The 56,746-nt window shown below is 66.8% G+C and carries 49 protein-coding genes, 1 tRNA gene, 3 rRNA genes and 3 pseudogenes (2 of these 56 running past the window's edge); 31 read left to right on the top strand and 25 right to left on the bottom strand.

Going from position 1 to position 56,746, the window contains the following annotated elements:
- A protein-coding gene (locus tag P1K32_RS12910; RefSeq protein ID WP_276250128.1) for a DUF6149 family protein crosses the window boundary here: on the top strand, positions 1-142 show its end. Its footprint begins 452 nt before the window's first position; the window shows 142 of its 594 coding nt (coding positions 453-594); its start codon lies off the left edge, out of view; its stop codon occupies positions 140-142.
- Between the two features lie 10 nt (positions 143-152).
- Here P1K32_RS12910 and P1K32_RS12915 read toward each other — a convergent pair whose 3' ends face one another.
- Together P1K32_RS12915 and P1K32_RS12920 are read right to left on the bottom strand one after the other, a co-directional pair.
- The gene (locus tag P1K32_RS12915; protein WP_276250129.1) at positions 153-1,463 is read right to left on the bottom strand and encodes an NAD(P)/FAD-dependent oxidoreductase; all 1,311 of its coding nucleotides are present in this window, start codon (positions 1,461-1,463) and stop codon (positions 153-155) included.
- 27 nt (positions 1,464-1,490) lie between these two features.
- The gene (locus tag P1K32_RS12920) at positions 1,491-3,695 is read right to left on the bottom strand and encodes a sensor histidine kinase (RefSeq protein ID WP_276250130.1); all 2,205 of its coding nucleotides are present in this window, start codon (positions 3,693-3,695) and stop codon (positions 1,491-1,493) included.
- A gap of 115 nt (positions 3,696-3,810) precedes the next feature.
- Between P1K32_RS12920 and P1K32_RS12925 the strand changes: the two genes are divergently transcribed.
- Positions 3,811-4,686: a homoserine kinase gene (locus tag P1K32_RS12925; RefSeq protein ID WP_276250131.1), complete on the top strand. Its 876-nt coding sequence runs from the start codon at positions 3,811-3,813 to the stop codon at positions 4,684-4,686.
- Between the two features lie 48 nt (positions 4,687-4,734).
- Positions 4,735-5,580: an NAD-dependent epimerase/dehydratase family protein gene (locus P1K32_RS12930; protein ID WP_276250132.1), complete on the top strand. Its 846-nt coding sequence runs from the start codon at positions 4,735-4,737 to the stop codon at positions 5,578-5,580.
- A gap of 18 nt (positions 5,581-5,598) precedes the next feature.
- Here the strand turns inward: P1K32_RS12930 and P1K32_RS12935 are convergent, their stop codons facing one another.
- Positions 5,599-6,051 (bottom strand): peroxiredoxin, encoded by a 453-nt coding sequence (locus tag P1K32_RS12935; RefSeq protein WP_276250133.1) that lies wholly within the window; start codon positions 6,049-6,051, stop codon positions 5,599-5,601.
- A 114-nt stretch (positions 6,052-6,165) separates the two neighbouring features.
- On the opposite strand from P1K32_RS12935, the gene P1K32_RS12940 reads away from it, so the two are divergent.
- The 5 genes from P1K32_RS12940 to P1K32_RS12960 all read left to right on the top strand — a co-directional run bounded on the left by P1K32_RS12940 (position 6,166) and on the right by P1K32_RS12960 (position 9,788).
- Positions 6,166-6,816, top strand: a complete 651-nt coding sequence (locus P1K32_RS12940) for an adenylate kinase (protein WP_276250134.1) — start codon at positions 6,166-6,168, stop codon at positions 6,814-6,816.
- A 34-nt stretch (positions 6,817-6,850) separates the two neighbouring features.
- Positions 6,851-7,741, top strand: coding sequence for a DUF106 domain-containing protein (locus P1K32_RS12945; RefSeq protein ID WP_276250135.1), 891 nt, complete (start codon positions 6,851-6,853; stop codon positions 7,739-7,741).
- A gap of 453 nt (positions 7,742-8,194) precedes the next feature.
- Positions 8,195-8,773: a (d)CMP kinase gene (gene cmk, locus P1K32_RS12950; RefSeq protein ID WP_276250136.1), complete on the top strand. Its 579-nt coding sequence runs from the start codon at positions 8,195-8,197 to the stop codon at positions 8,771-8,773.
- Entirely contained in the window at positions 8,770-9,660 is an 891-nt protein-coding gene (locus P1K32_RS12955; protein ID WP_276252194.1) for an RNA-guided pseudouridylation complex pseudouridine synthase subunit Cbf5, read from the top strand. The genes cmk and P1K32_RS12955 overlap by 4 nt, the downstream gene beginning before the upstream one ends.
- Before the next feature lie 57 nt (positions 9,661-9,717).
- A tRNA-Pro gene (locus P1K32_RS12960) sits at positions 9,718-9,788 on the top strand.
- Positions 9,789-10,060: 272 nt separating this feature from the next.
- Here P1K32_RS12960 and P1K32_RS12965 read toward each other — a convergent pair.
- Genes P1K32_RS12965 through P1K32_RS12975 form a run of 3 tightly spaced genes read right to left on the bottom strand, consistent with a single transcriptional unit; the run spans position 10,061 to position 10,985 of the window.
- Positions 10,061-10,336, bottom strand: a complete 276-nt coding sequence (locus P1K32_RS12965) for a DUF7521 family protein (protein ID WP_276250137.1) — start codon at positions 10,334-10,336, stop codon at positions 10,061-10,063.
- Positions 10,333-10,632, bottom strand: coding sequence for a DUF7521 family protein (locus P1K32_RS12970; RefSeq protein WP_276250138.1), 300 nt, complete (start codon positions 10,630-10,632; stop codon positions 10,333-10,335). The genes P1K32_RS12965 and P1K32_RS12970 overlap by 4 nt, the downstream gene beginning before the upstream one ends.
- 2 nt (positions 10,633-10,634) lie before the next feature.
- Complete coding sequence (locus tag P1K32_RS12975; RefSeq protein ID WP_276250139.1) at positions 10,635-10,985, bottom strand: ArsR/SmtB family transcription factor; 351 nt, start codon at positions 10,983-10,985, stop codon at positions 10,635-10,637.
- A 162-nt stretch (positions 10,986-11,147) separates the two neighbouring features.
- On the opposite strand from P1K32_RS12975, the gene P1K32_RS12980 reads away from it, so the two are divergent.
- Entirely contained in the window at positions 11,148-11,783 is a 636-nt protein-coding gene (locus P1K32_RS12980) for a plastocyanin/azurin family copper-binding protein (protein ID WP_419181068.1), read from the top strand.
- A gap of 82 nt (positions 11,784-11,865) precedes the next feature.
- Here the strand turns inward: P1K32_RS12980 and P1K32_RS12985 are convergent, their stop codons facing one another.
- The 5 genes from P1K32_RS12985 to P1K32_RS13005 all read right to left on the bottom strand — a co-directional run bounded on the left by P1K32_RS12985 (position 11,866) and on the right by P1K32_RS13005 (position 17,141).
- On the bottom strand, positions 11,866-13,218 hold the full coding sequence (locus P1K32_RS12985) for a carboxylate--amine ligase (protein WP_276250141.1): 1,353 nt from the start codon (positions 13,216-13,218) through the stop codon (positions 11,866-11,868).
- A 360-nt stretch (positions 13,219-13,578) separates the two neighbouring features.
- Positions 13,579-14,520: a phosphotransferase family protein gene (locus P1K32_RS12990; protein ID WP_276250142.1), complete on the bottom strand. Its 942-nt coding sequence runs from the start codon at positions 14,518-14,520 to the stop codon at positions 13,579-13,581.
- Positions 14,521-14,530: 10 nt separating this feature from the next.
- Positions 14,531-15,193, bottom strand: a complete 663-nt coding sequence (locus P1K32_RS12995; protein ID WP_379691429.1) for an HAD family hydrolase — start codon at positions 15,191-15,193, stop codon at positions 14,531-14,533.
- A gap of 60 nt (positions 15,194-15,253) precedes the next feature.
- The gene (locus P1K32_RS13000) at positions 15,254-15,610 is read right to left on the bottom strand and encodes a hypothetical protein (protein ID WP_276250144.1); all 357 of its coding nucleotides are present in this window, start codon (positions 15,608-15,610) and stop codon (positions 15,254-15,256) included.
- Positions 15,611-15,614: 4 nt separating this feature from the next.
- A complete protein-coding gene (locus P1K32_RS13005) occupies positions 15,615-17,141 on the bottom strand; it encodes an aldehyde dehydrogenase family protein (RefSeq protein WP_276250145.1) in 1,527 nt (508 codons plus the stop codon).
- Between the two features lie 275 nt (positions 17,142-17,416).
- Here P1K32_RS13005 and P1K32_RS13010 point away from each other — a divergent pair, with 275 nt between their 5' ends.
- Positions 17,417-18,115 carry a MinD/ParA family ATP-binding protein gene (locus P1K32_RS13010; RefSeq protein ID WP_276250146.1) on the top strand — a complete coding sequence of 233 codons (699 nt, stop codon included), beginning with the start codon at positions 17,417-17,419 and terminating at the stop codon, positions 18,113-18,115.
- 9 nt (positions 18,116-18,124) lie between these two features.
- On the opposite strand, the gene P1K32_RS13015 is transcribed toward P1K32_RS13010, so the two are convergent.
- On the bottom strand, positions 18,125-18,610 hold the full coding sequence (locus tag P1K32_RS13015; RefSeq protein WP_276250147.1) for a halocyanin domain-containing protein: 486 nt from the start codon (positions 18,608-18,610) through the stop codon (positions 18,125-18,127).
- 224 nt (positions 18,611-18,834) lie between these two features.
- On the opposite strand from P1K32_RS13015, the gene P1K32_RS13020 reads away from it, so the two are divergent.
- Genes P1K32_RS13020 through P1K32_RS13030 form a run of 3 tightly spaced genes read left to right on the top strand, consistent with a single transcriptional unit; the run spans position 18,835 to position 22,673 of the window.
- Positions 18,835-20,115 carry a Single-stranded DNA binding protein gene (locus P1K32_RS13020; RefSeq protein WP_276250148.1) on the top strand — a complete coding sequence of 427 codons (1,281 nt, stop codon included), beginning with the start codon at positions 18,835-18,837 and terminating at the stop codon, positions 20,113-20,115.
- Complete coding sequence (locus P1K32_RS13025) at positions 20,112-21,878, top strand: hypothetical protein (RefSeq protein WP_276250149.1); 1,767 nt, start codon at positions 20,112-20,114, stop codon at positions 21,876-21,878. Before P1K32_RS13020 ends, P1K32_RS13025 begins: the two co-directional genes overlap by 4 nt.
- 45 nt (positions 21,879-21,923) lie before the next feature.
- Positions 21,924-22,673: a metallophosphoesterase gene (locus P1K32_RS13030; protein WP_276250150.1), complete on the top strand. Its 750-nt coding sequence runs from the start codon at positions 21,924-21,926 to the stop codon at positions 22,671-22,673.
- A 30-nt stretch (positions 22,674-22,703) separates the two neighbouring features.
- Here P1K32_RS13030 and P1K32_RS13035 read toward each other — a convergent pair whose 3' ends face one another.
- The 3 genes from P1K32_RS13035 to P1K32_RS13045 form a co-directional block, all read right to left on the bottom strand.
- Positions 22,704-23,549, bottom strand: a complete 846-nt coding sequence (locus tag P1K32_RS13035) for a class 1 fructose-bisphosphatase (RefSeq protein ID WP_276250151.1) — start codon at positions 23,547-23,549, stop codon at positions 22,704-22,706.
- 69 nt (positions 23,550-23,618) lie between these two features.
- Entirely contained in the window at positions 23,619-24,389 is a 771-nt protein-coding gene (locus P1K32_RS13040; protein ID WP_276250152.1) for a creatininase family protein, read from the bottom strand.
- Between the two features lie 66 nt (positions 24,390-24,455).
- On the bottom strand, positions 24,456-24,815 hold the full coding sequence (locus P1K32_RS13045) for a winged helix-turn-helix transcriptional regulator (RefSeq protein ID WP_276250153.1): 360 nt from the start codon (positions 24,813-24,815) through the stop codon (positions 24,456-24,458).
- A gap of 173 nt (positions 24,816-24,988) precedes the next feature.
- Between P1K32_RS13045 and P1K32_RS13050 the strand changes: the two genes are divergently transcribed.
- Positions 24,989-26,407 (top strand): FAD-dependent oxidoreductase, encoded by a 1,419-nt coding sequence (locus P1K32_RS13050; RefSeq protein ID WP_276250154.1) that lies wholly within the window; start codon positions 24,989-24,991, stop codon positions 26,405-26,407.
- On the opposite strand, the gene P1K32_RS13055 is transcribed toward P1K32_RS13050, so the two are convergent.
- From P1K32_RS13055 to P1K32_RS13065, 3 genes and pseudogenes are all read right to left on the bottom strand, one after another.
- Entirely contained in the window at positions 26,408-27,616 is a 1,209-nt protein-coding gene (locus P1K32_RS13055; RefSeq protein ID WP_276250155.1) for an iron-containing alcohol dehydrogenase family protein, read from the bottom strand.
- Positions 27,617-27,715: 99 nt separating this feature from the next.
- Positions 27,716-29,592 (bottom strand): annotated as a pseudogene (locus tag P1K32_RS13060) (molybdopterin biosynthesis protein).
- Entirely contained in the window at positions 29,589-30,800 is a 1,212-nt protein-coding gene (locus P1K32_RS13065; RefSeq protein ID WP_276250156.1) for a molybdopterin molybdotransferase MoeA, read from the bottom strand. The pseudogene P1K32_RS13060 and the gene P1K32_RS13065 overlap by 4 nt, the downstream one beginning before the upstream one ends.
- Positions 30,801-30,869: 69 nt before the next feature.
- Here P1K32_RS13065 and P1K32_RS13070 point away from each other — a divergent pair, with 69 nt between their 5' ends.
- Positions 30,870-31,019, top strand: coding sequence for a hypothetical protein (locus P1K32_RS13070; protein ID WP_276250157.1), 150 nt, complete (start codon positions 30,870-30,872; stop codon positions 31,017-31,019).
- On the opposite strand, the gene P1K32_RS13075 is transcribed toward P1K32_RS13070, so the two are convergent.
- Positions 31,016-31,918: a prenyltransferase gene (locus P1K32_RS13075; RefSeq protein ID WP_276250158.1), complete on the bottom strand. Its 903-nt coding sequence runs from the start codon at positions 31,916-31,918 to the stop codon at positions 31,016-31,018. The two genes, P1K32_RS13070 and P1K32_RS13075, sit on opposite strands and share 4 nt — an antisense overlap.
- Before the next feature lie 147 nt (positions 31,919-32,065).
- On the opposite strand from P1K32_RS13075, the gene P1K32_RS13080 reads away from it, so the two are divergent.
- The 5 genes from P1K32_RS13080 to rrf all read left to right on the top strand — a co-directional run bounded on the left by P1K32_RS13080 (position 32,066) and on the right by rrf (position 38,476).
- The gene (locus tag P1K32_RS13080; protein ID WP_220589383.1) at positions 32,066-32,302 is read left to right on the top strand and encodes a UPF0058 family protein; all 237 of its coding nucleotides are present in this window, start codon (positions 32,066-32,068) and stop codon (positions 32,300-32,302) included.
- Positions 32,303-32,482: 180 nt separating this feature from the next.
- A complete protein-coding gene (locus tag P1K32_RS13085; RefSeq protein ID WP_220589384.1) occupies positions 32,483-32,779 on the top strand; it encodes a translation initiation factor eIF-1A in 297 nt (98 codons plus the stop codon).
- Positions 32,780-33,418: 639 nt separating this feature from the next.
- Positions 33,419-34,889 (top strand): 16S ribosomal RNA (locus tag P1K32_RS13090).
- A gap of 401 nt (positions 34,890-35,290) precedes the next feature.
- Positions 35,291-38,219, top strand: a 23S ribosomal RNA gene (locus P1K32_RS13095).
- Between the two features lie 134 nt (positions 38,220-38,353).
- Positions 38,354-38,476, top strand: a 5S ribosomal RNA gene (rrf, locus tag P1K32_RS13100).
- The 16S, 23S and 5S rRNA genes sit together here, the layout of an rRNA operon.
- A gap of 110 nt (positions 38,477-38,586) precedes the next feature.
- Here rrf and P1K32_RS13105 read toward each other — a convergent pair.
- Complete coding sequence (locus tag P1K32_RS13105; protein ID WP_276250159.1) at positions 38,587-40,662, bottom strand: beta-glucosidase; 2,076 nt, start codon at positions 40,660-40,662, stop codon at positions 38,587-38,589.
- A gap of 97 nt (positions 40,663-40,759) precedes the next feature.
- Here P1K32_RS13105 and P1K32_RS13110 point away from each other — a divergent pair, with 97 nt between their 5' ends.
- The 4 genes and pseudogenes from P1K32_RS13110 to P1K32_RS17805 form a co-directional block, all read left to right on the top strand.
- The gene (locus tag P1K32_RS13110; protein WP_276250160.1) at positions 40,760-41,596 is read left to right on the top strand and encodes a VOC family protein; all 837 of its coding nucleotides are present in this window, start codon (positions 40,760-40,762) and stop codon (positions 41,594-41,596) included.
- 113 nt (positions 41,597-41,709) lie between these two features.
- Entirely contained in the window at positions 41,710-42,360 is a 651-nt protein-coding gene (locus tag P1K32_RS13115; RefSeq protein WP_276250161.1) for an alpha/beta hydrolase, read from the top strand.
- 57 nt (positions 42,361-42,417) lie between these two features.
- Positions 42,418-43,250: pseudogene (locus P1K32_RS13120) on the top strand (DUF3179 domain-containing protein); the annotation flags it as partial.
- A gap of 99 nt (positions 43,251-43,349) precedes the next feature.
- Positions 43,350-43,541 (top strand): annotated as a pseudogene (locus P1K32_RS17805) (hypothetical protein); the annotation flags it as partial.
- Here P1K32_RS17805 and P1K32_RS13130 read toward each other — a convergent pair.
- Positions 43,542-43,970, bottom strand: a complete 429-nt coding sequence (locus tag P1K32_RS13130) for a CopG family ribbon-helix-helix protein (RefSeq protein WP_276250163.1) — start codon at positions 43,968-43,970, stop codon at positions 43,542-43,544.
- Between the two features lie 115 nt (positions 43,971-44,085).
- Between P1K32_RS13130 and P1K32_RS13135 the strand changes: the two genes are divergently transcribed.
- From P1K32_RS13135 to P1K32_RS13165, 7 genes are all read left to right on the top strand, one after another.
- A complete protein-coding gene (locus P1K32_RS13135) occupies positions 44,086-45,270 on the top strand; it encodes a vWA domain-containing protein (protein ID WP_276250164.1) in 1,185 nt (394 codons plus the stop codon).
- 47 nt (positions 45,271-45,317) lie between these two features.
- Positions 45,318-46,550 (top strand): protein kinase domain-containing protein, encoded by a 1,233-nt coding sequence (locus tag P1K32_RS13140; protein WP_276250165.1) that lies wholly within the window; start codon positions 45,318-45,320, stop codon positions 46,548-46,550.
- 2 nt (positions 46,551-46,552) lie between these two features.
- Positions 46,553-47,920, top strand: a complete 1,368-nt coding sequence (locus tag P1K32_RS13145; protein WP_276250166.1) for a PP2C family protein-serine/threonine phosphatase — start codon at positions 46,553-46,555, stop codon at positions 47,918-47,920.
- Between the two features lie 49 nt (positions 47,921-47,969).
- On the top strand, positions 47,970-49,172 hold the full coding sequence (locus P1K32_RS13150; protein ID WP_276250167.1) for a double zinc ribbon domain-containing protein: 1,203 nt from the start codon (positions 47,970-47,972) through the stop codon (positions 49,170-49,172).
- A gap of 39 nt (positions 49,173-49,211) precedes the next feature.
- The gene (locus P1K32_RS13155) at positions 49,212-49,880 is read left to right on the top strand and encodes a hypothetical protein (RefSeq protein ID WP_276250168.1); all 669 of its coding nucleotides are present in this window, start codon (positions 49,212-49,214) and stop codon (positions 49,878-49,880) included.
- Positions 49,820-50,398 carry a zinc ribbon domain-containing protein gene (locus P1K32_RS13160; RefSeq protein WP_276250169.1) on the top strand — a complete coding sequence of 193 codons (579 nt, stop codon included), beginning with the start codon at positions 49,820-49,822 and terminating at the stop codon, positions 50,396-50,398. Before P1K32_RS13155 ends, P1K32_RS13160 begins: the two co-directional genes overlap by 61 nt.
- A gap of 507 nt (positions 50,399-50,905) precedes the next feature.
- Positions 50,906-51,247 carry a hypothetical protein gene (locus P1K32_RS13165; RefSeq protein ID WP_276250170.1) on the top strand — a complete coding sequence of 114 codons (342 nt, stop codon included), beginning with the start codon at positions 50,906-50,908 and terminating at the stop codon, positions 51,245-51,247.
- On the opposite strand, the gene P1K32_RS13170 is transcribed toward P1K32_RS13165, so the two are convergent.
- The 4 genes from P1K32_RS13170 to P1K32_RS13185 form a co-directional block, all read right to left on the bottom strand.
- On the bottom strand, positions 51,244-51,552 hold the full coding sequence (locus P1K32_RS13170) for a DUF6199 family natural product biosynthesis protein (protein ID WP_276250171.1): 309 nt from the start codon (positions 51,550-51,552) through the stop codon (positions 51,244-51,246). The genes P1K32_RS13165 and P1K32_RS13170 overlap by 4 nt on opposite strands.
- 49 nt (positions 51,553-51,601) lie before the next feature.
- A complete protein-coding gene (locus tag P1K32_RS13175) occupies positions 51,602-53,356 on the bottom strand; it encodes a MutS-related protein (protein WP_276250172.1) in 1,755 nt (584 codons plus the stop codon).
- A 136-nt stretch (positions 53,357-53,492) separates the two neighbouring features.
- Positions 53,493-55,487, bottom strand: a complete 1,995-nt coding sequence (locus P1K32_RS13180; RefSeq protein ID WP_276250173.1) for a bacterio-opsin activator domain-containing protein — start codon at positions 55,485-55,487, stop codon at positions 53,493-53,495.
- A gap of 45 nt (positions 55,488-55,532) precedes the next feature.
- On the bottom strand, positions 55,533-56,746 hold the 3' portion of the coding sequence (locus P1K32_RS13185; protein WP_276250174.1) for a phytoene desaturase family protein. It continues 310 nt past the right edge of the window; 1,214 of the gene's 1,524 nt are visible here — the last part of the coding sequence; its start codon lies beyond the right edge, outside the window; it ends in the stop codon at positions 55,533-55,535.

Here is a 56,746-nt window from a genome sequence, read left to right on the forward strand (position 1 = left end):
CCCGCACGCGGTGGGCGGGTTCGCCGACGACGCCTACGTCGAGACCGAGGACGGCGAACTCGTCGTGGGCGGCCAGGACGAGCCAGCGGACGTTGACCCGAGCAAGGCGCCGGGCGTCGACGAAGAGCAGTCCGCGGACTGACGGTTGGAGATCACTTCTGGTCGATTCGGTCAGCCACTTCGTAGCCGGCGACGATGCCGCCGTTGAGCGAGCGTTCGGGATACTGGGCCTCGGAGGCCATCCCGGCGTAGTAGACGCCGTCGGCCACCTCATCACCGAGGTCGTATGGAACGACCATGTCTAGATAACCGCGCTCGTACACCGGCGCAGTGCGGGGGTTGCGCGAGGTCTCAACCCAGTTGACCGACTCGCGGTCGAACTCCGGGAACAGCGATTCGATGCCCGAGAGCCAGGTCTCCCGTACTTCGTCGTCGTCCTGCTGCCAGACGTCCTCCTCGGGAGACTGGATGTAGCGGGCGACGTACAGCAGGTGTTCCCCGCCGTAGCGCTCTTTCTCGACGAAGTTCGTGTGCTCTATGAGCGCGCCGAAAGGCGCCTCGTCGGCGATGTTGAGCCAGTACGTGTCCAGCAGGGGCTCGTCCATACTGATGACCGAGCAGACGGTCCCCTGGAAGTCGATTTCGCAGGGGTAGCCGGTGAGCTCTTCGAGGACGTTGGGCATCGCCGCGACGACCACGTCGTCGACGGCGTGGGTGGTCTCGCCGTCCCCGTCGTCGGCAGTGAGGCCGGTGACCGCGCCCTCGTCGGCCAGGACGTCGGTCACGCGGGTGCCCGTCTCGATGTTCTCCCGGCCCACGGCCTCGACGAGGGCGTCCAGCAAGCGCCCGAAGCCGCCGTCCAGATAGCCCAGAATCTCGCCGTTGAGGATGTCCCGCTCGCCGCGGAACTTGATGCGGCCAAGCAGCCAGGCGGCGCTTACGTCGCCCTTTCGGGAGCCGAACTTCGCGTCCAGCAGCGGTTCGAAGAAGGTCTCGTAGACGTTCTGGGTGGTGTGGTCGCGGACGAACTCCTCGACGGGGACGTCCTCGAAGTCCTCGAGTCGCTCGTAGGTGTCGAACTTCGGAACGCCGCCGCGGACGTCGATATCGAGCGTGAGCATCCCCAGCCGGAACTTGTCATAGAAGCTCAGGTGGGGGAAGGCGAGAATCTCCCAGGGTTTGTCCATCGGGTGGACGACGCCGTCGACGTAGTAGCCGTTCTCGCCGATACGCCACTCGACGTCCTCGCCCAGGCCCAGCTCCTCAGCGAGTTGGACGATGGTCTCCTCCGATTTCGAGAGGTGGTGGTAGAACTTCTCGATAGGGTCGCCGGCCGTCTCGTACACCGCGGCCAGGCCCCCCAGGTACTCGCTCGCCTCGAAGACGCGGACCTCGTGTCCGCGCTGTTTTAGCCGATACGCCGCTGCGAGGCCTGCGACACCGCCGCCGACGACACCGATCATACAACCCGGTTTCAGTCGTCGTGGGATTTAGTTTGCGTTTCGGTCGCCAGGACTCGCCAGGGCGGCCTCCGAGCCGGTGTCCGGGTCGGACTCCCCGTCGGCCCGCTGGAACTCCAGGATGGCGATAGCGCCACGGGGGTCGTTGTCCTCGTACCACACCTTCCCGCCGTAGAGGTCCATCATCACCGAGACGAAGTACAGGCCGAAGCCGCCGGCGGTCTGGTCGTTGGAGATGGAGCGTTCGAACATCGTCGTCTTCAGTTCGTCGCTGATGCCCGGGCCGTTGTCGGCCACCCGGACCTGTACCCAGTCGCCGGCGCCCTGGGTGTCGATTTCGACTCTGGGGTGGTCGCTGGTGTTGTGTTCGACAGCGTTCTCGACGACGCTTTCGAGCACGGCCTCAGCGAGGTGGTTCGCGAGGATATGCTCGTCGTCTATCTCTACGTCGACCGCGACGTCGCCCTCCCGGTCGACCGCGCTCTCGACGGCTCCCTGGACCGCGGCCGACAGGGAGATGGCGTCCAGCCGTTCGCTCTCGCTCGCGGTCACCGTCTCGTTGATGTCCTTGATGGCGTCGCTCATCTCGGTGAGGCGCTCACACCACTCGGTGATGCTGTCGATGTGGTGCTTGTCCGCCTCGCTCACGCTGTGGCGCAGGTGGTCCGCCCGCCCCTGCACGACGAGCATGGCGTTTCGCAGCGAGTGTCTGAGCACGCCGTTGAAGAACTCTATCTGTTCGTTGCGCCGCTTGACCGAGCTGCGGCTCCCGCGAAGCTCGCGCTGGCGCTGGAGCTGCTCGAGGGCGACCTGCGTGGTCTGGGCGAGTATCCTGGCGTACTGTCGGTCCTCGGTGGCGTAGCTGTCGTCGGCCGAGGCGATAGCCAGCACGCCGTGGTCGCCCATCGGCACCATCAGCGCCCGCTCCATCGGGGCGCCACAGCCGTCACACTCGGCGATTCGTTGCTCCCCGCTCTCGTAGGTCTGCCACAGCTCGTGGTCCGGCGACGTCTCGGGGTCGATAGAGAGCGACGCCGTGGACTCGCGGACGACGTCACTGACGGACGCAGGTTCGAGGGTGCCCTCGTCAGTCGCCAGGAAGACGGCGGCGGCGTTCTGGTCTAACACCCGCGTCGCAAAGCGCACGGTCAGCTCGGCGACCGTCTCGGGCTGGTCGGCCTCGATGAACTGCCTGGTGGCCGCCTGCAGCGCCTCCAGTCGGTCCTGGCGTCGCTGCTGGCCGGTGACCTCCCGCAGGACGACCAGCCGACCGCGCACGCCGCCGTGCTGGTCCGTGATGGCGCTGGTCTGTGGGTCGTAGTACGACAGCGGGTCACCCACTGCGAACACCTCGTCGCGCTCGACGTCGTCGAGCAGGCCCTCGCGGACCGACTCGACGGGGCGGCCCCCAAGCTCGTCGGTCCCAAAAAGCGACGCCGCGGCAGCGTTGTAATCGATGATACGGTCCTCGGTGTCGAGCGCGAGCACGGGGTCGGGGAGCTCGTCGACGAGCAGGTCGCCGGCAAGCGGGGTGACCGAGACGAAGTCGTACCGCAACAGGGCGACCCCCACGAGGACGCCGTTGAGCGCGAACGTAAGCGGCGTGACGTCGATGCCGGGGTGGGGCGTCGCCCCGAGGACGAACAGCCCGTGGACGCCCGCGGTCAACAGCCCCGCCGTGAGGATGACGAACGTCTGCTTGCGGTAGAGGTTCCGCGACCGGAGCAGGAACTCCCCGAACAGGGCGTAGCCAGCGGCGATACAGCCGACTTGGAGGACTATCTGGGCCACATACACCGGGCCCGTTGTGCTGACGAACAGGGTCAGGCCGCCTTCGGTGACTGACACCACCTCGGCTGTCACCAGCCCGTGGAGCGGGTTCGAAAGCGCCAGCAGGCCGTACAGCGAGGGGGCCAGCAACAGCGCTGCGAGCCGGCCGGGCGTGAGCCACCCGTCCCGGCCCGTGTACGTGAGCGCGAACACGACCCACAGCCCGACGATGAGCCCCGCGATAAGCCGCGTCAACAGGAACACCACCGATGCAACTCCCGGGTCCGCCGTGGTGAGCCAGGCGATGTTCAGCAGACACCAGCCGACGGCGGCGACCATCAGCCAGGCGAACGGGACCGTCCCCGGCATGGACCGGTCCCGCCACGCACCCGCCGCCAGGACCCCGCTGACGAGCGCACCCGCTGCGCTTCCGGCGACGAGTATGCCCGTAACATCGACGTACATACCTCTACTGTCAGATTTCGTCTCTCGGGTTTATGCGTTTGGCCCGTGTTCTCAATCCTGAGAGCGCCCTCGCCGACCCGCTACCTTTTTGCCCACCCTGCGAAAATCCGCAGGCATGCTAACCGTCCGGGCACCGGCTACCAGCGCGAACCTCGGCAGCGGCTTCGACGTCTTCGGCGTCGCGCTGGAGCGCCCGGCCGACGTCGTCCGCGTCTCGAAGGCCGACCGGACGACCATCGAGGTGACCGGCGCGGGCAGCCAGTTCATCCCCGAGGACCCCGAGAAAAACACCGTCGGAGCCGTCGCAGCGGCGCTCGAAGCGCCCGCCCATATCCAGATAGACAAGGGCGTGCGCCCGGCGTCGGGACTGGGCTCCTCGGCGGCCAGCGCCGCCGCCGCGGCCGTCGGGCTGAACGAACTCTACGACCGCGGCTACACCCGCGAGGAACTGGTCCCCATCGCCGCCAAGGGCGAGGCCGTCGTCTCCGGCGACGCACACGACGACAACGTCGCGCCCTCTATCCTGGGTGGGTTCACCATCGCCACGGACTCCGGGGTCCGGCAGGTAGACGCCTCGATTCCGCTGGTCGCCTGCCTGCCAGACATCGTCGTCTCGACGCGGGACGCACGCCGCGTCGTCCCCGAACACGCCCGCGTCGACCAGCTCGTCGAGACGGTCGGCAACGCCGCCACGCTCACCACGGGGATGCACCGCGACGACCCCGGCCTCGTCGGCGAGGGGATGCACGACACCGTCGTGACGCCGGCGCGTGCGAAACTCATCGACGGCTACGAGTCGGTTCGCGAGGCGGCCCTTTCGGCGGGTGCGACGGGCGTGACGATTTCCGGCGCCGGGCCCACGGTTATCGCCGCGTGTTACGAGGGCTCCCAGCGCGCGATTGCGAGCGCCATGCTCGACACCTTCGGCGAACACGGCGTGGACGCGCGTGCCTACCAGAGCCGCATCGGCCGCGGTGCGCAGATCTTCTGAGAGGTCGGTGTCACCAAGACCGAAATAGCGCGCCGACCAACACGCCCCATGGACGTTCTCATTACGGGGTCGAACGGCGTCGTCGGGAGCGCGCTCGCCGAACGCCTGGGCGACGAATACGACCTGACGCTGCTCGACGTCGAGGACGGCGAATACACCGACGTGGTCGCCGACGCGCGCGACTACGACGCCATCAGGTCTCACTTCGAGAGACAGGACGCGGTGGTCCACCTGGCGCTGACGCCGGGGACTGGCGGTCCCGACGACCGGTCGCTGGGGTGGTCCAGCGCCCAGGCTGACAACCTCGAAGGAATCCACAACGTCACCGAGGCGGCCGTCGACGCCGGACTCGATAGCCTCGTCTTTGCCTCCTCGAACCACGCCGTCGGGATGGTCGAGGTCCGAAACGGGCCCGAGGTCTACCACAACGACCCCGGCGGGCCCGGTGCGGAGGACGTTCGCGCCGACCACGAGGAGCCCCATCGACCGGACTCGCGCTACGGGTTGACGAAGTGTTACGGCGAGGACCTGGGGCGCCTCGCCGCCGAGGCCAACGATATTCGATTCTACGCGCTGCGCATCGGGTCGGTCCGAGCGCCGGAGTACGACCACCCCTATGGCGACGCGGAGGCGGGCGTCGAGGCCGGGCGCTGGGAACGCGGGAGCGACGCGTACGCGGAGCAGGTCGCACGCATGAAGGGGCTGTGGCAGTCACGTCGGGACTGCGCGCGGCTGGTCGCGTGCTGCCTGGACGACGAGACCGTCGAGTGGGACCACTTCTACGGCGTCAGCGCCAACGACCGCCGGTGGCTGGACGACCTGGCACACGCTCGCGAGACCGTCGGCTACGAGCCACGGGACAACGGGGAAGACTGGGACGGCCCGCCGGCGTGAGCGGCCGCGAAACGAGGGTTATCCGCCCTGGACGAACTCGTTGCGCGTCTCCACTAGCACTTCCTCGGCGTGGCCGTCGGGGTCGTAGCGGTCGGGGTCGTACACCCGCTTGACCTCGCCGTCGGCCAGCACGAACGTGTACCGGTCGACGCGCCCGCTGCTCGTGTCCAGACCGAAGGCGTCGCCAATCGTCCCGTCGGGGTCGGCAAGCAGGTCGTAGAGGACGTCCATCTCCTCAGCGAACTCGTCGTGGCTCTCGACGGAGTCCATCGAGACGCCATACACCGAGATGCCGCCCTCGCGGAACTTCGGCATCGTCTCCTGGAAGTCACGGGCCTCGATGGTACAGCCCTCGGTGAAATCTTCGGGGTAGAAGTAGACGACCGTGGGCTCGTCGAAATCTGGAGTGACCGTCTCGCCGTACTGGTTCTGTGCGCTGATCTCCGGGGCCGGGTCGCCGGGTTCGAGCATACCGGGTGGTCGGCGCGATCGGATTTACCGATTTGGGTGGGAGTGGAACCTTCCCCCGCCGCCGGTCGGCGGCGTTTGGACAACCCTTTAACCTCGCCGCCGGAACTCGCGACCATGTCGCAGCCACGACTCCTGATTCTCGGTCCGCCGGGAGCAGGCAAAGGGACACAGAGCGCGAACATCGCCGACGAGTACGACGTGGAACACGTCACGACCGGCGACGCGCTCCGGGCGAACAAGGACATGGACATCTCCGAGATGGACACGGAGTACGACACGCCCCGTGAGTACATGGAGGCGGGCGACCTCGTCCCCGACGCCGTCGTCAACGCTATCGTCGACGAGGCACTGTCGAGTGCCGACGGCTTCGTGCTGGACGGGTATCCCCGAAACCTGGAGCAGGCCGAGGAACTGGAAGGGATGACCGACCTCGATGTCATCATCTCACTCGACGTCTCCCGGGAAGAACTCGTCGACCGACTCACCGGCCGCCGGGTCTGTGACGACTGTGGCACGAACTACCACGTCGAGTTCAACCAGCCCGAAGACGAGGGCGTCTGTGACGAGTGTGGCGGCGAGCTCATCCAGCGCGAGGACGACAACGAGGAGTCCGTCCGAAATCGTCTGGACGTCTTCGACGAGAACACCGCGCCCGTCATCGCCCACTACGAGGACCACGACGGCTTCGTCGCCATCGACGGCGAGCAGACCCCCGACGAGGTCTGGGCCGACATCGACGAGGCAGTCGCCGCGCACGCAGAATAAACGTTCATAAGTCGTCGCTGCTTTCAGTCCCACAATGGCACGAACCGCGCCGAAAGTAGAGCGACTCGCCGACGACGGCGAAGCGATGACCGACGCGCTCGGCGAGGTGCTGACCGTCGCCGAGGAGCAGGGGACCGTCACCTGGAGCGACGTCAGCGACGACATCACCAGCGGCGAGTGGGGCCGGCTCATCGAGTCCGGCCTGCTCGTCGACGCCGACGGCGAGGGGTTCGTCATCGAGGACCCCGAGGCCGTCCGTGAGGCGCTCGAAGACACCGACGCCGAGCCCGAGGCAGACGACGACGAGGGATGGAGCCAGTGGGACAAACTGGCCGCCCTCGGTACTGTGGGTCTGTTCGCCGGCTACTCCATCAACTCCATCCGGAACGCCATCGGCGGGACCATCGACATCGCGCTCGGCCCGCTGGCCGAGGTGCTCCCCTTTTACGTCCTCATCCTCGTGCTGGCCGTCTTCACCGGGGCGACCTCCTCTATCCTGCAGGACCAGATGATGGATATGTCCGGGATGGGCGACCACCAGGAGAAGATGGAGGAGATAAAGGAGCGTCGCAAGAAGGCCAAAGAGCGCGACGACGAGGAGGCGCTCGAACGCATCGAGCAAGAGCAGATGGAGCTCATGACCGACCAGCTGGGCATGTTCAAACAGCAGTTCCGCCCGATGGTCTGGATCATGCTTATCAACATCCCCGTCTTCCTGTGGATTTACTGGATGGTCTTTGGGCCCGGGCTGACCATCGCCTCGCCAGTCATCACGCTGCCCATCTTCGGCGAGGTCGAGTCCTGGCGCCAGGGGCTCGTCGGCCCGATGCAGGCCTGGATTGTCTGGTACTTCCTGTGCTCGCTGTCCTTTACGCAGATCATCCGGAAGGCGCTGAACGTCCAGACCACGCCCACCGCTAGCTAAGACGGTCGTTTTGGGATTTTCGCGCAGAATTGCTTTTCAGAACAGCCAGAAAGCCCCGCTAGCAATCGGACGCTTGACTGCTACTGCTGACGTGTACAGCCAGAAAGCCCCGGCTGGCTCCGGTCGGGGGACTCGCTGCGGTCCTCAGTCGCTCCGCTCCTTGCGGTCCTTGCGTCGTCCGCCTTTCCGGAGCCAGCCGCCCCTTTCAGTCCCGCCCGTAGCCGGTTGACCAACCGCCTGGGCGGGACTGAAAGGGGCGGGCCGTTCGACGACGGCGGGCAACGTAAGCACTGGAACGAACGAAGTGAGTGAAGGGCGCAACGAGCCCCCCGAGTCGAACGGCCCGGGGCTTTCTGGCTGTGCTGAGTCACCCCGAACAGCCCAGTCACTGTAGCTGGTACTCCAGCGACAGCAAGACACAACTCATTTTATCGGTACCCCCGGATAACCACCATGTTGATTACCGTCTCCGGCCCCGCGGGCAGCGGGAAGAGCACACTCGCCGGGCACCTGGCGGACGCGCTGGACTACGAGCACGTCTCGGGCGGTGACATCTTCCGCTCGCTGGCCGAGGAGCGGGACATGACGCCCCTGGAGCTGAACAAGGCCGCCGAGGAGGACGACCAGATAGACCGCGACCTCGACCGGCGGCTGCGCGACATCGCCGCCGAGCGCGAGGACCTCGTCCTGGAGTCCCGACTCGCGGGCTGGATGGCCGGCGAGTACGCCGACATGAAGCTCTGGCTCACCGCGCCACTCGACGTCCGGGCCGGCCGTATCGCCGAGCGGGAGGAAAAGTCCGTCGACCAGGCCCGCACCGAGACCGAGGAACGCAGCGAGAGCGAGGCCCAGCGCTACGCCGAGTACTACGACATCGACTTCGATGACCGCTCTATCTACGACCTCGCCATCAACACCGCCCGCTGGGACCCCGAGGGGACCCTGAACATTGCGCTCAACGCCGTCGAGGCCTACGACGCGGCCGTCGACGAGGGCAAGACGCCGGTCGAGGGCATCCGCTACGAGTTCTGATGGCCCGCGCCCCGCCCGAGGAGCGACCCGTCGACGCCCTGCTTTCTTTCGGCGTCGTCAACCTCGACAAACCGCCCGGGCCCTCCGCCCACCAGGTCGCGGCGTGGGTCCGAGACGCCACCGGGCAGGACCGCGTCGCCCACGGTGGGACCCTGGACCCGAAGGTGACGGGCTGTCTCCCGGTTCTGCTGGGCGACGCCGCTCGCGCCGCGCGTATCTTCGACGACGCCGTCAAGGAGTACGTCGCCGTACTGGAACTGCACGACAGCGCGCCGCCGGACTTCGAGCGTGTCGTCGCCCAGTTCGAGGGGGACATCTACCAGAAGCCACCGCGCAAGAGCGCGGTCAAGCGCCAGCTCCGGACCCGCCGGATTCACGACCTCGAGGTGCTCGAACAGGTCGAGCGCCGCGCCCTGCTGCGCGTGCGGTGTGCCTCGGGCACGTACATCCGGAAGCTCTGTCACGACATCGGGCTGGCGCTTGGCACCGGCGCGCACATGGGCGACCTGCGACGCACCGCGACGGGCCAGTTCGACGACCGCTCGCTCGTGTCGATGCACGACCTCGTCGACGCGCTGGCGTTCGCCGAGGACGGTGACGAGGGCGAACTCCGGGCGGCTGTACGACCCGCCGAGGAAGCGCTGGTCCACCTGCCCCGGCTGGTCGTCGCCCCGAGCGCGGCCGAGGCCATCGCCGACGGCACGCCGGTGTACGCGCCAGGGGTTATCGATGCTGAGCCAGCGACGGTGGGTGAGACGGTTCCTGCGCAGGGCGAACTGGTCGGCGTCTTCACGCCCGACGGCTCGGCCGTCGCCCTTGGGACGCTGGTCGGGGAGCCCGACGCGGAGTCGGGGACGGTGGCTGATTTGGAGCGGGTGCTGGTCTGACTCATGGCGCCCCCGAAACGACACCCTTAATTAACGAACCCTCCTCGTCCAAAACGCGGGACCGTGGGGTAGCGGTATCCTCGGCGGATGGGGTCCGTCGGACCTGAGTTCGAATCTCGGCGGTCCCACTTTTTGCGAAGCGAAAATGAGAGCACGAAGACGAGCAGCGCGCGGTTCGAACGACGTGAGAACCGCGTTGGCGAACGGCGCAGCCGTGAGCCAGCGAGTCTTCGGCGGTCCCACTTTTCACGCGACGCAACCGCAGGAGCGGAGCGACTGCGTGTTGCGAGGATGAAACGTGGGAGCAGGGAGCAGCTTCGCTGCGACCGTGGTCCCACTACATTTTCGCGGTGCTCACTTTCGAGCGCCGCGTACGCTCCGAAACGGGCGGTTCCGGAACTCACCGAACGAAAGACCAGAGGAGGACAGCGAAGCCACACGCCAGTGCGACGGATTCAGCGATATGCACTTGCGTGAGCGTCAACGCTGTGAACTGGTAGAGAAAGCCCTCTATGAGGACGCCGAGCGTGATGAGGCCGAAGCCGGCCGTGGCAGCACGGAGGTATCGAGTCCGTTCCCGCCGATAGGCGCGAAAACTAATCGCCGTCGTCGCAATCCCCAGCAGAAGGAGGAGGGCTCGGACTGCAATCAGCGCGAGCTCCCACCCGCTGGTCACGAGTCGTCCTCTCCATCTGACGGTCTGGGCATTCGTCCGTGTAGCGAGTAGAGGACGATGAGCATTCCCACCGCGACAATGCCAGTCTGAATAGTACCGGCCATGTAAATAGAGAGCCCGACCAGGTCGAAGAGAACGCCTTCGATTACGGCCCCGATACTGATGAACAGGAATCCGACAGCGACGTACAGCAGTGGGTCGCTCCCGTGGACGCTGTACCCACGGTATGCTTGATACGCTATCGACAGCCCCAGACCGACCGTGATGAGTTTCGCGATGACGAGTTCGATGTGCATAGTTAGGTGTCCCGTATCTCACTCCAGATGCGCGAGAACCGTCGAGCGGCGTCCTCACGGACCTGCATCCTGATATCTATCGTTCCGTCCTCGATATCGACGTCGAGGTGGTCGACGTTCGATTCGTAGACGCTGTGGTGGCTCCCGTCGGCTTCGACCTGTGTCCGCTCGACGAGCAAATCGGTGGCCACCATCTCCTCGACACGGCGATAAATCGTCGAGAGGGCGACGTCGCATTCCTCGCTCAGCCCCTTCGCTGAAAGTGGCTCGCGACTCGTGGCTGCCAGAATCTGGCGGACGCGTTCCTCACCCAGGAGGTCCAGAAGCTGGCCGGCACTATGGTCTTTGGACACGGCTGTTCCTCGCAGTATGAGCTAGTCGATTGAGCATACTTAAGTAACGGAGCGATTTGCGTGCCGTGCAAAACAGGTTTCGCGTCTATGTACGTTCCGCTCGGATGTTCATCTGTAAGGTGACCGACGATGCCAAATGATTCACTGTACACGCGACGACGAGTGCTCGGAGTGACCAGTAGCGTTGCAGTCGTCGGGTTAGCCGGCTGCTCGGGGGGCGGCTCCACCGACAACCCCGAAGGCGGGGACACGACCGCCACGCCCACCGAGGACCACCACGATGCAACTGACACGGAGTCGGGCCATCATGAGGAAGAAGGTGACCACGATGATGGCGGACACGGGCACGACGAGGAGATCGGTGACCCGACCGACACCGCAGAAGTAGCGATGCTGACGGCCGACGATGGGCAGCACTTCGAGCCCCACGTCGTCCGTGTCAACATCGGTGGGACGGTAACGTTTGTCAACGAGAGCGGGAGCCACTCCACGGCGGCGTATCACCCCGATAATGACCAGCCCCAGCTCGTTCCCGACGGTGCCCAGGCCTGGGACAGCGGCCTCCTTTCGGAGACGGGGGCGACGTTCGAACATACCTTCGAGACCGAGGGCGTCTACCACTACTACTGTGCACCTCACGAAGCCCTCGGGATGATTGGTAGTGTCATCGTTGGTGAACCAGACGCTCACGGGCAACCAGCTCTCGAAGACCCACCGGCGGACAAGCCAGACAGCGTTCGCGAGAAAATATCGGAGCTCAACGAGATGTGCAACGACGCACTGGGGCATACTCACTGACTCGGTACGGACGCAGCTTTCCCCGCTATTATTCACGAACGCCGCGTAAATTCGTAACGAGCGGCGCTCCTGCAACTCACACTCAGTCGTCCGAGACAGTCGCGACCTGCTCTGGTTCCTCCCTCGCTTCCGACTCATCGTCGCCCCCCGACACCAGCGCATCCCGCGCCTCCTCGTAGACCTTCTTCGCCCGCTGCCCGAACCACTGCAGCGGCGCGACCGCACTCGGGAGCGGGTCCTCGCTGCGCAGGAACACCGGTCTCGCGTAGCTGAAGGCGGCGAGGAACCGGGCAGCGGCGAGGGGATGGCCCTCGGAGAGCCGTTCGGCGAGCCACTTGATGTCGCCGTACAGCAGCCGCTGGTGAATCACGTCGTCGCGGTACACCGGCGGGTTCGTCGGGGTGTTCCCGTCGAGCTGGCAGAGGTGGAGCCACGGGACGTCGACGCCGGAGTCGACGGCGAGCGGGACCGACCCCCAGTAGCGGCTGTTGACCTCGATGAGGTAGTACTCGCCGTCGGGCGTGCGCATAAACTCGACCTGGATGGGGCCGGTCCACTCCAGGGCGTCGACGACCGCGGCGGCGTGGTCGCGCATTTTCGGGTCACGCATCCCGGTGATGACCGTCGAGTTGCCGCCGCTGTGGGGGGTGGTTCTGAGTCGGCGCTCCTGGAACCAGGCCCGGAACTCGCCGTCCTCGGCGAGGCCGACGGTGGTGGTCGTCTCGCCGGGGACGTACGCCTGGACGAGCGGCGGGACGGCGTCGAGGTGGTCGTTTCTCGCGAGGACGTCGCGGTAGGTCGAGACGAGCTCGGCCGGCCCGTCGGCGTAGCTGTCGTCGCCGACGCGGTGGAGGTGGAGTTTCCCCGCCGAGTCGTCGACGTACTTGCTCCGGGATTTGACGACGACGGGATAGGCGAGGTCGTCGGCGAGTCGCTCCACGTCGGCAAGCGAGTCCGGGGCGTGGGTCTCCGGCGTCGGCACGGACAGCGGCTCGGCGAGGTCGAAGGTCTGGGCTTTGTCGTAGGCCAGCTTCGCCCGGTCCCAGTCGGGGACCCCAACGGTCGTTCCCGTGGCTTCGAGCCGTGCTTTCCGCTGGGAGACCACCTTGGTCGTCGCGTCGTTGACGGGGATGACGGCGAAGTAGTCGCGCTCCGCGAGGATACCGGCAAGCTGGTTGACGAACGCGTCCGGCGCCTCGGCGGGCGGGTGATGGGTGACCGCCTCCTCGGAGTACCGCGAGAGCGCCCCGAGCGAGCGGTCGGTGTCGCTCGCGGCGGTCACGGGGACGCCTCGCTTCCCGAGCGAGCGGTCGGTGTCGCTCGCGGCGGTCACGGGGACGCCTCGCTTCCCGAGCGACCGGACCACACAGAGGCCGGCCTGGCTGTCCGCGTCCAGTACGAGTGTCCGATACGCGTCCGGGTCGCTGTCGGGCATCATCGGTCTCTCCCCACGGCCGCCCACCGGATTGTTACCGCTGTGCTATCTGGTCGGTCGCCGCCGGCGTCTCGCAGGTCAGGACGGCCTCGGGTCGGGCGGTTACCCCAGCGGCGCGATGACCCCGACCCACAGGTGTGCAGTGGCGGCCGCCGAGTCGTAAGCGCGGCCTGTCGCTGGTCCCCGCCGCAACGTCGGTGGCGCTGACCGGTGCTTACCAGTGTGGAACCACTGGCGAAACCCTCCCTTTCCGGAACGCCACTATCGGTAGCCTGGCGTTCGCTCCGCACAGGCGAAGCCAACTCCCGGCGGTGGGTGCCACGCGTCGGCCGTATCGGCGTGAGACCGACGACGCTGTGCTCACCCGGGGAGTGCCGACGCGAGCGCAGTCCGATGAAAGTCGACCGACGCCGCCCGCGCACGCTCCGGATAGCCGGGGTTCGTCACCGCGCCCCGCGAGTCGACGGCGCTGTCGGCGATGGCGACGACGCGGTGGGCCGGCGCCACGGTCGGCAGCGACCGCACCCGCTCGTAGCCCGCCCGGAACGCCACGCGCAACGGCTCAGGCTCGTCGACGTACCAGTCGGCGACGAGATACTCGGCCTTGGAAAGCGCCAGCGCGGGCGGCGCGGCCATCGGACGCTCCCAGTCGAGGACGGCCGAGACGGTCCCGTCGGCGACGAGCGCGTTGCCGGGACGGAGGTCCCACGGGAAGAGTCGCGGGGTCACCTCGTCGACGGTCGCAGCGTCGAGACAGTCGCACAGTCGGTCCCGAAGGGGGTCGAACGCTGCGGGCAATCGCTCGACGGCCCGGCGACCGTATTCGACGAGCCACGTCTCCGACGTATCGCTCGCAGCGACGAGGCGTCCCGCACCCGCTGGACCCGACGCTCGCGCGAGTTCGCCACAGCCGTCGAACGCGAACGCCGTGTGCAACTCACCGAGATAGCGGCCGAACTGGCGCGCGATATAACGACGCACGGTCGGCGGGCTGTCAGCGAACGTCGTATGCAGGTCCGTCCCCGGCCGGAACTCGCTGATGGCGTAGGCCCGCCCGTCGCGACTGCCGGTCGCAACCACCGCCGGCACTGGCACGTCGGTCCGGTCACGGACCGCCGACACGAGGGCCGCCTCGGTCCGGACCGCCTCGATGGTCTCTGAACACTGGACGACGAGCGGGGAGCGGTCGGCGAACCGAACCACGGCTGTCGGCCGGTGTCCGGACGCCACAGGTTCCACCCCGACGACCGTCCGGTGGGGGTAGTGCCGTCCGACGATGTCGGTGGCCAGCGACTCGTTCATCGGTCGGGGGTCATCGGAGAATCGACGGGAGGTCGGCGAGCGATTCGAGCACGTACTCCGGGCTGTATGGGTCGGGGCCGTCGCCGTCGTCGAGGTAGGCGGCCGCCAGCCCGGCGTTGTGGGCCCCGGCCACGTCGTAAGAAAGCGAGTCGCCGACGTACAGCGCCCGGTCGGCTGGGACGTCGAGCGCGGCCAGCGTCGCCTCGAAGGGCGCGGCGTGGGGCTTCCGGCGGGGCATGTCGCCGGCGTAGACGACCGTATCGACCCGTTCGGTCAGCCCGACCGCGCCGACCTTCTCGGCCTGCCGGTACTCGGGTCCGTTCGTGAGGACGGCCGTCGCCGCGGTCTCGCGAGCGGCGTCGAGTGCCGCCTCGGCCGCCCGCCGGAAGGCGACCTCCGTGTTGTCGACGCCGTCGACGAACGCTTCGGCCAGTGCGATGGCGTCGACCCGGCGGCCGTGCTGGGCGGCCAGTCGGGCGAAGCCGGCGCCGAGATACCCCACTTCGTCGTCGGGGTCCGGCGGGCCGTCAAGCACCGCCCACAGCTCCGCCGGAGCGGCGAAGGGCTCGACGCCGACCCGTTCGAAGGTTTGCTCGTACAGCGCCGCGGTGTCCTGCGTTCGCCGCACGAGCGTCCCGTCCAGGTCGAAGAGAACGGCGTCGAACGTCACGATACTGTTCTCCAGGGATTCGAGTGACAAAAGCGGCGCGCCGGCGTCGGGCTCGCTGGTTCGTTACCCCTCGAACTCGAATCGCTCGGGCTCGTTCGACCGCAGCACTTCCCCGCTGGGATGGAGCGCCACCGCTACAGAGCCGGCTTCGTGTGCCCGAGCGAACTCGCGAATCGGCGCGGCGTCGGCGCAGTCCTCCGGTGCGTCGACGTTGATGCGGTCGGTCATCCCGTCGGTCTGGAGACAGAGCCACCCCGAAAGCGCGAGTGCGACCTTCGGGTCGCTGTCGGTTCGCTCGGGCGCGGCGGCCTCGCGGAGCCGCTCGTGCATCCCCGAGGGGACGACGTAGCGGGTCCCGTCGGGGGCGACGGCGACCTGCTGGGCGCGGAGCTCGCCCTCGACCGGGGGGAAGGGAATCACGGACTCAGTCCAGGCTGATGGTGACCGTCTTCGTCTGGGTGTAGTGGTCGACGGCCTCCTGTCCGATCTCTCGCCCCATCCCCGACTGCTTGTAGCCGCCGAAGGGCTGGCCGGCGGGGAAGTCGTTGTAGGTGTTGACCCAGATGTTGCCGGCCTCGATGTCCTTCGCACACTGGTGGGCCATGGTGAGGTCTTCGGTGAGCACGCCGGCGGCCAGGCCGTAGTCTACGTCGTTGGCGAGTTCTATCATCTCGTCGTAGTCGCTCCACTCGAACACTTCCTGAACCGGGCCGAAGATTTCCTCCTGGACGGCCGTGCTGTCGTGGTCGATGTCGTCGATGAGCGTCGGGGCGACGAAACAGCCGTCCGAGAGCGCCTCGTCGTCGGGCTGGCTCCCGCCCGTGACGAAGGCGGCGCCCTCGGTTTCGGCCGCCTCGATGTACTCCATGGTCCGCTCGACCTGCTCGGCGGTGACTTTCGGCCCGAGGTCCGTCGACTCGAGCAGCGGGTCGTCGACGGTGAGGTCGTCGGCTGCCGCGGCCAGTTCGTCGAGGAACTCGTCTTTGATGGCCTCGTGGACGAACAGGCGCGACCCGGCACAGCAGCACTCGCCGGTGTTGAAGAAGATAGCCGTGATGGTCGTCTGGACGGCCTGCTCCAGGTCGGCGTCGGGAAAGACGACCAGTGGACTCTTCCCGCCCAGCTCCAGCGTGATGTCGGTGATGTTGTCGGCGGCGCTTTTCATCACCTCGCTGCCGACCTCGGTCGAGCCGGTGAAGGCGAGCTTGCGGATGTCCTCGTGGTTCGAGAGGGGTTCGCCGGCGTCTGGCCCGAAGCCGGTGACGACGTTGACCACGCCGTCGGGGACGACGTCACCCGCTTCCGCCATCAGCTTCAGAACGGTCAGGGGCGTCTCCTCGGCGGGTTTGAGGACGACGCAGTTCCCGGCCGAAAGCGCTGGGCCAAGCTTCCAGGCGGCCATCAGCAGCGGGAAGTTCCACGGGATGATCTGGCCGACGACGCCGTAGGGCTCCTGGAGGGTCTGGACGTGGCGGCTGTCGTCGGTGTCGACCGTGCGCCCCTCGTGTGCGCGGGCGATGCCTGCGAAGTAGCGGAAGTGGTCGATGACGAGGTCCATGTCGATGCGGGCCTCTGTGATGGGCTTGCCGTTGTCCAGTGACTCCAGCCGGGCGAACTCCTCTTTGTTCTCCTCGACGGCGTCCGCGATGCTCTCGAGCATCGCCTGTCGCTGGGTCGTCGAGTAGCCGCTGTACACCTCGTCGTAGGCGTCCCACGCCGCCTCGACGGCCCTGTCGATGTCCTCGGCCTGGCCGGCGGCGACCTCGGCGAGCGTCTCCCCTGTGGTCGGGTCGGTCGTCTCGAAGGTCTCGCCCGAGACGCTCGCGACCCACTCGCCGCCGATGTACAGCTGTCGGTTCTCGGGTACCAGCTTGTTTGCGGCCTGGTCGTGGCGTTGCTTGATCGCGGACTTTCGCTCTGCTGGAGTCTGGGACGTGTCATCGACAGACATTACAATATATGATATTCGGGAAACATATTTAAACATACTCTATTTCTTACAGGAGTGTCGGTGCTTCTGCAACCGCCGGGATGGCCGCAGGGAAGACCGGCTGTGAGGCCGTTCGAACTGCGGACCCACTCAGCCGGCAGGCTGGCGTTTCTCCGACCGGTATTCACACGCTCCGGGTGGACAATCACTGCCTCCCTGCTCCGGTCGTGCCACCCGCGTATTGACAACCGAGGAGAGATACATTTTTTCCGGTCGCTGCCCCACGGTACTGACAGATGCAAGGGGCCCACTGTCTCACCATCGCCGGTGGCAAGGGTGGCTGTGGCAAGACCACGACGGCCGTCAACACGGCGTATGCGCTCGACGACGCCGGCTACGACGTCGTCGTCGTGGACACGGATCTGGCCATGCCGAACCTGCATACGGTGCTGGGGACGAGTCACGAACCGACCATACACGACGTGCTGGCCGACGCGGAACCGCTCGAAGCCGCTATCGATACGAGCGACGACGTCGCCGCAGTGTACGGTGACCCCTCGCTCGACCGCTACACGGACGCCGACCCGGCCGAGCTCAAGACGGTCTGTAACCGTCTCAGGACCGCTTTCGATGTGGTCGTCCTCGATACGGGCGCGGGCGTCACCCACGCGACGATGGTCCCCTGCGGACTGGCCGACGACGTGGTGCTGGTGACGACGGCCAAGGAACACGGCGTGGCCGACACCAGCCGGACGAAAGAGATGGCCGAACACGTCGACAGCCACATCCCCGGCGTCGTCGTCACCCGCGCCGACGACGAGACCGGCCGTGAGATAGCAGCGCGCCTCGAAACGTCGCTGCTCGCCGCGGTGCCGGACGAGCCCGACGTGTTCGGGACCGAACCTGTCGTCAGGCACGCGCCTGATTCGGACGGAGCCGCCGCCTACGGTCGCGTGGCCGACGCGCTCGCCGAGGGTATCGCTGGCGACGACTGAATCTCGTCGCTATTCGACGACGAGGGCGCCTTTCATGCCGATTCCCTCGTGTGGGGTACAGTAGTAGGTCACCACACCGGTCTCCTCGAAGGTCTCTTCGAACGTAAAGCCCTCTTCGGTCGTCTGCTCGGACTCGAAGCTTGCGCCCTCCTCGGCGACGACGTTGTGCTGACTCCCCTCGCCGGTCCATTCCCACGTCACTGTCGTCCCGGTCGATATCTTGACTGCGGCGGGCCCGAAGCCGAAGGCCCCGCCGTTTGCGTCGACGCCCACGTCGACGGCCACCGAATCGCTGTCCGTCTCGTCGGTCAGCGACCCGTCGAAGTTATCGGTGTCGGAGAGATACGACGAGACGGCCTCCGGAACGTCACTGTCGGACCCGGTGGCCGGACTGTCGTCGCTGCTTTCGCCGCCCGAACAGCCCGCGAGTGCCCCTGCGGCTGTCACTGCGCCGATTGCTCGGATGAACGACCGTCGGTCGGGAGTTGCGTTCATTACGGGCGGAGATTGGCTACCGGTGTATATACGCTTGGCCCCGGTTCTTGGCCATCGGGAACGTTCTCGGCCGGACTCACCCGCCCATTCGAAACGCTGACCGTACAGTGGTGGACCCAATTGACGCCCCCGGACCGCGTCTCTCACGACGGGACTTGCTGGCTGTTCACAATCCCAACCCGGCCCACAAACGCTTTTCAGTACCCCTCTCGAAGCGTTCACCGATGTCTCTCGAAGAGCATGTCGAGGAACTCGCCTCCGACCTCGACGTAGACAAAGAGGAGGTCAGACGCGACCTGGAGAACCTGGTGAACTACTCGGTGCCGATGGACGAGGCCAAACAGAGCCTCCGCCGGAAGTACGGCGACGGCGGTGGCGGCGGGAGTAGCGGCCCGTCCAGCAAGGCCATCGGCGAGGTCACCACCGACGACTCGAACGTGACCGTCACCGCGGTGGTGCTCACGTCCGGGCGTCGGTCCATCCAGTATAACGGCGAACAGCACGTCATCCGCGAGGGCGAACTCGCAGACGAGTCCGGCACCATCTCCTACACCGCGTGGGACGGCTTCGAGGGCGACCTCGAACCCGGCCAGACCGTGCAGTTCGGCAACGCCGGGGTGCGAGAGTGGGACGGCAAGCCCGAACTCAACCTCGGGGACAGCACCGACGCGACCGTCGCCGAGGAGACGCTCGATATCGACGCCGACGTCGGCGGCGAGGCCGCCCTCCGGGACCTCGAACCCGGCGACCGCGGCATCACCGTCGAGGTGCAGGTCCTGGAGTGTGAGGAAAAGACCATCGACGGCCGGGACGGCGAGACCGAAATTCTCTCGGGCGTGTTCGGTGATGCGACCGGCCGGCTTCCCTTCACCGACTGGGAGCCCCACGACGAGATCGAGGCCGGGGCGTCGGTCCGCATCGAGGAGACGTTCGTTCGTGAGTTCCGCGGTGCGCCGTCGGTCAACGTCTCGGAGTTCTCGACGGTCACAGCGCTCGGCGAGTCCGTTTCCGTCGCCGAGGACGCCCCGCGGATGGCCATCGGCGAGGCCGTCGAGAGCGGCGGGCAGTTCGACGTCGAACTCGTGGGCAACGTCATCCAGATTCGGGACGGATCCGGACTCATCGAGCGCTGTCCCCAGTGTGGCCGCGTCGTCCAGAGCGGGCAGTGTCGCTCTCACGGCGCCGTCGAAGGCGAGGACGACCTGCGGACGAAGGCTATCCTCGACGACGGCACGGCGACCGTGACGGTCATCCTCGACGACGAACTGACCGAGGAGATTTACGGCGGTGACCTCGACGACGCTCGCGAACACGCCCGCGACGCGATGGACAAGTCAGTCGTCGCCGACCGCATCGCCGACCGTGTGGTCGGCCGCGAGTACGTCGTCCGTGGCTCGCTGTCGGTCGACGAGTACGGCGCCAACCTCAACGCCAGCGAGTTCGACGAATCGGACGCCGACCCGGCCGAGCGTGCGAAGGCGCTGCTCGCGGAGGTCGAAACATGAGCGAGTCAGAGGACAGCGGGCCGGGCCGCCGCGAGGTCGCCCACCGCCTCTTCGCCGCAGAGTTCGACGACGCGGAGTTCTCCTACTCGGAGTCCGACGAGGAGCGCGCCCCGAACTACGTGGTGACGCCGACGGGCGCGCGGGTCAACCGGCTGTTCGTCGTCGGCGTCCTCACGGAACTGGAACAGGTCAACGAGGAGGTCCTCAGAGCGCGCATCGTGGACCCGACCGGCCCGTTCGTGGTCTACGCTGGCCAGTACCAGCCGGAGGCGCTGGCGTTTCTGGAAGCCGCGACGCCGCCGCTGTTCGTCGCCGTGACCGGCAAGGCCCGCACCTTCGAGCCCGAGGACGGCGACCGCGTGTTCACGTCCGTTCGACCGGAGTCCATCAGCGAGGTCGACGCCGAGACGCGCGACCGCTGGGTCGTCCAGGCGGCCGAGCAGACCGTCGCCCGCGTGGGTCGGATGGCGGGCGCCAGACAGTCCGACCTGTCGGGGGAGGCCCTGCAGCAGGCGCTGGTCGCGGCCGGTGTCGAAGAGAGCGACGCCGCCGGCGCCGCCCTGGCGCTGGAGTACTACGACACGACCGGTGACTACCTGCAGGCGGTCCGGGACCTGGCAGTAAACGCCGCCCGCGTCGTCGCGGGCGAGCGCGACGAGGCCGGGTCCCTCTCGCGTGCGCCCGGCGACGGCACAGACGGCCCGCTTTCGGCCCTGGCGACGATGGAACTCGAAGCACACGAGGGTGGTCCCTCGGCCGGCTCCGAACCGAGCGACGCCGCCGAGTCCGACGAACCGTCGCCTGCAGAGACAGCGGCTCCCGAGTCGACGGCAGATGCCGAGGCCGCCGAGCCGGCGACCGACACCGGGACTCCCGAGTCGGCGACCGATACGGACCCGTCTTCGACAGCCGAGACCGGGAATACTGCGACGGCCGAGACAACTGCTTCGACGGAAACAGACGAAGAACCTTCGACGGAAACAACGACCGAAACGACCAGTTCGGCTACCGAAGCTGACGACAGTTCGGAGCCGGCGACGGACGCCGACCCGGTATCGACGGAACCGGAGACCGCGTCGACTGCGGATAATGCCGACGAAGGTAACTCGGAAACGCTGGGTAATTTCGAGAGCGATGTTGCCACTGAGTCGCCGGGCGAGACTGCAGCGGACGCCGACGCGGCGACGGACGACGACGAGGTCGGCGAGTTCGACACCGAGTTCGAACTCGACGAGGACGAGCGCGAGGAGATAGAGGAAGAGTACGGCACCGACTTCCAGAGCGGGACGGAGGTCGACGACGCCGGCGAGGCCGGCATCGAGACTCCCGACCCGGAGGAGCTGGCCGAGGCGGAGCCGGCCGAGGCGGGCACTGCGTCCGAGGCGGAGCCGGCCGAGGCGGGCACTGCGTCCGAGGCGGAGCCGGCCGAGGCGGGCACTGCGTCCGAGGCGGAGCCGGCCGAGGCGGGCACACCGGCGGATGCGGAGCCCGCCGCCGAGACCGAGACGGCGGCTGCTGCTGCGTCATCGGCAGACGAACCAGCGGCCGACGAGGCGCCGGCCGCGGATGTCGACCTCGAAGACGCGGTGATGGACGTGATGACTGACCTGAACGAGGGCAGCGGTGCGGACCGCGAGGCGGTCATCACCGAGGTGATGGAGAGCTACGGTGCGGACCGCGACGCCGTCGAAGACGCCATCCAGGACGCGCTGATGGGCGGGCGCTGCTACGAGCCAGACGACGACAAGCTGACGCCCATCTGAACTGGAACGCGCCCCTTTTCTCGCGTGGTCGCCAACGACCCAGCCATGCGTGTCGAACCAGTCCCGGGCGTCCCCGCGGCCACCGTCGACACCGACGCCAAGCGACTGCTCGCGCTCGCGGACTACCACGCCGGTATCGAGGCCGGGCTGCGCTACGAGGGAGTCGAGCTCCGGTCGGCGGCCGACGAGCGGCGGGAGCGGCTGGTTGCTGCCCTCGAACGCACCGGTGCCGACCGGCTGGTCGTCGTCGGTGACCTCGGCCACGCCATCGGCTCGCCGTTCGAGACCGAACGCGAGGAGCTTGAAGCGCTGTTCTCGACCCTCACCGTTCCAGTTACCCTCGTGAAAGGAAATCACGACGGCGAGCTCGAACCGGTTCTCGACGACGTCGACGCGGACGTGACGATAACGCCGGGCCACGGCACCAGTATCGGCGACGTGGGGTTCGCACACGGTCACACGTGGCCGTCCCCGGCGGTCCTGGAATCGGCCGTCGTCTGTGTGGGCCACGAGCACCCGGTGGTCAAGCTGGAGGACGAGGTCGGGGGCAATCGGAAAGAGCGAGCCTGGCTTCGCGGGCCTCTCGCGCCCGACCCCTTCGAGGACCACTACGACCGGTCGCTCGACGTGGACGGCGACTTGGTCGTCTTCCCGGCGTTCAACGACCGCTCGGGCGGGACGTGGGTCAACGTCCCGGGCCAGGAGTTTCTCGCGCCGTTTCTCCCGGCCGGCGTGGCCGACGCGGAGGCGTTCCTCCTCGATGGCACGCGGCTCGGGAACTATCGGAACGTCTGAGAAGTCGGCCGCTCGGTGGCGCCGACCGGGCTACTGTGCGAGGCCGTCCTCGAGCCGCTGGATGAGCGACTCGTTGCCGAGGAAGGTCGGGGTGCGGCCGTGGACCTCGTCGGGCTCGACGTCGAGCAGCGACTGGGCGCCGTCCGAGGAGGCGCCGCCGGCAGCCTCGACGAGGTAGGCGAGCGGTGCCGACTCGAAGTGGACCCGGAGCTTTCCGCCGGAGTACTTGTTGGTCGCCGGGTAGCCAAAGAGACCCCCGTACTCGAGGACCTGTGCCAGGTCGGCGACGGTCGCACCACCGTAGCGGGGTTTGAGTTCGCGGGCGAACTCCTGGGATATCTCGTTCATCGCGTCGCTTCGCTGGCTCCACTTCCCGGCCATCCCGAGCACTGTCGGGTCCTCGGGCAGCGTGAAGGTCCCCCACCGCTCGCTGTGGCCGTCCCGGAGGAGGTACTCCTGGACGATGTCGCGGTCCTCCCTGGCGATGGTCAGCGTAGTGTAGGGGCCGTACAGTACCATCATCGAGGCGACGAGGTTGCGCCCGCTGGCTGGCAGGTCGCTGTCGTAGACGCCGACGATGGTCCCGACGGAGTTGTTCGAGGCCAGGTTCGAGGAGCCATCGAGCGGGTCGATAGCGATGGTGTACCCCTCTCCGAGGTCGACGATTTCCTCTCGCTCCTCGCTCGCGTAGCCACCGACCCCCTCGATGGCCGACAGCGCGTCGAAGTAGAGGTCGTCGGCCCAGACGTCGCCGCCGACCTGTTCCTCGCCGCTGGGGTTTTCGCCCGCGGACCTGTGGGCGTAGTTCGCGAGGTTCCCGCTGACGTAGTGGGACGTGTCCTTTACTTCGCGTTCGATCTCGTCGAGCGTGTTCATCTGTCTGCCTCCGCTCGGACAGGTTGGTCGTACATGATAGTTCTACATCGTGTCGGGGAGACCTTAAGCCTACACGTGCGGCTTGGGCGTGAGGGCCTCGAAGGGCTGGTCGCCGAGCCATTCACAGAGCCGACAGAGATTCGCCAGGGCGGCCTCGAACAGCTCCTCGCCGACGGCGGCGGAGGCGTCGGTCTGGTCTCCAAGGACGCCGTTGTCGGTGTTGTCGATAGCGTCGTAGAACGTGCGGGCGCCGTACTGGCGGCCCGTCTCCTCGTCGAACGCTTCGAGCCCGCCGTCGCGGGCGTCTTCGATGCGGTCCTCGTGGACCAGCTCCCCAGCGAGGTGCTGGATGAGCGAGGTCTCCTTGGGGCCGCCGTGTGGCCCGGGCGTCTCGAAGACGTCCTCGATTCGCTCGGTGATGGACTCGTCCCACATCCACTCGATGGCGTACATCGTCCCGTCATCCCGGACGCGCCGGCCCACCTCACGGAGGTGTTCGACGTTGCCGCCGTGGGCGTTGACGAAGACGACGCGGTCGATACCGTGGTACGCGAGATTTCGCGTGAGGCTCTCGACGTAGTCCCGGAACGCGGGCGCGTCGACCCACATCGTCCCGTGGAACTGCCGATGGTGGGGGCTGACGCCGACGTTGATAGTGGGCGTACAGAGATAGCCCGTCTCCGCGGCCGCGGCGCGGGCAAAGGACTCCGCGATTATGTGGTCCGTCCCCTCGGGCAGGTGGGGACCGTGCTGTTCTGTCGAGCCCAGCGGGACCAGTGCGAGCGACTCGGATTCGAAGTACGACTCGAGGTCGGGCCAGGCCTCGTCGGCGAGGTACATACTGGGTCATACGGAGCCAGCGTCTTGAACGGTCCGGCACCGGGGGCTCGCAGCGCGCTGTCGTCCCTACGACTCCGACGGCCGGAGGTGTTCTTGCCCCCAGGCGGCCATCTCGCTGATGACCGGCTCGAGCGATCCGCCGCGCTCGGTCAGCGAGTAGCGGACCCGGAACGGCTGCTCGTTGACGACTTCGCGGTCAACGAGCCCGTGTTCCTGCAGGTCTTCGAGACTGTCCGAGAGCACCTTCGAAGAGATGCCGTCGACGTTCTCCTTGAGTTCGTTGAACCCCGAGGGGCCGTTCTCCAGCAACCGATGGACGATGACGGGGTGCCACTTCTTCCCGATGAGTGTCGCCGTCGTCGTAATCGGACACCACTCCTCGCCCGCACACCACACTGCCAGGGGCTCGCTCGTACTGTCGCGCATACACGAGCGGAGACCGGCCAGCCACTAATAGTTACGTCACGTAACTGGGTCACGCTCCGTTACCGACGACTCACCTCGCCCCGGGACGACGAATGGTCCGCCCTCACGCTCCGACGGGAGGGCTAACCACGGGGTAACTCAACAGTTAGGTGACAGGCGGCCCACGTCCCGGTATGAGCGACCCCTTTGTGGTCGTCGGCGGCGACGCCGCCGGCCTCAGCGCCGCGAGCAAGTACGGGCGAGCAAATCCCGACGGCGACGTCGTCGTCTTCGAGAAGGGTCGGTGGGTCTCCTACGCCCACTGCGGGACGCCCTACTACGTCAAAGGCGAGGTCGAGCGGCTCACCGACCTGCTGTCGTTATCGCCCGAGAAAGCGGCCGACCGGGGCATCGACCTCCGGCGGGAACACGAGGTGGTGGCGGTCGACACCGACGCCGAGACCGTGACAGTCGAGGGCGACGGCGAGCGCTTCGAACAACCCTACGCCGACCTCCTGGTCGCGACCGGTGCCCACGCCGTCACCGACCCCATCGAGGGATACCACCGCGACATGGCCTTCACGATGCACGGGCTGGACTCGGCGGCGGCCGTCAGAGCCGCGCTGGCCGAGCCGGGCGACTCTGCGGTCGACACGAGCATCGAGTACGTGGACGCCGAGCTCGTCGAGCGCTACGCGGCGATGGCCCCGCCCGAACGGGTGGCCATCGTCGGCGGCGGCTACGTCGGCGTCGAGATGGCCGAAGCGTTCCGTGCTCACGGGCTTGAGACCCACGTCTTCCAGCGGGGCCCGCACCTCCTCTCGCCCTTTGGCGACTCGGTGTGTGAGCACGTGGCCGACCACCTTCGCGAGCAGGGCGTCGAACTCCACCTGAACTGCAGCGTCGAGGAACTCGACGGGGGCGACCACGTCGAGGCGGTCGTCCACGAGAACGGCCGGGTCGACGTGGACTTTGCCCTCGTGGGTATCGGGGTCGCACCGAACTCGCAACTGCTTGCGGACACACCGGTCGAGCTGGGCGAGTCGGGGGCCGTCGCGGTCGACGAGTACGGCCGGACGAACGTCGAGCACGTCTACGCCGCCGGCGACTGCGCCGAGGACAACCATACCGTCACCGACGCGCCGGCCTGGGTCCCGCTCGGACTCACAGCCAACCGCGCGGGCCGGGCCATCGGCCAGACGGTCGCCGGCGATTCGGAACCCGTCGGGGAGGTCGCCGGCACCGCCGTGGTCAAGGCGTTCGAGCTAGAGGCCGGCCGGGTCGGCATCATCGACCACGACGACGCGCGCGCGGCCGGCTTCGACCCGGTGACGAAGAGTATCACCGCCGGCTCGCGGTCGGGCTATTACCCCGGCAGCGAGCCGACCACAGTGAGCCTGACCGCCGACCGGGAGTCGGGTAGGGTCATCGGCGGCTCCATCGTCGGGAAGGACCGCGCAGCCATCCGAATCGACACGCTGGCCACGGCGCTCGAATCGGACCTGACAGTCGAAGAACTCGAACGGCTCGACCTGGCCTACGCACCCCCCTTCAGCCCGGTGTGGGACCCGATTCTCGTCGCGGCGAAGGTGCTCCGGGGCGAACTGGAGTAACTACCACGCCGCTTCCAGTACGCCCACGATGTCCTCCCGCGTCGGGTCTAGCCCCGGGGGCCCGTTCTGCACGAACGGGTCGGCGAGGACAGCCTCGGCCACTGCAGGGAACGTTTCGCGGTCCGGTCCGTTCACGTCCCGGAGCCTCGTCGGGAGTCCGAGCCCGGCGGCGATGTCGGCGACGCGCTCGACCACTGCGGCCGCCGGGTCGTCGGCGTCGCCGACACCCAGCGCCCCGCCGAGCAGGTCCCGGCGGCCCTCGACCGCGTCGAAGAGGTAGTCCAGCGCGTGGGGCGCGATGACCGCGTGGGCTGCGCCCTGCTGGACGTCGTACGTCCGCGTGAGCCCGTGACCGAAGGCGTGAATCAGCGACAGCGTCGTCCCGTCGGGCCGGGAGATGCCGTACTGGACCAGGAGGATACCTCGCGTGAGTCGCTGGAACGTCGTCTCGTCGGTCTCGCCCGCGCCGAGTGTCTCCAGACCCTCGGCCAGCAACCCCAGGCCGCGCGTCGCGGTCGCGTCGGTGATGGGTGTGTGGTTCCGGGCGTACAGCGTCTCGATGCCCTTGTCGAAGCCGTTCATCGCCGAGCCCGCGAGCACCGATTGGGGGGTGGTCGCCACGAGTTTCGGGTCGTAACAGGCGGCCGCCGGCATCAGCCTGGGGTCGCTGACGGCGCCGCTCGCGGGTTCGGAGACGGGACAGGTCGCCGGGTCGGCGGTGACGCCGGCCACCTGCGAGAGGTCGGCGCCGGCCAACGTCGTCGGGACGGTGACGACCGGCGGGACGCCCGACTCGGGCACCGAGAGGGTCCCGCGCTCGACCAGTTCAGCGCCGACAGCCGCGGGGTCGCAGTCGGTACCCGCGAGCACCGACAGCACCGTCGCCACGTCGAGGCTGCTGCCGCCGCCGACCGCGACGATGGCGTCCGCGTCGGTCTCGCGATACTGTGTCAGTGCCTCGTAGGCCGTGCCGAGGCGCTTCTTCGGAGTCGTTCCCGCGAAGACGCCGGCCAGCCGGTCGTCCAGGCCCGTGCGGACGGGCTCTATCACCGCCGGCGTCTCGCCGACGGTCGACCCCGTGACGACGAACGCCCGCTCACAGCCCAGCGCCGTCACTTCGCTTGCCAGCTGTGAGACGCACTGTGGCCCGTATCTGACGGTGGCAGGCTCGTACTCGAAGCGGAACGGCTCGGCGAGCGAGTCCGCCATCGCTCAGCCCCCCGCGGCGGTTTCGGCGACGCGAGATGCAGACGGTTCTGGTGTCATTGCCCACCGTAGGTGACCGGCCCTTGTGTGACTTTCTGCGAGCTACGCCTCGAACCCAGCGAGCGCCGCGGCGAGGTCGTCAAGCTCACCCAGCAGCGACCCCAGCCCCTCGACGCTTTCCTTCTCGGTCCGGTCCCGATTTGCGAGCACTCGGACACGCTCGGTCCCCAGCGGGACGAACTCGAGGTCGAGTTTCTCGGCCGTCGCCCGCAGGGCCAGGCCGGCGTCAGCCTCGCCGGCCGCGACCTTGCGGGCGGGGCTCTCGGTGGCGTCGGTCGTCAGGTCGTAGCCGTCGATAGCGCCGGTCACCGTCGCCACCGAGACCCCGCGGTCGTCGGCCACTCGCTCCAGTTCGGCGTCGAAACTTCCGTGCAGGCCCGACCCGCCGTCGCGGTTGACGAACCGATAGTCGCCGTCGACCAGCGCAGCGAGGTCGCCCACGTCGCTGTCGGGTGCGACGGCGAGTCCCCACTCGCGCGACCAGCCCCCAGCGCCTCGCCCGGCTCGTCGTCCGTTGCCGGCCCGGCGACGACGGCCACGTCTGGCACGCCATCGCGGAGGCGACGCCGGCCGTTTGCGGTCCCGGTGGGCAGGTAGCGGGGCGCCTCGATTCGGTCGAGCAGCCGGTTCCACAGCGGGTCGTCCTCGCCGACGCCGAACAGCGTCGGGACGCGTACGTCCGGCGAGAACAGCGTCACCTCGACGGTTCGGCCGGCAGGGAGGACCTCGGTGTCCGGGTCGATGGCGACGGTACCGTCCGCGTCGACAAGACTCGTCGTCGCGCCGCTGCCCTTGTCGACGGGGTAGACCAGCGTCGAGCCGTCGCCGCTCTCGACCAGGCCAACGGGCATGTACCGCAGCCGTCCCTCGGTGTAGCGCTCCTCGACCGCCATCTCGCCGGCGACCGTCGCTGTCCTGGGTTCGGATAGGCCTGCCGCGTCGCGAATCACGGGCGCGACGAAGGTCCGGAAGATGGTCAGCGCCGAGACGGGGTAGCCGGGCAGGCCGACGTAGGCCGACTCGCCGATAGTGCCGACGAGCATCGGTTTGCCGGGCTTGACCGCGACGCCGTGCAGTCGCAGGTCCCCCCGCTTCTCGATGACCCGGTAGATGACGTCGACGGCGCTGGCGCTGGTCGAGCCCGAGGAGCACACGAGGTCACACTCGTCGGCGGCCTCGTGGAGCAGCCCCTCCATCGCCTCGAAATCGTCGCCGGCGTGGGGGTAGAGTACGGGCTCGCCGCCGGCGTCCTCGACACCCGAGGCAATGGTGTAGCTGTTCACGTCGTAGATCTGGCCCGCCGCGCTGTCGAGCTCGTCGCCGGGCCGGACCAGTTCGTCCCCCGTGGAGATGATGCCGACGCGCGGGCGCGCCCGAACAGTCACCTCGTCGACGCCCAGCGCCGACAGCAGCCCGATCTCCCGGGCCGTGATACGGGTGCCCGGTCCGAGCGCTCGCGCGCCGGCGGCGATGTCCGCGCCGGCCAGCATGACGTGCTCGCCCGGCGTGACTGCGGTCCGTATCTCGACGCCGTCGTCGGTCGCCGTGGTCCGCTCGGCCATCACGACGGCGTCGGCGCCGTCGGGCATGACCGCACCGGTCGATATCTCGGCGGCGGTGCCGGGTTCGACTGTGACGTCCGGTTCCTCGCCAGCGTGGACCGTCCCCGCGAGGGTGAGGGTCTCCGGTGTCGCTTCGTCGGCCCCGAAGGTGTCCCGTGCCCGCACCGCGTAGCCGTCCATGCTCGCGCGGTCGAACCCGGGGACGTCGAGCGTGGCGTCGACCCGCTCGGCCAGCACCCTGTCACGAGCCTCGGCCAGCGCGACCGTCTCCGTCCCGGGGTCGACGTCGAGTGACTCGACGACGGTCCGGGCTTCCTCGGGGGTGGCAAGGTCGCGGAACTCTCGTCGGTCGCTCATCGACGCACCTCCCACTCCTCGACGGCGACGGTCGCGCCCTCAGCGTACCCCTCTCGTTCCTCGGGGAGGACGACCCAGCCGTCTGCCAGTGCCACGCTGGAAAGGACACCCGCGCCCTTCGTCCGGGTCGGCGTGGCCGTCACGCTCCCCTCGCCGTCTTCCTCCAGGGTCACCCGTGCGAACGTCCGGACGCCGGGCTCGCTGGGAAGCTTCCGTGCCAGGCGGGCCTCCGTCGTCGGTAGCGAGACCGCCGGGCGACGCCCGGCAGTCTCGACCGCCGGTCTGAGGAACTGGACGGCGTTGACGATACAGGCGACCGGGTAGCCCGGGAGCATCACCACTGGCGTCCCCTCGATGGCGCCCAGCGCGACCGGGTGGCCGGGCTCGAGCGCGACGCCGTGGACGAACACCTCGCCCAGCTCCGATACGACCTCCGGAACGATGTCGCGCTCGCCTACCGAGGTGCCGCCGGTCGTCACGACGACGTCGTGGTCGAGGTCGCGCTCGATGGCTGCTCGCAGTGCATCGGGGTCGTCGGTGACGACGTCGCGGTAGGTTGCCTCGCCGCCCCACCGCTCGACGTACTGGGTGACTGTCTGGCCGTTCGTCTCGATGATTTCACCGGGGTCGGGGTCTGACTGGACGAGCTCTTCGCCGGTCGGGATTACGCTCACGCGGGGGCGCTCGTACACCGCGACGGTCTCCAGCCCGACGGCTTTCAGCAGGCCCAGGTCCGAGGGTCTGAGCCGGTGGCCGGGTTCGAACAGCGCCTGCCCCTCGGCCACGTCCTCGCCGATTGGCCCGACGTTGCCGCCCTCGGGAACCGCCTCGAACACCGCGAGATCGTCGCCAGTCCGCTCGGTCGCCTCCACCATGACGACCGCGTCGGCACCCTCGGGGAGTTCCCTCCCGGTGTGGACCCGGGCTGCGGTCCCCGCCCGGACGCTGTCTGTGACCTGCAGCGAGGCCGGCGACCGCTCGGTCGCGCCGAAGGTGTCCCTCGCCCGGACCGCGTAGCCGTCCATCGCCGCTCGCTCGTAGTGGGGGACCTGGCGGTCGGCCGTGACGGCCGTCGCCACCACCCGGCCGTCGGCGTCCCGAAGCTCCACCCGTTCGGTCCGCTCCGTCGGTGTCACCGCTTCCAGCAACCGCTCTCTGGCCGCCGCCGTCCGGGTGTACTCCTCGAACCCTGCCCGGTTGTCGTCCATAGCTGCGCCGTCGGCCCGGGCGGACAAAAAGCCCGGTAGCCGTAACAGGCTTCGCCACGAAGTAGGGGCATGACGCTGCGCTGTCGACGCTGTGACGAGCTGCTCACCACCGGCCTCATCGCGACCCAGCAGCGACACTGCTGTCTCAACGACACGCCCATCGCGGGCGCGTGCCCGAACCACGGGCCGGTCGGGCCCCACGACGCCGTGGACAACTAGCTGAGCGCGAGCCACCACCACGCCGCCGTGCTCGCGCCCGCGTGGAGGACCATCGCACTCACCGCGGGGAACGGGGAGCGCTGCCGGGTGAGCACGACGCCGCCCCACACCAGCGACGGCAGCGCGAGCGACTGGGCCGCGACGACCGGGACCGGCAGCACCCGCCCGGCAAGCCCGATAGTAAGGAGGACCGCGACGCTCGCGAGCAGCCAGTACGCCCGTCGGAGTTCGGGTGCCGACCACCGGACGGCCAGCGTCCGCTTCCCGACCGCGGCGTCGGCCTGGCGGTCGGGCCAGTGGGTCGAAAGCAGATTACAGCCGACCAGTACGGTGAACGGCACCACCGCAAGCACCGTCGTCGGGGAGACGCGCCCGACGACTGCGACGCCGTACATGGGGAGTAGCGTCCCTCCGAGGGCGGCGTTGGTCAGTTCCCCAACGCCACGGCGCACCAGCGCGGCCGGCGGGAGCGAGTACGCCAGCCCCGCGACGGCGATAGCGACGAACAGTACGAGTGCGGTGGGGGACACCATCCCGGACCACCAGCCGGCCACGGCGCCGGCGATACCGACGACTGTCGCGACGCCAGCCGCCCGAGCGAGTAACTCCCGGCGGACACCGGTCCGCTCTACGGCGCCGCTCCCGCCGGAGAAGGGCGTCCGCTCGGTCATGCGGTCGGTCTCGACGTCGGCGTACTCGTTCGCGTAGTGGACCCCCAGCGCCACGGGAAGCAGGGCGGCGCCCCCGACCGCGACTGCCGGCCACGACACTGCGGTGGCTGTCAGTGCCCGTGCCATCCCGACCCCGTGTGCGTAGACGAGTGCGATGAGCGCGACCTGGCTCGGGCGCGCGGCCAGCCACAGCGCCCGGAACTGTCGCCCCACGATGGCAGTTCTCATGGCCGGTGTCCAAGTATCGCCGTTCGGGCGGCTCTCGTGTCTATTCTCTCCGATTTCGGTGAGACAGTACGACAACTACACCGATATATATTGGTAACAAGTGGCAAGATAATACTATAACCCTTCGTCTTCTAGGCGATACTATCCATGAAGAAGCAAGAGCTCATTCATCTTCACAGCCTTCTCGCACAGGTACAGCACCATTACGAAGCCGACACAGGGTCCGACGTCGAACACGACGAGTACGCAGACCTCGGTGTCAAGCCGACATCGATTCACAAATCGAAGACGGACCACAAAGCCGCCGTCTTTGCGCTCGCTGACGGTCTCACCGACGACATGGTCGCCGAGAGCGAGGAACCGCTGACGCTCGCTGCCGACTGAACTTCTCTCGACCCTGGCCGTACCATCACGCTCGACAGCCGCCGGCTTCGCCTCCGCTTGTGGCTCTCGGGGCCCCAGTGACGCCGCCAAGTGTCCGCGCGGCGTCGTCGAGCGGTGCCGTGTGGTACGCGCTATCGCAACTCTCAAATCACTTATACACAGTGAGCGCCTAGTACCGCTGTGAGCGAAGATACAGGGCGGCGGAACCTCCGCATGCCAAATAGCGATCAGTTGTTTGCAGTCGTAACCGAACACCTCGGTGGGAACCACGTCCGCCTCCAGTGCGAGGACGGCGAGACCCGCATGGGCCGAATCCCCGGCCGGATGAAGTTCCGGACCTGGATTAACGAGGAGGACATCGTCCTCGCGGAGCCGTGGGACTGGCAAGACGAGAAGGCCAACGTCGAGTGGCGCTACGACGGCCAGGACGCAGACCAGCTCCGTGCCGAAGGCCACCTCGATTCGCTGACTGCCTGAAGTACCTTTTCTGCAGTGTGTGCGACGGACGCGAGTCGTTTTTTCGAGGAGTGACACGGCAGCCACTGGCGAGTCGTGGCGGTCCGCCCGCGCTGCTCGGGAGCGTTTGTCTCTCAATAGCTCCGGTCGCCAGCTGGCTCCGAACGGTCCGGCGACCACTCGTCTAATCTTGCTGACTACTAATCGTGGCACAACGCCGCTGTCTGTCGGTTAGGTGTGTGACGAACTCACGTCACGTGTGCGCCGTGTGGGGCCGGCACAGGGCGCCTTCGAGACGAGTCATTTATGTATACCCCTCCCATCGGATATGATGCGAAGGACGCCCCGGGCAGCGTGCTCGGGTCGACGGCTCGACGACCCACCTGGGTGGTCGGGTGTTCGCTCAGAGCGCATGGCCGCTTGCGCGGCTTCCGCTCGCACCATGAGGATTCCACCCCTGCGGTCCGCCGTCAAGATGGAATCTGATGTGAGCCCACGGACCCATGCAGTAGTCAACACTGGCGTAGGAACCAGTGTGTTCTACTGCCTGTTGTAACAAACTGAAGGAATTCGCTCTGCGAATATCTTCACGCCTTACAACCGGCAGTAGTTAGCTTCCGACGGAGTGCAACCACTTCCGCCGCTGATGTATATCAGCACATTCCGGTTGATCCTGCCGGAGGCCATTGCTATCGGAGTCCGATTTAGCCATGCTAGTCGCACGAACTTAGATTCGTGGCATATAGCTCAGTAACACGTGGCCAAACTACCCTACAGACCGCAATAACCTCGGGAAACTGAGGCCAATAGCGGATATCACTCTCACGCTGGAGTGCAGAGAGTGAGAAACGTTCCGGCGCTGTAGGATGTGGCTGCGGCCGATTAGGTAGATGGTGGGGTAACGGCCCACCATGCCCATAATCGGTACAGGTTGTGACAGCAAGAGCCTGGAGACGGTATCTGAGACAAGATACCGGGCCCTACGGGGCGCAGCAGGCGCGAAACCTTTACACTGCACGACAGTGCGATAGGGGGACTCCGAGTGCGAGGGCATATAGTCCTCGCTTTTCTGAACCGTAAGGTGGTTCAGGAACAAGTGCTGGGCAAGACCGGTGCCAGCCGCCGCGGTAATACCGGCAGCACGAGTGATGGCCGATATTATTGGGCCTAAAGCGTCCGTAGCTTGCTGTGTAAGTCCATTGGGAAATCCACGCGCTCAACGCGTGGGCGTCCGGTGGAAACTGCACGGCTTGGGGCCGAGAGACTCGACGGGTACGTCCGGGGTAGGAGTGAAATCCTGTAATCCTGGACGGACCACCGATGGGGAAACCACGTCGAGAGACCGGACCCGACAGTGAGGGACGAAAGCCAGGGTCTCGAACCGGATTAGATACCCGGGTAGTCCTGGCTGTAAACGATGCTCGCTAGGTATGTCACGCGCCATGAGCACGTGATGTGCCGTAGTGAAGACGATAAGCGAGCCGCCTGGGAAGTACGTCCGCAAGGATGAAACTTAAAGGAATTGGCGGGGGAGCACCACAACCGGAGGAGCCTGCGGTTTAATTGGACTCAACGCCGGACATCTCACCGGTCCCGACAACAGTAACGACGGTCAGTTTGACGAACTTACCCGAGCTGTTGAGAGGAGGTGCATGGCCGCCGTCAGCTCGTACCGTGAGGCGTCCTGTTAAGTCAGGCAACGAGCGAGACCCGCACTTCTAGTTGCCAGCAACACCCCTGTGGTGGTTGGGTACACTAGGAGGACTGCCATTGCTAAAATGGAGGAAGGAACGGGCAACGGTAGGTCAGTATGCCCCGAATGGACCGGGCAACACGCGGGCTACAATGGCTGTGACAGAGGGATGCAACGCCGAGAGGCGAAGCTAATCTCTAAACGCAGTCGTAGTTCGGATTGCGGGCTGAAACTCGCCCGCATGAAGCTGGATTCGGTAGTAATCGCGTATCATAAGTGCGCGGTGAATACGTCCCTGCTCCTTGCACACACCGCCCGTCAAAGCACCCGAGTGGGGTCCGGATGAGGCCACCATGCGGTGGTCGAATCTGGGCTCCGCAAGGGGGCTTAAGTCGTAACAAGGTAGCCGTAGAGGAATCTGCGGCTGGATCACCTCCTACTGACCGGGATTGGGGCTCTGCCCCAACCCACCTTCACTTGGTCGCTGTTTACAGCGACCAACTGGCATTGACTGGTGACCACAAGTCACCGTGAGTCGGAAGCAACTCCGACTACTGCATGGGCCCGCTGGGCTCACATGACCTCTCCGAGTCGGACCCCCTCACGGGGGCGCCGGGTGCAACTCCCGGCGGGTCCGTACGACGTAGCACGCTCGAACCGAGCCCCTTAAGTGTGGGACGGCGCTCGAACGTGATACGACGACAGATGCACCATCCCGGGTAAAACCGAGGTTGGGAAGGGTCGATTCGCCCACCATCTACCACCTTGGGGGCGAGTATGAAACCGCGTGTACGTGCGATCCAGGCGTCCACTGGACTCGTTCAGTTATACGAGTCACAACGACGTTGGCTACTATGCCAGCTGGTGGATTGCTCGGCTCGAGAGCTGAAGAAGGACGTGCCAAGCTGCGAAAAGCCTGAGGGAGCCGCACGGAGGCTAAGAACTCAGGATTTCCGAATGAGAATCTCTTCAACAATTGCTTCGCGCAATGAGGAACCCCGAGAACTGAAACATCTCAGTATCGGGAGGACAAGAAAACGCAACGTGATGTCGTCAGTAACCGCGAGTGAACGCGATACAGCCCAAACCGAAGGTCTCACGACCAATGTGGTGTTTGGACTGACTCTCAGCAGCAGACCATTTCGAAGAAGTCCCTTGGAACAGGGCGTGATACAGGGTGACAACCCCGTACTCGAAATCAGTACGTTGTGCGTCAGTTCCGGAGTAGCGGGGGTTGGAAATCCCTCGCGAACATAGCAGGCATCGACTGCTAAGGCTAAACACTCCTCGAGACCGATAGTGCACAAGTAGTGTGAACGAACGCTGCAAAGTACCCTCAGAAGGGAGGTGAAATAGAGCATGAACTCAGTTGGCGATGGAGCGACAGGGCATACAAGGTCCCTTGACGAATGACCGAGACGCGAGTCTCCAGTAAGACTCACGGGAAGCCGATGTTCTGTCGTACGTTTTGAAAAACGAGCCAGGGAGTGTGTCTGTATGGCAAGTCTAACCCGAGCATCGGGGGAGGCACAGGGAAACCGACATGGCCGCAGTCTTACGACGAGGGCCGCCGTCTTCAAGGGCGGGGAGCCACACTGACACGACCCGAATCCGGACGATCTACGCATGGACAAGGTGAAGCGTGCCGAAAGGCACGTGGAGGCCTGTTAGAGTTGGTGTCCTACAATACCCTCTCGTGATCTATGTGTAGGGGTGAAAGGCCCATCGAGTCCGGCAACAGCTGGTTCCAATCGAAACATGTCGAAGCATGACCTCCGCCGAGGTAGTTCGTGGGGTAGAGCGACCGATTGGTGTGACCGCCTCCGAGAGGAGTCGGCACACCTGTCAAACTCCAAACCTACGAACGCTGTTTGACGCGGGGATTCCGGTGTGCGGGGTAAGCCTGTGCACCAGGAGGGGAACAACCCAGAGATAGGTTAAGGTCCCCAAGTGTGGATTAAGTGTAATCCTCTGAAGGTGGTCTCGAGCCCTAGACAGCCGGGAGGTGAGCTTAGAAGCAGCTACCCTCTAAGAAAAGCGTAACAGCTTACCGGCCGAGGTTTGAGGCGCCCAAAATGATCGGGACTCAAATCCACCACCGAGACCTATCCGTGCCCTTTATCGGGCAATCGAGTAGATTGGCGCTCTAATTGGATGGAAGCAGGGGTGAGAATTCCTGTGGACCGATTAGTGACGAAAATCCTGGCCATAGTAGCAGCGATAGTCGGGTGAGAACCCCGACGGCCTAATGGATAAGGGTTCCTCAGCACTGCTGATCAGCTGAGGGTTAGCCGGTCCTAAGTCATACCGTAACTCGACTATGACGAAATGGGAAACGGGTTAATATTCCCGTGCTATCATACATCCAAAGCTGACGCCCTGGGGTCGACCATGCCGGGCTTTCGCCCGGTCGAATCGTCAAACTCCGTGGAAGCCGTAATGGCACGAAGCGGACGAACGGCGAGATAGAGAAATATGGTTCAACCTGGGGCCCGTGAAAAGGCGAGTATGATATCCGTACCGAGAACCGACACAGGTGTCCATAGCGGCGAAAGCTAAGGCCTGTCGGGAGCAACCGACGTTAGGGAATTCGGCAAGTTAGTCCCGTACCTTCGGAATAAGGGATGCCTGCTCCGGAACGGAGCAGGTCGCAGTGACTCGGATGCTCGGACTGTCTAGTAACAACACAGGTGACTGCAAATCCGCAAGGACTCGTACAGTCACTGAATCCTGCCCAGTGCAGGTATCTGAACACCTCGTACAAGAGGACGAAGGACCTGTCAACGGCGGGGGTAACTATGACCCTCTTAAGGTAGCGTAGTACCTTGCCGCATCAGTAGCGGCTTGCATGAATGGATTAACCAGAGCATCACTGTCCCAACGTTGGGCCCGGTGAACTGTACATTCCAGTGCGGAGTCTGGAGACACCCAGGGGGAAGCGAAGACCCTATGGAGCTTTACTGCAGGCTGTCGCTGAGACGTGGTCGCCGATGTGCAGCATAGGTAGGAGCCATTACACAGGTACCCGCGCTAGCGGGCCACCGAGGCAACAGTGAAATACTACCCGTCGGTGACTGCGACTCTCACTCCGGGAGGAGGACACCGGTAGCCGGGCAGTTTGACTGGGGCGGTACGCGCTCGAAAAGATATCGAGCGCGCCCTAAGGTCATCTCAGCCGGGACAGAGACCCGGCGAAGAGTGCAAGAGCAAAAGATGACTTGACAGTGTTCTTCCCAACGAGGAACGCTGACGCGAAAGCGTGGTCTAGCGAACCAATTAGCCTGCTTGATGCGGGCAATTGATGACAGAAAAGCTACCCTAGGGATAACAGAGTCGTCACTCGCAAGAGCACATATCGACCGAGTGGCTTGCTACCTCGATGTCGGTTCCCTCCATCCTGCCCGTGCAGAAGCGGGCAAGGGTGAGGTTGTTCGCCTATTAAAGGAGGTCGTGAGCTGGGTTTAGACCGTCGTGAGACAGGTCGGCTGCTATCTACTGGGTGTGTAATGGTGTCTGACAAGAACGATCGTATAGTACGAGAGGAACTACGATTGGCTGCCACTGGTGTACCGGTTGTTCGAGAGAGCACGTGCCGGGTAGCCACGCAGCACGGGGTAAGAGCTGAACGCATCTAAGCTCGAAACCCACTTGGAAAAGAGACACCGCCGAGAGTCCGCGTAGAAGACGCGGTCGATAGACTTGGGGTGTACGCGCCGAGGTAACGAGGCGTTTAGCCCACGAGCACTAACAACTCAAAGCCATCATTCATACGCACTGTGACTCGATTCACCGACGATTATCTCGTCGACTGACCGAGTCCAGGCGCAAACTGGATCGCACGTACTGAAACATCTGCCAACTGAGAGCGGTATACCATCACGGTTCGACTCCGTGACTCAGCGTTAGGCGGCCATAGCGGTGAGGTTGCCTCCCGTACCCATCCCGAACACGGAAGATAAGCTCACCAGCGTTTCGGCGAGTACTGGAGTGCGCGAGCCTCTGGGAAATCCGATTCGCCGCCACCATTCATTCACTTTCAGCCTTCCGAGGAGAGTCGTCTCTCTCCCCGGAGGGCTTTTCGTATTTACGCAGAGTGGCTACGCCGTCGTTCCGTAGTTTCCCTCGACGGCTTCAGTTAGCGGTCGATGTCGGCCGTGCTACGCACGTCTACAACGGAGCGGCCGACTTCGACCGTGTAGCGACCGCTGTCGACGGTCCAGCCGTCGTCGTACCGCGAGAAGGCGAGCTCGTCGAGGGCGAGCGTAACGGTCCGTGACTCGCCGGCGTCGAGTGCGACGGGTTGGGCGCCGGCGAACTCACGCTCCGGACGGTCGATTCCATCGACAGCAGGCGGTCGCACGTACGCCTGGACGACCTCGTGGCCGGCCGTGTCACCGACGTTCTCCACAGTGACCTCGACAGTGGCATCGCTGACGGCTGTCGCGGCGCCGTACTCGAAGGTAGTGTAGGAGTGGCCGTGACCGAAGGGGTAGGTCGACTCGTCGTCGCTCGCGTCGAAGTGGCGGTAGCCGACGAAGACGCCCTCGTCGTAGTGGGCGACGTCGTCCACGCCGGGGAAGCGGCGTTCGTCGCTCGTCGGATAGGACCCCTCGGGGGCGAACGTGACGGGGAGACGCCCGCTGGGGTCGCGGTCGCCGTAGAGGACGTCGGCAAGCGCTGCGCCGTCGGCCTGGCCGGGGTACCACTGCTCTATGACGGCGGCGACGTCGTCGCGCCAGGGAGTTTCGACCGGCCCGCCGGTTCGGAGGACGACGACTGTCCGGTCGTTGGCGGTGGCGACTGCCTTGATAAGTTCGTCCTGGCGCCCGGGGAGTGCGAGGCTGTCGCGGTCACGCGCCTCGGTGGTCGCGTCGCGCACGCAGACTATCGCAACGTCGGCGTCCTCGGCGGCCGCGACGGCGGCGTCGAGCGAGGGGTCTTCCTTGGGTCCGTCGTCGTCGGTTTCGTGGCCGCTGTCGACGAACGGCAGGAGGTCGAACAGCGAGACGTTCTCTATCTCCGGAATCCCGCGCGCGCTCGTGACGGTTCCGCCGGCACGGTCCGTGAGGCCGTCGACGGGGCTGACCGAGTGGAACGGCGTCGTCTCCGAGGAGCCCCCGCCGCCGAGCTTAGCGTCGTGGACGTGGGGTCCGACGAGTGCCACGTCGGCGTCGTCAGCCAGCGGCAGGACGCCGTCGTTCTCGAGCAGGACGGTCCCGCGGGCGGCGATGTCCCGCGCGAGGTCGCGGTGGCGCTCGCTGTCCAGTTCGCCGGGACGGTCGCGGCCGTCCAGCAGGCCGATGCGGGCCATCTGCCCGAGGACACGACGGACCTTGTCGTCCAGCCGGTCTGCCGGGACCGACCCGTCGTCGATGGCAGCGGCGAGTGGGTCGCCGAAGAGGCCGGCGCGGCTGCCGTCGGGGATGCCGTCGGGCCACTCGAACTCCTCGTCGGGGTCGTCGGGGCCCGACGGGACGCCGGGCATCTCCACGTCGAGGCCGGCGTTGGCCGCGCCGACGGTCGATTCGAGGCCGTACCAGTCGGAGACGACGTAGCCCGCAAAGCCCCACTCGTCTTTGAGTACGTCACCGACCAGGCGTTCGTGGTCGCTCATGTGGGTGCCGTTGACGCGGTTGTACGCGGTCATCACCGAGCTGACGCCGGCCTCGACGGCGGCGCGGAAGGGCGGGAGATACAGCTCCCGGAGGGTGCGCTCGTCGACGTCGGCGCTGACGGTCGTGCGGCCCGTCTCCTGATTGTTGGCGACGAAGTGTTTCACCGTCGCTAGCACGTCCTCGGATTCGATGCCGGCGACGAGTGCGCGGCCGAGGTCGCTGGCGAGCACCGGGTCCTCAGAGAGATACTCGAAGTTCCGACCGCAGTGGGGGACACGGAGCACGTTCACCCCGGGTGCCAGCAGTGCGTCCTGGTCGTGCGCGCGGGCCTCGCGGGCCATCGCAGCCCCCTGTTCGCGAGCGAGGTCGGGGTCGAACGTCGCGGCGGCGGCGAGCGTGGCGGGGAAGGCCGTCGACCGTTCGCCCTCGGCGCGGATGCCCAGCGGCCCGTCGACGAGCCGCAGCGGCGGCACGTCGAGGCGCGGGACGCCGGGGAGGTAGCCGGTCGCGGTTCCCTCGGGGTCTTCTGCCCCGCAGACGAGCGCGAGTTTCTCCGTGCGGGTCAGCTCGGCGACGAGCGAGTCGATGTCGGCCATGTAATATCAACGGTGGGTGCGGAGACCGGAAAGTCGTTGGGGCACCGTCGTTCTGGCCGACACAATCGCTATCTGTGTTTCCCCCCGAAGCCCAGATATGGATGACGACAGGCTTCCGGCGGCAACGGGCGTCGGTCGCGTCGCGCTGACCGTCGGGGACCTGGGCAAGGTGGCCGAGTTCTACGAGTCTGTGGTGGGTCTGATGGTTCACGAGCGGGCGGGCGAGCGCGCGATACTGGGCGACAGTGAGACGGCGCTGCTGGAACTCCGAGCGGACCGGAGCGCACCCGAACGACCGCGGTCGGCGGCGGGGCTCTTCCACACTGCGTTTCGGGTCCCCTCTCGGGCTGGGCTGGGTGACGCGCTGGAGCGACTCGACGCCCGGTGGCAGCTTTCGGGGGCCTCGGACCACCTCGTCAGTGAGGCACTGTACTGCCGGGACCCGGAGGGAAACGGTGTCGAAATATATCGGGACCGTCCGCGGTCGGTGTGGGAGGAGACACCGGACGGCGAGGTCCGGATGGCGACGGAGCCGCTGGACGCGACCGGCGTTCGGGAGGCAGCGAACGGTTCGGATGCGGTACCAGCCGGAACCGACGTGGGCCACGTCCACCTGGAGGTGACCGACCTCGACGCCGCCCGCGCGTTCTACGCTGACGCGCTGGGCATGACCGTCCGGACCACCTACGACGGCGCGTGCTTCCTCGCGGCGGGTGCGTACCACCACCACGTCGGGGTGAACGTCTGGAACGGGCGGTCGACGCCGGCGGGCGGGCGTGGCCTCGACTGGTACGAACTCCGTCTGCCGACCGACGCGGCGATCACCGAGGCGCGCGAGCGACTCGACCGGGCTGGGTACGCCCTCGAGGTGACCGCGGACGGGGTTCGGGTCACGGACCCGGACGGTATCGCCCTCCGCCTAACGAGCCGGTAGCGCTCGTGTTACCGGCCACTCAAATGGATAGCCGGCGTTAGCACGCGTATGACTCGCAGTGTCGCCCGCAGGGCTAGGTACCGACCGACGAACGCGACGGCCGGGAGGTCCGCATGACCGACGGACCACATCAGGACCAACAGCTCGTCACCGCCGGCACGCCGCTGGAGGAGGCGACGGCGGCGATGATCCTCGTCCACGGGCGGGGCGCGACGGCGCGGAGCATCGTCCAGATGGGCGAGGAGGTCCACCGCGATGGCGTGGCGCTGCTTGCCCCCCAGGCCGCACGTAACACCTGGTATCCCAACTCCTTCCTGGCGCCCGTCGAGCGCAACGAGCCGGGGCGCAGTTCTGGGTTGCAGGCCGTCGACGACGCCGTCTACGAGGCGGCCGAGGCCGGTATCGACCGCGAGCGCGTCCTCCTGCTGGGTTTCTCACAGGGCGCGTGTCTCGCAAGCGAGTACGTCGCGCGCAATCCCCGGCGATACGGCGGGCTGGTGGTGCTATCGGGCGGACTCATCGGCGAGACGGTCGACCCGACGAGCTACGACGGGGACATCGAGGGGACGCCGGTGTTCGTCGGCTGTAGCGACGTCGACCCGCACATCCCGCTGGAACGAGTAACGGAGACGAGCGAAGCGTTCGAGCTGCTGAACGGCGACGTCGACGAGCGTATCTACGAGGGGATGGGTCACGGCGTCAACGAGGACGAGCTCGAGGCGGTGGCCGAGCTGGTCGCCGGGCTGGTCGGTGAGGAAGCCTAAACCCGGTTACTGAGGGGTCACCGCGAGATTTTGTGGACGACCGGCGTACGTGTGAGTATGGAACGCACACGCCGGGCCTGGCTCGAGACGCTGGGGGCGGCCGGCGCGGCCGCCCTCGCCGGCTGTAGTGGGGGAGTCGTCGACGGACTGTCCGACGGGAGGACACCGAGCGGGCCGGGCCCACCGGTGTCCGAGGGCGAGCTCTACATCGGCCACGAACTCGACGCGCTGAACGAGAACATCACGGACGGCGGCGTCCCGAAAGACGGCATTCCGGCCGTGGACGAGCCGACGTTCCAGCCGGCCGAGGCAGCGTCGCTCGCCGACGACGACGTGGTGTATGGCGTCGAATGGGACGGTGAGGCGAAGGCCTACCCGCAGTACATCCTCGTCCACCACGAAATCGTCAACGACACCGTCAGGGGCGACCCGGTCGCGGTGACGTGCTGTCCGCTCACCGGCACCGCGCAGGGATTCGAGCACGGGGAGACGAACTTCGGCGTCTCCGGACGGCTCGTCAACTCCAACCTGACGATGTACGACCGGGACACCGACAGCTGGTGGCCCCAGATGGTCGCAACGGCGATACGGGGGCCCGGGAAGGGCGAGACGCTCGAGGAGTTCCGGGTCGTCTAGACGACCTGGGGCGAGTGGCGGGCGGCGTACCCGGACACCGTCGTGCTCACCGAGGAGACGGGGTTCCAGCGCCGCTACGGCTCTGACCCGTACGGCCAGTACAACCCGCCGCGGGCTACTACGCGAACGAGGAGACGCTGTTCGAGCCGCTGGTGTCGGACGACCGCGCGCCGCCAAAGCGGGTCGTCATCGGGACGCGACCGCTCGCGGGCGCGCTCGCGTTCGATAAAGCATCCTTGCTCTCCGAGCGCGTGCTGACGGGCGCCATCGACGGGACCGACCACGTCGCCGTGGCGGATTCGACACGCTCGACGGGGTACGTCTACGCGAACCCCGACAGTATCGGGGTCGAGCCCGCCGACGGCGCGGCCGCGGGACTACCGGGCATCCTCTCGGGGTTTGCCTGCTGCGGCCCGACAGTACTCATCGTTCTTGGCCTGCAGGCGAGCGCGACCGTCCTGACGCTGTTCCAGTGGCTGCTGCCCCTGACCGTGCTCGCGCTGGTCGGGACGTTGCTGTGGGTCGGTCGGAAGGTGGAGGGCTGACTATTCGATATCGGTGAACGTCCCGAACTCGTCGACGGGGACGACCGAGTAGTCGATGTTCAGCGTGTCCTTGGTCGCGCGGATTTTGCCGACGAACGTCGATATCTCTTCGAGCGTTCCCTCCAGGACGAACAGCTCCATACAGCGGTGTTCACCGACGTGGCTGTGGAAGTTCGAGGCGACCAGCCCCTCGTGTTCGTGGCGCAGGTGCATCATCTTCTCCTCGACGGCGGTGGTGTCGTAGTCGAACAGGACGGTGACGATACCCATCAGCTCCCGTCCTTCGAGGCGCTTGTCCTCGAACTCGCCGAGCAGATTACGGCTGGCCTCGCGGATAATCTCGCTGCGGCCGGTGTAGCCGTGTTCCTCGGCGAACTCGTCGATGCGTTCGAGGAGCGATTCGGGCATGGAGACGCTGACGACGGTCATATATTAAGAAAAGGGGATAATCCTATTAAGGATTATTGAAGGTCCACCGTTTGCGGAGTTTTCACCACCTACGGAGGGAAAACTTATAACTAGCTCTCAAGATGGACCTAGCAGTATGACAGCGAACGTCGTGACCGACGTGAACCGACCGTACGTTCCCGCCGGTGGAGCGAAGCTGACCGCCGAAATCGAAGTCGAACCCGGCGAGCAGGACGTAGAGCCCGTCCGGCACATCGCGCTCTGTATCGATTCGAGCGGCTCGATGTACGAGGGCGGAAACATGGACCGCGCTCGCGGCGGGGCCGAGTGGGTGTTTGGCCTGCTCAACGACGACGACTACGTCTCCATCGTGGCCTTTGACACCGAGGTCGACGTGGTGCTTGACGCGACCCGCTGGGGCGATATCTCCCGTGAAGACGCCGTCGAGAAGGTCCACGACATTCAGGCCGGTGGTGGGACTGACATGTACCAGGGGCTGCAGGCCGCGGCAGACACGCTCAAAGACCTGCCGTCGGACGAGAACACCGCGCGTCGCGTCCTGCTGCTTTCCGACGGGAAGGACAACACCCACGACCCGCCGGCGTTCGAGACGCTCGCCCGCGAGATAGACAGCGCCGGCATCCGAATCAAATCGGCGGGTATCGGCGAGGACTACCGCAGCGAGACCATCCGAAAGCTGGGCAGCGTCGCCCGCGGCGACTGGACGCATCTGCAGGCCTCGGGCGACATCGAGCAGTTCTTCGGCGACGCGGTCGAGGAGGCCGGCAGCGTCGTCGCCCCCGACGCCGAACTCGAACTCGACATCGCCGACGGCGTCGAGGTCAGTGAGGTGTACCGCGCCCTGCCCCAGACACAGGAGGTCTCGCCGGAGTGGGAGGCAAACAGCGCCGTCATCAAGCTGCCCGACCTGCTGGACCGGGAGACCCAGCGGGTGGTCCTGAAGATTCACGCACCAGCGCGACCGCTGGGCGAGCATCGGCTCGCGGACGTGACGCTTACGGCCGGCGGCGAGACGGCGACGGCGACCCTCTCCGTGGAGTACAGCGACGACGAGGAGCTGCTCCAGCAGCACAACGAGGAGATAGATATCGACCACAAACAGACCGTCATCCAGACCGAGCTGGGCAAGGGCAACGTCGCCGAGGCCCAGACCCAGATCGAGCAGATGACCCGGATTCACGGGGCCGATACGGAGGCCGTCCAGTCCGCCGAGCGCCAGACCCAGATCGTCATGGAGGGCGGCCGCGAGGAGCAGAGCCGGGCCACGAAGATAGTCACAGACGAGGGCATCCAGAAGTGACAGCGCCGCGCGTGGGGGTCGCGGCCGCAGCTACCGAGGCCTGAGCGATGCCGTGGGAACCCGAACCGGGCGACGTAATCGCCGGCCGGTACGAACTCGAGGAGTTTCTCGGCAAGGGCGGGTTCGCGAAGGCGTACAGGGCTACCGACCGGGACACCGGCGACACGGTCGTCCTGAAACACCCGAACTACACCGAGTCACAGAACGACGAGTCCGTCATCGAGGAGTACTTCGAGAAGGAGGCGGAGTCCTTAGAGCGCATCGCCGCGGCGGGCGGTCACGAGAACGTGATGGACCTCTACGACAAAGTCCGGTTCCGTGACGTCCCCTTCCTCGTCGTCGAACTCGTCGAGGGCGGCCTCGAGCTTGACGAGGTCATCGACGAGCACGGCCCCATCGCGGACAGCGAGCAGGTCCGTCAGATCGGTATCGACCTCGCGGACGCGATGGGATTCCTCCACGAGAACGAGATCGTCTACCGGGACCTGAAACCCGAGAACGTCATGTTGAAGCCCGACATCACGCCGACGCTCATCGACTTCAACACGGCGACGGGCTTTGACTCGACGGGTGATCCGTCGACGGGGAACCAGGGGACGACCATCCTGGGACCGTTCAAACCCCGCGAGGTCGCGGAGGCCAGCCGAACCGACGTGCGCCAGGGGCCGTGGTCCGACGTATACTCTATCGGGAAGATACTGCTCTTCCTGCTGAAGGGGTCGGTTCCGAAGAAAGACGGCGTCAACCCGCACGATTTCGGCGCCGACTGTGACGACTATCTGGCCGAGATCGTCGAGCGGGCGACCCAGTCGGACTACCGCCATCGCTACCGGAACGCGACCGTGCTGCGGGACGTTCTGGAAGAGAAGGACCCGTCCCCGCCGTCGACGGCGTCGATTCGGTATATCCAGGCGGGCAAGCAGTTCACCGTGGAACCGGGCGACACCATCGGGCGCGAGGGGGCAAACGGCCCGCCGGCCTCTATCACCATCGAGGACCCACAGGGGGAGTACATCTCGTCGGTCCAGGTACAGTTCGAGACGGAGGGCGGCGAGTGGTATCTCGTCGACAGGAGCCTCAACGGGACGTTCGTCCAGCAGGGGTCGGGCTGGCAACGGGTGCTCTGTGGGGCCGGTCGCGACCGCCTCAAGGAGAAGGGCGAAGATTACACCGACCGTCACGGGGAGGAGCCGCCGGAGTCGATTCGGGTGGAAGACGGCGACCTCATCTCGCTCGTCCACCCGACCTACGGCGTCACGTTCGAGTTCAAAACGGAGTAACAATGCGATACACCACGAATTACGACATCGGCGACCGGAAGCGCGGACAGGGAATCAACGAGGACAGCCTCTCGGTGACCATCTTCGAACAGGGCCATCGGGACGGCTATCTGGGACAGACGAGGCCGCCGCGGGTTCGTGAGCGGGCGCCAGAGTCGGCGGACGACGAGGCCGACACCGAGTCCGAAGAGTCGGCGTCGGACGACGCCGGCCCTGACGAGACCGACGGCGAGGCGGGTGCTGAACCGGCGGACGTGGCGGCGGCCATCGACGAGGCCGAGACAGAGGCCGGCGCGACAGCCGTCGACCCTGACGAACACGCGGATGACGCTGCCGACGAGGAAGCCGACCCGGGCCCCGACGACGCGGCCGAAGCCGGGGACACGGACGGGGATGCGGACGAGGCCGACGAGGCTGACACCGACGACGAGCCGGCGGAGATGCCCGCCAACCGCTCGGCGGGCGTGTTCGTGCTGGCCGACGGCGCGGGCGGCCACGACGCGGGCGACGTGGCCTCGTACATCGCGACGACGGTCGTCGCCGAGAACCTCGCGCCGGTGGCTATCCACGTGGCACGGAGCCATCCCCAGGATTTCGACATCGACATCCCGCCGGCCGTCCAGCCGGAGACGATGGGTCCCGAGGATATCCAGACCGGGCTGGAAAACGCCATCATCAAGGCTCACCGAGAGATAATCCGCTATGCCGACGAGTCGGGGACACAGGCGTACACCACGGTCGTCGCCGGCGTCTACGCCGACGGCCAGCTCCACCTGGGCTGGGTCGGCGATAGCCGGGCGTATCTCGTCAACGACGCCCGTGAGGAAATCGTCCAGCTCACCAAGGACCACGCCGTCGTCGAGGAGTGGGCAGACCAGGGCGAGATAGACGACGTCGAGGCACACGTCCACCCGGACGGGAACCAGATAACGCGGGCGCTGGGCGGCTCCGGTCACGAGGACCCCGACCGCGCGATGGTCGAGGTCGACACTCGGTCGGTCCGGCTGTTCGCCGAAGACACCGTGCTCGCGACCAGCGACGGGCTCATCGACGCCCAGACCGACGCGCCCCAGCTCTACGAGGAGTACGTCGAGGCCGACCGCTCCGAGGAGATGGCCGAGACCGTCCTCGACGCTGTCGTCACCGACGAGGAGATACGCGACGTCCTGCTCTCGGCAGACTCGCTTGACGACGCCGCCAGGGAGTACGCCACGATGTCGAACGAGCGCGGGGGCAAAGACAACATCTCGGTGCTCCTGTTCGAGGATGAGACGCTGCCGACGACCCCCAGTGGGGGGCTCCCAGTTCGTGCGGCCGACCCCGACGTAGACCTTTCAGAGAGAGATACAGTCATCCTCACTGAAGATTAACGGGGGGAAATGTTTTATTTCTCCCCGCAAAAGCCGCTCATGAAGGACTATGTCAGACGCGAGCACTAAGCAATCAGTCGAATGTCCTATCTGTGGGGACGAATTCGACCCTACAGTTGCAGGCGGCTGGTGTACAAACACGGAATGCGGTGAGTGGCAGTACACCGAAGGGAGTAACGAATCCGACGCTAGAGAGGCAGAAAGCACCGATTCGGGGAGCGAAGCACCGGAGGACGGCTTCGTCTCGCCGGCCCAGGAGGCACAGGCGGACAGCGAATCTGTCGACCTCTTCGACGAACCTGAGGACGAAGCTGACGAGGAAGACGATGCCGAGGTAGACGCCGACCCGCTCGAGGACACTGCCGAGGAGGACGAGCCTGCGGAGGCCGCCGACGCAGTCGACGACACCGCCGAAGCGGACGACCCAGCGGCTGCGGAGGTGGACGACGACGTGACCGAGGCGGTCGACGACGCCGTCGACGAAGACGCCGACGAAGACGACGACGCTGTCGAAGCCGACGCGACGGACGCCGACGAAGACGACGACGCTGTCGAGGCCGACGCGACAGACGCCGACGAAGACGACGACGCTGTCGAGGCCGACGCGACAGACGCCGACGAAGACGACGACGCTGTCGAGGCCGACGCGACAGACGCCGACGAAGACGAGGAGGCCGAGCCGGACGTCATCGACTGTCCCGACTGCGGTGTCGACCTCGACGCAGCGGCCAACTTCTGTGTCGAGTGTGGTGCCGATGTCTCGGACCTCCCGGCCGAGGAGACCGACGAACTCGACGCCTGTCCCAGCTGCGAGGCCGACGTCGAACCCGAGGACAACTTCTGTGTGAACTGCGGCGAGGACCTCGACGCTCATCGCGCGGGCGACACCGACGACCACGACGACGCCATCGACGCACTCGAAGCCAGTGACGACGACCCTGCCGAGACGCCGGAGTCGCTCGTCCTCGAAGTCGAGGGCCGTGAGATTCACGTCGACGACGGCGACACGGTCGGGCGCGAGATTCGCGCCGCGCTCACCGAGGCCGGCCGCCCGGACGACGAAGCCGTCCGAATCCACCGCGAACACGTACGCTTCGTACGCGAGGAGAACAGCTTCTATTTGCTCGACCTGGGCGACAACCCCACCCAGATCAACGGGCAGACCCTGCAGAAAGGCGACCGCGAGGCCGTCGCACCGGGTGACGAACTGGAGCTCTCGGGTGTCGCCTCGGTGACGGTTCAGGCGCCCTGACCCACACGAATTAAGCTCCCACAGGGAAACAGCCATGTAATGTCGGACCGCCCGCCTGCCGCGGAACTGCGACGTTCCGTCGCCGTGCTCGCTACCGAGTGGTGGCTCGTCGGCGGCGTTCTCGCCGGCTACCTGACCTATGGGGTGTGGGTGATAGGGACGGGTCTCGCACTCGATACGTTCACACCGGAACTCGCCACGACGAGTCTCACGACTATCGGGTCAACGGGGGTGACCGGACTGGTCGTTCTCGCGGCGGTCGCGTGGTTGCTCGTGCCCGCTGTGGCCGCGGCGTGGCTGCTCGACCGACGGCTCTCGAATCTGAGTGGCAACCTCGTGAGCCAGTACAGTATCGACCATCCCGGCGTGTTACCAGCGCCGTCGGGCGTTCTCATGCTCCTGGCCGGGGGCGCAGCGGTCGCTGTCGGCCCGCGCACGCCGGTTCTGGTCCTCATGACAGTCGCCAGCGTCCACCTGCTCGTCAGGACCGTCGCCTTCGGCCGGCGCGTGTACAGTTTCTCCTACAGGCCGCTGTTTACGGCCCTGTCCGCAGTGAGTACCGCTGCCCTCGCCGCCGCCTGGCTGGTCCAGGCGCCGGCCTGCCGGGGCCGGTCGGGACACGCGTCACGGACGCCGGCGTCGGGACGGTGGTCGAGACGGGGCTCGGTGCCGCGGATATCGCCCCCGGCACCGCGACGGGATATCTAGTCGCCGTGCCGGCGCTGCTCTCCGGGCTCTATCTGGTGACACAGGCGGTCGTCGCCCGTCGGGTCAGGGCGAAGGCCCCGCTCTCGAACCCGGTAAAGCGGGCCGAACAGCGCTACCCTATCATGCCGCCGGTCGCGGACAGTTCCCGTCCCGGTCCGCCGAAACCCTCGACGAACGAGGCCTCGAGCGCCACGACGACGGACTCGTCGTCGACCGACGCCGAGACGACCGATTCCCAGCCCAGTGGGGCCACTGTAGACACGGCCGCTGACACCGAAGATAGCTCTCACACTCGTGTGTTCAGGACGGACGAACCGATTCCGGAGGACGACGAGGCGATGGCCGCCGTCCGGGGCGAGCGCGAGGAAGAAGAGGACGACGGCTGGATCGACGACACCGCCATCTTCTCGCCCGACGGGGCGAGCAGCTCTGACGACGAGTGCGGGAGCTGCGGGGAGGAGATACCCCGCGACTCGGTGACGTTCTGCCCGAACTGCGGCGAGCGAATCCGACGCTGACACCCGTTCGAACCGCTGTCGGCTGTGCGTTCTCGCTGCAGGTCGCCTTGGTACTCGCTACCAAATATGCAATATATTTAATATATGCCCACGCGAAGAATTTGATACGTCAGGAACGCTGATACGGAACGTTGTAGCGATTTACCGGTAGCCGCCGACACGGGTCGGCGGTATCCGGAAATAATCTACAACGTTCTGTATGACACGGTATATCAGATGAACCACGCCACCCCGACCCACCACGTGCCCGCCGCCTGCACAGCGCAGGTGGTCCTCGAGGCCGGTTGTACGACCGGTCTCGGCAGGGACGCTTTTGCGGGTCGGGATGGCGCTGGGCACATCCGCCAGTTCCTGCCCGCCCGCTGACGTACCGACCCGTGGAACGGCGTCACTCGACGCCCACTGCGGCGAGGTATCGTCTCTCGCTGGTCACGGTCGAGTGACCAGCACGCCGGCGGGCTCGACTGGCGAGCTCGGCTAGACCGGTTCGACTCCGGCCGCCGGCCTATGTCGCTCCATGCGACTACCACTGTCGAGGCATCGGCCGACGTCTCGCTGCGGGTTCCCCGCGGCGGGACCGAAGACCTCACCAGCGGCGTCGCCGGTGTGCTCGACGCCGTCGACGCGGTCCGTTCGGTGACCGTCCACCGTGTGACGAGCGTGCGGCCGGGGCATACGGACATCCGCGTCGACGCTGACGTCGCCGTAGTGCTCGAACTGCCGGCGGCGGCCAGCGGTGGCACGACGGAGTCGGCCCGCAGTTCGGCGGTGGCGACGCAGCTCACCGACGGGTTCGGTATCACGCGCGTCAACGAGGTCGAGTCCGTCGACCCCGTGGGAGACGCCTAGATATCGAGTTCGACCGGCTCGTCGTCGGTCGACTCGTCGGGCAGCTCGGCCGCGTCTTCTTCGTCGTCTTCGTCCTCGGCGAGCTGGCCGGCCAGCAGTCCCGTCACACCGGTGACGAGCATCCCGAGCCCGGAGATGCGGGTCGAACGGACGTACCACTGCTTGGGTTCGAGCTCTCCGGGGTTCTCGTACCCACGGAGCAGGAGCTTCCCGTTCAGTTTGATGGCCTGCTTCGGGAGAAAGACCGACAGCAGTCCGTGCACGACCATCCACGCGTAGCCGACCGGAAGGAGGCGCTTTATCATCACGGGACAGTTCGCTCCCCACCCACGTGAACCCTTGGCTTATGCCCGCTTACTCCTCGTCGGTCCACATCGCGTCCGAGAGGGTCCGCTGGACGGCCTCCTCACCGACGGCCTGGGCTAGCGTCTCGAAGCCGCTGCGCTCGACGGGGTCGCCGGCGTTGGCGACCAGCCGGGAGACGATGAACTCCGGCGTGGACTTGCCCACCGTGCCAAACCGGGGCTGGTAATCGACGCGCAGTTCCAGGTCCGGGTCGAGCCCTTCGGCGAAGATGCCGTCGGTCCGGGCCACGTCGGGCAACGGCTCCAGGTCGGCAGCCAGGTGGGTGACGAACACGCCCAGCGCCGACCGGTCGACGGTGAGTGTCACGAGGCCGTGGAGCAGGTTCGCGGCCGACCCCGGTTCCGTGATGGCCTCGAACTCGTCGACCAGCATTAGCGTCCGGTCGTCGCCCGACAGCGGCGGGACGACAGAGCGCAGGGTCGATTCCAGCACCCCCGCGTTGAACGAGGCGTGTCGGCGGTGGAAGACGACGGTGTCGACGATTCCGACCTCCGCCGCCTCGGCGGGGACGGGCAGGCCCATCTGGGCGAGCAACTGCACCTGACACAGCGTCTCAAGCAGTGTGGTCTTCCCACCGGAGTTGGCCCCGGTCAGCACCGCCACGCGGTCGCCGCTGGGCGGGGCGTTCGCGCGGTCGATGTCGAGCGTGTGGTCGCCGATGGCGTAGGTGACGGGCTGGACTCCGTCGGCGTCGGCGAGCGCGAGGTTCCGGGCACGCTTGACCGCGATGGTGTCGCGGTCGACGAAGGTCGGCCGTCGCAGGTCGTAGGCGAGGGCAAAGCGGGCAAGCGACACCGAGAGCGCGAGGTCGCCGACCGCCGAGACGGCCGCGTCGATGGTCGGACGCGCGTCTTCGAGGGCCTCGCTCAGCTCCGCGGCGACGGCCTCCTCGCGGTCCTCGACGGCTTCCCCGAGCGACCGGCGCAGCTCCCGGAGTGCGGCGTCGACGAAGTCCCGCGCGTCGGTCGCGCCCTCGGGCATCGCGTCTCTGACCCGAGCCCCCTCGATGCCCGTCTCGCCGGTGACGTGTCGCACCAGCGCGTCCTGGAACTCGTCGGGCCGCCGGGCGCCGTCTCTGATAGCCTCGACCACGTCGGGCGTCGCCGCCGCGAGGTCTTCGACCTGGCCGAGCTGGTCCCGGAGCGCGTCGAGTTTGTCGTCGGCGCCCGAGCCCACCCGGTCACCGTCGCCCGCGAGTCCGGCGAGCGCGGCCCGCGCAGCCTCGAGCGCGTCGCCGTCCAGCGCCGCCACCCGTTCGAAGACGCCGTCGTCGACACCGGTGGCCTGCAGAGCGAGGGCCGTTTCGACGGCCGCCCGCTCCCCGCCCGCGTCGTGGTCCGCGAAGGCCGAACGGACCGCCTCGCGGTCGCCGTCGTCGAGGTCGGCCCACGTGTCCCTGGCGGCCAGCACGTCGTCCAGCCGGTCGTCCATGCGCTCGCGGGTCGGCAGCGGCGTCAGCACGCGGACGCGGTCGGCCGCGTCAGCCGTGACGGCGTACTCCTCGGCGAGGTCCAGCAGTTCCTTGTACACGTCGCGGGTGTCCCGGGTGGCAAGCAGGTCCATCGACTCGGCGCCGGTCGCCCGGCGGAGGATGCGCGTCGCCCGCCCGCGAGAGAGTCCCGCCGACGTGAGCGTGCGCGTATCCGCCGATTCGATGGCACCGATGGCCCGCTCGACGCCAAGTTCCTCGGTCAACAGCTCGGACGTCTTCGGGCCGATCCCCCAGTACTCCTCCAGTCGCATGGGCAAGCCGACGGGTGGGGTCGGTTTAGGCGTTTATGGTGGCCGCCGCTGGCAACCGTGCTCAGTTTCGCCACGAGCGCCTGGCTTCGCATGAACAGGCCGGTCCGGAACAGGACGGCGGCTCCGCCAGCCAGACTCACCCCTCGAACAGGGCTGCGAATACTTTCCGCTCGGCCGCCTGGAGGTGCTGGTGGAACGTCGACGGGACGACATCCATCGAGGACGCGAGCTGTTGCCCTTCGACGGCCCGTGGCCACTCGAAGAAGCCACCGACGTAGGCCTTCTTCAGTGCGGTGAGCTGGCGCTCGGTGAGGTAGTCCCGAACCGACTCGCGAAACCCCTGGACCGTCTCTCGTGGCTGGTCCTCGTGGTAGGCGAGCAGCTCGACGGTGTCGTATCTCTCTCTGAGCGCGTCTATCGCGCGCCGGGCACTGTTCTCGGTGCCGGCGCTGAACTCGACGTGAGTGCGCTGGCCGTCGGCCGACAGCGACCCGAGGCGGGCGCCGAACTCCGACAGGAGGTCGACGAGCGGCCAGTCGTCGAGCCGAAGCTCGACGACACTGCCCTCGTCTCCGGTGACCAGCGGTTCGGCGGCGAGCACGTCGCGGTGCGCCTCCGCTGCCGACACGACGGCGTCGGCGTCCTCCTGGTCGGTGCTGACGAGCTCGCGTATCTCGCCGTCGTCGGCGCTTTCGACCAGTATCTCGTGTTCGAACTGACAGTCGAGCTCCCGCGCGATATCCGTGAGAAACAGCTCGTCGTACAGGCCGACACGGACGGTGCGGACGGAGTCGGTGGCCATCGACTGTTTCGTCAGCACGTCGTTTATCGAGGTGCCGATGCTCCGCGCCAGCGCCCCGAGGAGCACGCGCTCGCGCCCGGTGACCCGGTCGTCAGCGAAGACGGCCAGCACACCGTAGGTCACGGAGCGGTAGGTCAGCGGGAGCAGGAGACACGTCCCGTCCGTCTCGGGAGCGGGCAGCCCGGTGGTGTCCTCGACGGCCAGTACCTCCCCGCGTTCGATGGTCTCCAGGAGTCGTTGCCGGCCAGTCGGCCCGTCACCGTCGAGGGAGATCGGCGGCTTGCCGACCCGTTCCCTGCCGGCCCATTCGGTGAGTGACAGCTCCCTGTCGGCGGCGTCGTAGCGGCCCAGCCACGCCGTCGCGTACTCGTCGCCGCCACCGAACCGCTCGGTGACGAGCCGTTCTATCTCGTCGCGGTCGCTGGCCCGCACGAGCGATTCGGTGACGTCGTTGGCCAGTCCCTCGATGCGGTCCAGTAGCTGGTCGAGCGCGACTCGTTCGGCCTCCAGCTCTCGTTTCGCCCGCTCGCGCTCGGTGACGTCCATCTGGAAGCCGACGTAGTGGGTCACGTCGCCGCTCCCGTCGCGTATCGGCGTGACCTCGACTTGGTTCCAGAACGGCGTCCCGTCGCGCCGGTAGTTCCGGATGACAAACCGTGTCTCGTTTTCGGCCTCGATGTCGGCGGCCACGTCGGCGACCGTCTCTGGGTCCGTCTCGGGGCCCTGCAGAAAGCGGTGGTTGGCCCCCATCACGTCTGTGGGCGGGTAGCCAGTGATAGCCTCGAAGGCACCGTTGGCGTAGACTATCGGTCGGTCCGGCTGTGTCGCGTCGGAGATAGTGATTCCGATCGGTGCTTCGTCGAGGACGCGCTCCTTGAGTCGTCGCTCGTCCGCCGTCGAGAGGTCGGACACTGGGCGACCGGACCCGGCGGCGGGCGCCGCGTGTTCGTCGACGGCGGTGAGGACGGCGTCGAGTGCGTCCTCGTCCGCTGCGGGGACGAAGGCGGCCACGTCGGCAGCGACGGCTCGCCGCGCGACGCCGACGTCGTCGGTCGCCGTGACCAGCACCACGGGCAACTCGGGGCGCTCTCGCCGAAGGGCCTCGAGGAACGTGAGCCCGTCACCGCCCTCGCCGGTGTGGCTGGCGACGACACAGGCGACGGCGCCGCGCTCGACGTGGTCGAGGGCGTCGTCGAAACCGGCCTGCTGGACGACAGTGAGGTTCTCGCGTCGCTTTTCGATGTCCTCGGGGCCCGGCCCGACGCTCGGAACCGCACCGGCGTAGAGGACGCGGGTCGCGGTCGCTGCCGTAGTCGACTCGGTGGCCATATCCAAATCCAGCTCCTCTCTCTCGAACCTAGCTGCCGTGGCCACTCATAGATTCGGGACCAGTCTGTCGAGTCGCGACCGGCCAGCGTCGCGGGCCAGGGCCTCCGCGGCGTGTTCGCCGCTGATGAGTGCCATCGGCAGTCCGACTCCCGGGGACGTGAACGCGCCGGCGTAATAGAGGCCGTCGACACCGGGCGCGTGGTGTGACGGGCGCAACGGGCCGGTCTGGTCGAGCGTGTGTGCGAGGCCGAGGGCAGTGCCGCCCGGCGTCCGGTACCGGTCGGTGAAGTCGGAGACACAGACCGACTGTTCCGCGACGATGCGGTCCCGCAGGTCGACACCCGTGTTCTCGGCGAGGTCGGCGAGTATCCGGTCGCGAAACGCCGCCCGACGCTCCGGACCGTCGTCCAGCCCGGGGGCCAGGGGGACGAGGACGACCACGGCGTGGTGACCGTCGGGCGCGACAGCCCCGTCGGTCTGTGACGCCACCGAGAGGTAGTACGCAGGGTCCTCAGGCCACCCAGGCGCCTCGAAGATGCGCTCGAAGTGGGCGTCCCAGTCGGTCGGGAACACGAGGCTGTGGTGAGCGAGCGGGTCGACTTCGCCCTCGACGCCGAGATACAGCAGGAGCGCCGACGGGCCGTAGGTTTGCCCCTCCCAGTAGCCCGGGTCGCGACCGTGCTGGTCGGCATCGAGCAGGTCGCGCTCGACGTGGGCCGGGTTCGCGTTCGCGACGACGCTGTCGGCGACGTGGCTGGCGCCGGTGGTCGCCACGCGGAGGCCGCCATCGACCGGGTCGAGACCGGTCACCTCCGCGCCGGTCCGGTAGCTGACACCCAGCTCTCTGCCGAGAGCGGACAGCGCTTCGACGAGGCTGTACATCCCGCCCTCCGGGTAGTAGACGCCGAGCTGGAAATCGACGTGGGTCATCAGGTTGTACAGCGACGGCGTGTTGTGCGGCGAGCCCCCGAGAAAGACTAGCGTGTACTGGAGCAGTTGCTGGAGCTTCGGCTCGTCGAAGTAGCCGGCGACGTAGTCCTGCATCGACCCGAGGTGGGTCAGCGCGGGGGCGGCCCTGAGGATGCTCGGGTCCAGCAGGTCGCGGAACCTGGCCCGGTCCTCGTAGACGAACTGCTCCATTCCAACCTCGTAGGTGCGCTCGGCCTCGGCGAGGTAGTCGTCGAGGGCGTCGGCGGCGCCGGCCTTGTAGGACTCGAAGACGGCGCGAATCCGGTCGAGGTCGGGTTCGATGTCGAGCC

Source organism: Haloarcula rara, assembly GCF_029338235.1.
In the GTDB taxonomy this organism is placed as follows: domain Archaea; phylum Halobacteriota; class Halobacteria; order Halobacteriales; family Haloarculaceae; genus Haloarcula; species Haloarcula rara.

Excerpts from the sequence above, each read along its gene's own strand:
- P1K32_RS13175 (WP_276250172.1), bottom strand. The coding sequence starts at position 53,356 with ATGCGACTGGAGGAGTACTGGGGGATCGGCCCGAAGACGTCCGAGCTG.
- P1K32_RS12990 (WP_276250142.1), bottom strand. The coding sequence starts at position 14,520 with ATGAACGAGTCGCTGGCCACCGACATCGTCGGACGGCACTACCCCCAC.
- P1K32_RS13180 (WP_276250173.1), bottom strand. The coding sequence starts at position 55,487 with ATGGCCACCGAGTCGACTACGGCAGCGACCGCGACCCGCGTCCTCTAC.
- P1K32_RS13145 (WP_276250166.1), top strand. The coding sequence starts at position 46,553 with ATGCGATACACCACGAATTACGACATCGGCGACCGGAAGCGCGGACAG.
- cmk (WP_276250136.1), top strand. The coding sequence starts at position 8,195 with ATGTTGATTACCGTCTCCGGCCCCGCGGGCAGCGGGAAGAGCACACTC.
- P1K32_RS12985 (WP_276250141.1), bottom strand. The coding sequence starts at position 13,218 with ATGCCCGACAGCGACCCGGACGCGTATCGGACACTCGTACTGGACGCG.
- P1K32_RS12940 (WP_276250134.1), top strand. The coding sequence starts at position 6,166 with ATGTCGCAGCCACGACTCCTGATTCTCGGTCCGCCGGGAGCAGGCAAA.
- P1K32_RS13155 (WP_276250168.1), top strand. The coding sequence starts at position 49,212 with ATGTCGGACCGCCCGCCTGCCGCGGAACTGCGACGTTCCGTCGCCGTG.
- P1K32_RS13055 (WP_276250155.1), bottom strand. The coding sequence starts at position 27,616 with ATGGCGGACTCGCTCGCCGAGCCGTTCCGCTTCGAGTACGAGCCTGCC.
- P1K32_RS13025 (WP_276250149.1), top strand. The coding sequence starts at position 20,112 with ATGAGCGAGTCAGAGGACAGCGGGCCGGGCCGCCGCGAGGTCGCCCAC.
- P1K32_RS13040 (WP_276250152.1), bottom strand. The coding sequence starts at position 24,389 with ATGTACCTCGCCGACGAGGCCTGGCCCGACCTCGAGTCGTACTTCGAA.
- P1K32_RS13110 (WP_276250160.1), top strand. The coding sequence starts at position 40,760 with ATGGATGACGACAGGCTTCCGGCGGCAACGGGCGTCGGTCGCGTCGCG.
- P1K32_RS13005 (WP_276250145.1), bottom strand. The coding sequence starts at position 17,141 with ATGTCTGTCGATGACACGTCCCAGACTCCAGCAGAGCGAAAGTCCGCG.
- P1K32_RS13050 (WP_276250154.1), top strand. The coding sequence starts at position 24,989 with ATGAGCGACCCCTTTGTGGTCGTCGGCGGCGACGCCGCCGGCCTCAGC.
- P1K32_RS13140 (WP_276250165.1), top strand. The coding sequence starts at position 45,318 with ATGCCGTGGGAACCCGAACCGGGCGACGTAATCGCCGGCCGGTACGAA.
- P1K32_RS13030 (WP_276250150.1), top strand. The coding sequence starts at position 21,924 with ATGCGTGTCGAACCAGTCCCGGGCGTCCCCGCGGCCACCGTCGACACC.
- P1K32_RS12925 (WP_276250131.1), top strand. The coding sequence starts at position 3,811 with ATGCTAACCGTCCGGGCACCGGCTACCAGCGCGAACCTCGGCAGCGGC.
- P1K32_RS12945 (WP_276250135.1), top strand. The coding sequence starts at position 6,851 with ATGGCACGAACCGCGCCGAAAGTAGAGCGACTCGCCGACGACGGCGAA.
- P1K32_RS13105 (WP_276250159.1), bottom strand. The coding sequence starts at position 40,662 with ATGGCCGACATCGACTCGCTCGTCGCCGAGCTGACCCGCACGGAGAAA.
- P1K32_RS13135 (WP_276250164.1), top strand. The coding sequence starts at position 44,086 with ATGACAGCGAACGTCGTGACCGACGTGAACCGACCGTACGTTCCCGCC.
- P1K32_RS13080 (WP_220589383.1), top strand. The coding sequence starts at position 32,066 with ATGAAGAAGCAAGAGCTCATTCATCTTCACAGCCTTCTCGCACAGGTA.
- P1K32_RS13075 (WP_276250158.1), bottom strand. The coding sequence starts at position 31,918 with ATGAGAACTGCCATCGTGGGGCGACAGTTCCGGGCGCTGTGGCTGGCC.
- P1K32_RS13010 (WP_276250146.1), top strand. The coding sequence starts at position 17,417 with ATGCAAGGGGCCCACTGTCTCACCATCGCCGGTGGCAAGGGTGGCTGT.
- P1K32_RS13045 (WP_276250153.1), bottom strand. The coding sequence starts at position 24,815 with ATGCGCGACAGTACGAGCGAGCCCCTGGCAGTGTGGTGTGCGGGCGAG.
- P1K32_RS13170 (WP_276250171.1), bottom strand. The coding sequence starts at position 51,552 with ATGATAAAGCGCCTCCTTCCGGTCGGCTACGCGTGGATGGTCGTGCAC.
- P1K32_RS12930 (WP_276250132.1), top strand. The coding sequence starts at position 4,735 with ATGGACGTTCTCATTACGGGGTCGAACGGCGTCGTCGGGAGCGCGCTC.
- P1K32_RS13150 (WP_276250167.1), top strand. The coding sequence starts at position 47,970 with ATGTCAGACGCGAGCACTAAGCAATCAGTCGAATGTCCTATCTGTGGG.
- P1K32_RS12920 (WP_276250130.1), bottom strand. The coding sequence starts at position 3,695 with ATGTACGTCGATGTTACGGGCATACTCGTCGCCGGAAGCGCAGCGGGT.
- P1K32_RS13015 (WP_276250147.1), bottom strand. The coding sequence starts at position 18,610 with ATGAACGCAACTCCCGACCGACGGTCGTTCATCCGAGCAATCGGCGCA.
- P1K32_RS13130 (WP_276250163.1), bottom strand. The coding sequence starts at position 43,970 with ATGACCGTCGTCAGCGTCTCCATGCCCGAATCGCTCCTCGAACGCATC.
- P1K32_RS12915 (WP_276250129.1), bottom strand. The coding sequence starts at position 1,463 with ATGATCGGTGTCGTCGGCGGCGGTGTCGCAGGCCTCGCAGCGGCGTAT.
- P1K32_RS12970 (WP_276250138.1), bottom strand. The coding sequence starts at position 10,632 with ATGCACATCGAACTCGTCATCGCGAAACTCATCACGGTCGGTCTGGGG.
- P1K32_RS13070 (WP_276250157.1), top strand. The coding sequence starts at position 30,870 with ATGACGCTGCGCTGTCGACGCTGTGACGAGCTGCTCACCACCGGCCTC.
- P1K32_RS13065 (WP_276250156.1), bottom strand. The coding sequence starts at position 30,800 with ATGGACGACAACCGGGCAGGGTTCGAGGAGTACACCCGGACGGCGGCG.
- P1K32_RS13035 (WP_276250151.1), bottom strand. The coding sequence starts at position 23,549 with ATGAACACGCTCGACGAGATCGAACGCGAAGTAAAGGACACGTCCCAC.
- P1K32_RS13165 (WP_276250170.1), top strand. The coding sequence starts at position 50,906 with ATGTCGCTCCATGCGACTACCACTGTCGAGGCATCGGCCGACGTCTCG.
- P1K32_RS13115 (WP_276250161.1), top strand. The coding sequence starts at position 41,710 with ATGACCGACGGACCACATCAGGACCAACAGCTCGTCACCGCCGGCACG.
- P1K32_RS12935 (WP_276250133.1), bottom strand. The coding sequence starts at position 6,051 with ATGCTCGAACCCGGCGACCCGGCCCCGGAGATCAGCGCACAGAACCAG.
- P1K32_RS13020 (WP_276250148.1), top strand. The coding sequence starts at position 18,835 with ATGTCTCTCGAAGAGCATGTCGAGGAACTCGCCTCCGACCTCGACGTA.